The following is a 57,671-nucleotide window of genomic DNA, read 5'->3' as shown; positions in this document are numbered from 1 at the left end:
TCGACCGGCTATGAAAACGAAGCAACACTCGCCGGATCAGCCGGTGCCGCAACCTGGGGCGCCGCCTTTTCTGGCACCGAGAATCGCGTCCTCACCCTCACCTATCCGAGTAGCGGTGGCACCGCGATCACCGCCGGATGGAAAGTTGTCGTCGAAATCGGCACCAACGCCTCGGGCGGCGATACTCAAATCGACAATCCGACAACCGCCGCAAACTATGTCATTGCCATTACCGGTACTTTCGGCGACACGGGACAAATCGCAACCGCAATCGTCGATGACGATCAGGTGGTGGTTTCAACCACCATTGATCCCTATCTCACCTTCACGCTCTCGCAAAATACCGTCTCCCTCACCCGTTCCGGTGGTGTCTTGAATCCCGATTCTTCCAACACCGGTTTCAATAACGGCACCGCCAATACCCTTGCCGCCGCCACCAATGCAACAAGCGGCTACACCATCACCTACTACGGCGCCACCTTGACGAGCGGCGCAAATACGATTGACGCCATGGGAACCAAGACCACTTCCTCGACCGGCACCGAGCAGTTCGGTATCAACCTCAAAGACAACGCAACCCCCAATACCGGCGCCGAGCCCTCTGGCGGCACAGGCGCCCCCGCTTCCGACTACAACACTGCCGACGAGTATCGTTTCATCGCTGATACCACCACCAACCTGGCGACAGCAAGCGCCGCCACCGCCTCCACCACCTTCACCGTGTCCTATATCGTAAACGTCGCCGCCACCACCCAAGCCGGCGCCTACTCAACCACGATCACGTATATTTGCACGGGGAACTTTTAGCCGAATATATTCTCCGCTACTTTCAAAAAAGAGGGGGGCGTAAGCCTTTTTTTAGTATTTGCTCTAAAATAATTTCAAATGAAAAAATCTAAATTACAAAATAATGTTTTAATGACAAATTTTGAAATTCAATCATTCAAATTTCTTTTGAAATTTGAAATTTATCATTTAAAATTCGCCATCATCATATTTTTGGCAAGCATTTTACTTTTTTCGCCAAAAATATCACTGGCTCAAACGACTCCGTTTGAGGTGGCGGCTGAAGGACTCACGCTTTCGCCGCCATCATTTGAAATGACATTGAAGCCTGGCGAAGAAACGGCGCATACCATCCAGATTACCAATCCCACCAAGAACCTGATCGAGCTCTATCCCTCCGCGGGAAACTTCACCTCTTCCGGTGATGGTGGCGAACCCAAGTATGAAATCGGGACGACGGCGCTCGAGAGCAGCTCGCGCTTCTCGATCGCCAACTGGGTCTCCTTCTATACCCCCAAAGTCGCGATCCTCCCCGAACAGGTCGTCGAATTCCGCTTCCGCATCAAGGTGCCGGACGACGCCGAGCCGGGCGGTCACTACGGCGTCGTCTTCCTCGGCACCAAACCTCCCGAAGACAAAGACCAAGAGGCGCAGGTCGCCCTCTCCACCATGGTCGGGAGCCTCCTCCTTGTGCGCATCCCGGGCGACATTCGCGAGGAAATGCGCGTCGAAGAATTCTCGGCGCCCTGGTTCTTCTGGACGCCGCCCGTCGCCTTCACCCTCTTCCTCCGAAATACCGGCACGGTCCACACGCGCCCTTCGGGCGATATCGCCATCGCCGATTGGCGCGGACACACCGTTGAACGTCTCGACATAAATCCTAAAAAAGGAAGCGTCCTCCCCGAGAGCCGGCGGAAATTCGACACAATGTGGAAACCCGATATCGCGCACTTCTGGAATATCCCAATCGGCAAATTCCACGCGACCTTCAAAGCAACCTACGGACAGAAGAGCCAAGAAGTCTCCCAATACATCGCCTTCTGGATCATCCCCAAATGGCTCGTCATCACCGTCGGCACCTTCCTCGGTCTTCTCATTCTCATAATCATCTTCCTCATTATTCGAAGAAAACGAAAAAAGAAACAATCTCTCCCTCCCGTTTCTCCCCCTTCAACCCCTCGTCCTCTTCCACCTCTTCAGCCAGCAAACACCATTCCCCTCGACAAACCCCTTTACCCTTCCACTCCCATTTCCCCCATTCAACCCAGTATTCCCCCTTCGTCCCCTTCACCCCTTCGTCCCATGTCTCCTGTCCAGCCGACCCCTTCCGTTTCCCCCCTTTCGACTCCTTCCACCCCTCCTTCTCATCCAACCCAGAAACCCAACTGGATGAATCGCATCTCCGAAAGTAATGAGGTAACCAAAACCGTCAAAAAGAATATGCGGTTTTGAGAATTCCAAAACAATCAGAAAGCCAGCTCGTGCTATAATCAGGAAGAGAAGTCTTCCTGATTTTTGTTTTACAGCGAGCAAAAAACAACCATGCAAACACGCGTTTCACTAGCAACAAAAAAAATTCATCCTACCCCAAGAAAACAAAAACGACGAATGTTTGTATGTGGTTTTTTTGTTTTCTTTTTCATAACAACTGCAAGCTCTCTCAAAACAGAAACCGCCATCGCCGCCTTCGGAGACATCGTCCAAACAAAACAAAACGGAGCAAATAGCGTTTCGTCCATAACCGTAACGCTTGATTCGGCCGCCACTGCCGGCAATCTCCTTGTGTGCACTCATTTTACGGGCGACGGAAACTCCACCGCACCATCGGGCTTCTCGGAAGCAGTAGCGGTAACCGACGCGACAAACGTCGACCAGGGCGCTATCTACTACAAAATCGCCACAGGCGGGGAAACAAGTATCACTCCCGGATCCGGAGCATCCGATGAAAACGCAGCGGTTGTTATAGAAATTGAAGGGCCATTTGACGCATCTCCACTTGATCAAACCGCAACTCAAGCGGCGGCGAGTGGCACATCCGCACCGAGCGGAACCACGGGAACCACCAGTCAGGCAAGTGAAGTAGCCGTAGCCGGCATCACATATCGAGTGAATGGTCCCAATGTATCCGCGTGGTCGAATTCATTTACCGAGCAGGGTGATGTTGGATCCACATACCTTAAGGGTGTCGCCGCGGCAACCAAAACACTCACTTCAACAGGAACACAGTCTACTACCGCAACTATTGGGAGCGCTACCTATATGGGTATGATCGCTACTTTCAAAGCGGGAAGTTCGGCATCCATCGAACAAGAAGGCTTCCGGTGGCGCGCGGACGACGGGAGCGAGAGCGCCGCTTCGTGGCTTCAGCTTCAGGATGTGAATATTGTCCGCTCGACCGGGACCAACACGAGGCTCCGGACGCTCCTCAATGCGACCGGCGATCCAGCAACCGCCCAGTACCAACTCGAATACAAAAAATCGACCGACAGTACCTATCGCAAAGTTCTCACGGCAAATGCCTTTCCAACGGTCGCTTCGAGCAACACCACAAACGGCACCACGCTTTCTGGAGGCGTCGCGCTCAATATGCCTTCCGGCATCACCGCGGGCGATCTCCTTGTCGCATTTGCCTCAAACGACAATACCGGCGGTACCAATATGGGTATAAGCGGGTGGACACAACTTTTCAGTCAGCAGTATACCGGAAATGTCGTCTCCCACGCTGCCTGGGCAAAAATCGCCGTAGGGAGCGACACGGCGACCCTCACCGGCGCCTCCCAAGACTATGCCGCGACTGTCGTCCGCATTACGGGACACGGCGTTTCGACCATTAGTAGCGATATAAAAGTCGGCACTGCCGCCTCCACCTCCAACGCAAATCCGAATCCCCCGAGCCTCGATGCCGGTTCGTCCAAGAAGTGGCTCTGGCTCGAGTCTTTCGGTGCGGAAGACGACGACAATACCGCAACCTATTGGTCCACCAACTATACCGGTGTCGCACAAGTGGAATCAGCACAGTCCACTTCTTCCACGATGTGTTCTCTCGCCTATCGTCAAAACGAGACACAAACCGAAAACCCGGGAACCATGGCAATGGCCGCGTCGGAAGAAGCGGTGGCGCAGACGATTGCCATCCCGCCCTATGACGAAAGAATTCTTCTTTCTCTTTCTTCCAATATCACCGCAAGCGGCGAAAATACCACCTCCCAGCTCACAGCTCCGTCCGGAAAATCAACGAGCGATTTCGATGCCGGCCGCATCCAAGACGACGAAAACCCTGCAGACACCGTCGATATTACCACCGACGATTATACCGAAATGGAATGGAGCCTTACCGCGACATCCTCCGCCTCGGCGAGTGATATCTATCAATTTCGCGTCACTTCAAATGGGACGGCGCTTACAACGTATTCGGTCACGCCACAGTGGACCATCGGCACGCCCATCACGATTTCCGGATCATCGAATATCGGCGACGGTACGCTCGTCCGTGTTGCCTACAACGGCACGCTCCAGGATCAAATGGCGAGCGTCGCAAGTAGCGCCTGGAGCATCGGATCGGTCGCTACTCCCGGAACCGACGCTATTATCACCGTCTTTTCCACCGATTCGGACGGCGATATCGCGGACAGCTCCGAATCGACCGGTGTCACCAAATATTCCAACTCCGGCAACATCGCCAGCATGGTTTTGAATACCAATACGCTCTCGATCGGCTCCGATCAAAATCTCGGGATCACCGTCACCAATCTCGATCAGTATGATTGCACACAAGACGAAGACGCGATGCACCAAGCGGCAAGTTCAACGCTCGCGGCCCAAGGCTCGAGTTGCGCTGGATCATCAACCAATTCCTATTCCGGAGAAACCGTGAGCATTCTGGGAAGCAATACTCTCACCATCGGCGCTTCTGAGACACTTACGACCGAAAACCTCTCCATCGAAAGCTCTGGTACACTCACCTCGGGTGGCGCGAGTACCTACACTATTTCCGGCAACTGGGCGAATAGCGGCACTTTCACCTCCTCGACCAGCACCGTCACCTTCGATGCCGGCGGAACCGGCAAAACCATTGATGCCGGCGGAACCGGTGCAACCAAAGCATTCTACGATGTCATTTTCAACAATAGCTCGGGCGGCTGGACAATTCAGACAAGCGATATGAAAGTCTCGCGCAATCTCACCATGACCAATGTCTCCGATTGGACACTCGCCTCAGGAAGAACGCTCGAAGTGGGCGGCACCTACTCCATCGTCGATGCCGAGACCTCTGCGACCACCTGGACCGGATCAACGCTCTACCTCAACTCGGCAAGCGCCTATACGGTCGGAAGCAAAACGCAGTCCGTCGAGACCTATGGCACCCTCCAAGTCGGCGCAAATACCGATATTCGCCTCTGGAACTCGTCCGCCGCAACCTACACAATCGACGCAAGCGGCTCGCTTCTTTCTCAAGATCACGCGAACACCAACGGCGACGTGTATACGTGGGGAGACTTTCACACTGGGACGAATGAATACTGGAGCTACGCGACGGATTTCGATGGAACGAGTCTCTCGGGCGGAAGCGAACGACAGGTCGACGTACGTGTCGATCCGGCGGGAAACGTCACGGTCGACTCGGGTGACACGCTCGCCGCAATCGGCACGAGCGACAATCGCACGACCGTGAGCCGTCAGAGCGCCTCCAATGGATACGGCATTGCGATCGCAAGTGGCGGCACCATAAATGCAAATTACACTGATTTTGATTATCTCGATGGCGCGACCGGCTTGGACATCCAGTCGGGATCGACAGTCACGAGTCTCAACAATACCAAATTCGACAATCTCGTCGGCACCGCCGGGACAGCCGACGCATTCATCACCGTCGCTTCGACGGTAATAGGGAGCGGCACAAAGACGATTACCGATGTTCAATTCGACAATACGGGGAGCGGCGCGGAGTTCAATGTGAACCGAATCGGTTCGGATGATACGGGATACTGGGATTTCGACACTTCGACCGGTTCCTTTGACGGTGAAGCGTACGATGGCAAGGGCGGAGTGAATGAGGATAATCCCGGGATGATCCGTTGGGACGACTCGGGGGGCAATACAAACCCGGACGCCCCCGCATCTCTCACACAAAAAAACGGAAGCGATGTCGCCATCGCCGAATCCGCGTGGACCACGTCCAATACGCCGAAACTCGGCTTCACCATTACCGACCCAGATAGCGACACCGTGAAGTACCAAGTCCAAGTCGCGACCGATTCCGGATTCTCCTCACTCGTCCTCGACTATACGCACGGTTCCTTTTCTGCTTCCGGCACAGTCTTCACCTTCATCGTCGGCACCTATGGGGGCGGCAGTTGTTCCGGCACCTGTCCCGCGACACTCTCCGACAGCGCGACCGGCTACTGGTGGAGAGTGAAAGCAATCGACGACAACAGCGCGGAATCCACCTACGTCGAATTCGGCGTCGCCGGCACCATGGACTTCAAAGTAGACGCGACCGCGCCGACCGGTGGTACCGTCTATGACGGCACAAGCGGCGACCAAGATTGGAATGACGGATCACTCACACAAATTTCCGGCAACTGGACCGGTTTCAACACGGATGTCTCGGGACTCTCGAAGTATGAATATGCCATCCGTCGGAAACCCGACGACTTCTACTGGAGCGTCTGCTCCGGCGCGGGTGCCTGGCAAGCGAGCGCCAACTGGTGCGACAATACGACAAGCACTTCCTTCACGCAAAACACGCTCAACCTCTCGACCGGCGTCACCTACTACATTTCAGTACGAACGACCGACAATGCCGGTAACGTCGCAACCGCCGCCGACTCGAACGGCCAACAAGTCCTTCCGCTGCTTTCTTTCTCCTTAAGCGGCAACACCGTCGCTTTCAACAATCTGAACACCGCAAACAGCTACACTGACACCAAAACAATCACAACAACCACCTCGACCAACGCGAGTAACGGCTATACCGTGAAGGTCTATAACACCGACGCTCTCCGCGCGGCCGGCGCGCCGACCGTCACCATTCCTGATTTTTCCGGCACCTGGAGCTCCCCCGCAAGCTGGGGCGGTGGCATCTACGGCTTCGGCTACACCTCAAGTGACACGAGTGTCCAAGGGTCCAACCGCTTCTCGGGAGGCACTGCTTTTGCCGCCTTCACACAAACGCCGCCGGGCGATGTCGTCGCCGACCATACCGACACCGTAAACGGCACGACGGGCGCCATCAGCAATCAGCAATTCACCATCACCTACAAAGTCGCTGCCTCCACAGACCAAGATGCTCTGTACTACCAGACAAGCTCCATATTTATTGTGACCGCGAACTACTAGAGGCTCACATTCCAATCGTCATCCCCACGAAGATGGGGATTCAGACTCCGCCAGATCACAGGAAACATGCTACAAGCTTTTTTCGTACATTTATAATTTTCAGTACGAAGTATATGGATTCCTCCCGCCAGAGCAGGACGGGACGACAGTAGGTTGATTGATACAAAATCTTGCATCTCTACAGTAGCGCTGGACAAATATCTCGTAGCACACACTCCGCACACTTTGGCTTTCGTGGCACACACACGGCGCGTCCATGCGTAATAAGGTACTCATTCACATGGAGATACTCTTCGCGCGGAAAAAGTTTCTCTAAATCTTTCGCAATCTTTTCTTGTTCTTTTTCTTTGGTAAGACCGAGTCGCGGCGCCATCCGCATAACATGCGTGTCTACAGCGACACCGGTAAACTTCCCAAACGCTTTCGCCATCACAATATGAGCAGTCTTGCGTGCAACACCTGGGAACGTGAGAAGCGCTTCAAAATCATCCGGCACTTCCCCGCCAAATTTCTCAACGAGAAGTGTTCCGATACCACGAAGATACTTCGCTTTCGATTTGTAAAAGCCCGTCTGATAAATGTCTCGTTCAAGTTCCGTGCTATCTGCCAGAGCATAATCCTGAGCTGTCCGATACTTTGCAAAGAGCACTTTTGTCACGCGATTCACTCGTTCATCTGTGCACTGCGCCGACAAAACCGTCCCCACAACCAACTCGAGTGGCGTTGACCATTCAACAAACGGTCCCGGCTTCGCATAAGTTTCCTCAAGTCGTCTCAATATTTCCTTCGCACGGTCTTTCTTAATCATCATACGGAATTTTATTGGAGGGCGCTAAGGAGTTGCTTGCACAAGAGGAGAAGCTCATGACCATTTCCAACGATAAAGAAAAGTATACCGCCATACACTGCTATATTGATACGCCGACTCTTTGAAAAAAATTTAAGCGCACTTCCCAGCGCTTTATTTGGGAGAAAGAGCGTCCCGTGAAAATTCACCGCCGCGTATATCTCGTCAAGAATGAGGTGTATCAAGTACCCAAACATTAGGGCAACGCCCAAAAGAAACGCCCGCCATTCATCAAAACCAATACGCGTAGCGAGCGAAAACACGCACAGCCCAGAAAGCACCGCTGCAGGAATCGAGTGCGCCATACCTCGATGTCGCGTAAACCGTTTGAATATCGAACCAAGAATCACCCACACAAATCCTATTGCCCCGATAACCCACGCTGCAACAGAGATATATTCTTGCGGAGCGTGTTTGTGTGCCACGATATACACCAATCCGCCAACAATCAATGAGAGCGAACCGAAGGTCACATGGAACGGCACTCCTGAATCGCTGTCCATATCCGGAAGAATAGCTCCAATTGTCACCATAAGCCAAATGAACACAAAGAAGCTCCACGATGATGGTACCAGCGCAGAACTCATAAGGAGGAAAACACCCAATACTCCGAATGCTATCCCAAACGAAATGTGCGTCCGAAAGTTTGCCACAGTATATTTTTACTTTTTGCTGATGTGATACCAACATACCACGTCTCAAAAAGCTATCAAAACGCTCTGATTTCCCATATACTTCAAGCAAAGATGCAAACTCCTTCATGTCCCGTCCGTATAATATGAAGATTGGTTGAATACACTTTCTCCATGACACCACAAGAAATCCCCTCGACGCAGAATGCTGAGGAATCAAGTGACCACAATCTCGTCATCGCCTCTCTCGCCAATCCAGATGCTTTTTCAGGCATTGTCGAGCGATACTGGGAGCGACTTTTTCGATATGTCCGCCGAATATCGTTCTCATCCGATGAAGACATAGAAGATATCCTGCAGGAGACCTTTATAAAAGTTTACAAAAATCTCAACGCCTTCGATGGCGATCTCACTTTCTCAACATGGATCTATCACATCTGCCGAAACACTGTCATTGATTCCATACGAAAAAAATCCTCCCGACCAAAAACTATCGGGCTCGACACGGAAGATTTCGCCCATCTATTCCAAGACCCGGTGAATATCATCCAGACGATTGACGCTCAAGAACAGCTCAAGAAAATCGCTGCCATCATCGAATCGCTCCCCCTTATCTATCGCGAAGTACTAATTCTCAAGTTTCTCGAGGAGAAAAGTTACGAAGAAATCATGGATATCGTCGAGAAACCAAAAGGAACCGTTGCCTCGCTTATAAACCGAGGACGAAAACTCCTCAAAGAAAAGGCTCAAGAATACGGCATATACGATGACATTGATCGCGACACGATAGAGAAAAGGTAAAAAGGTCTTCAAAATAGCTCTCTTTACGTCATTACTCGCACTATGAACCAACAACATTCCATCCCCGATATCGTCGAAACTATAAAAAAAGAGCGAATCACTCCGATTCCGCGATGGATTCTCATTGCAAAAAATGTCGCCTTCTGGGCACTCCTTGGCGGCATGGGAATCATAGGTGTTCTGTTTCTCTCACTGGGACTCATAGATATTCTCGACATAGGACCCGAAATATTCCATTCATTTGGATTCCGTCGCCTGCCATTCTTTCTCTTTCTTTCGACGCCACTCGTATGGATCGGTCTTTTTGGACTCGCCGTCATATTCGGCATTCTCACATTTCGAAATACCAAGCACGGCTACCGCTACCGCACCTTGTTTGTCGGAAGTCTTATCACGCTCGCCATTCTTACTGCAACACTTCTTGCGCACTTCGCGCGGCTCGATGAGCGACTCGATCGAGCATTCGAAAGCGGTACACCGGAAATATTTCGCGGTATCCTCCCTCCACGAGCATCACGATGGTCATCACCTCAAGACGGGGCACTCGTTGGGAAAATCACTGAGACACAATCAAGTTCATTCCTCCTTCAGGCACCAAATACCAAAATATGGACCGTATTCATTCAGAGCCAAACCAGGATAAGTCCAAATGTCCGTATCGAGTCTGGAGAAAACGTTCTCGTTCTTGGGACTTCGAGTGAGGATAACTCCTTTCAAGCGCTTTTCATCCGTCCATTGCGCGATGATTGGCAATCACAGGAGTCTGATGCAAACTCTCCTTCGGATGCCCCGTATAAGAATATGCGTGGCGCACACGACCGTTTCAATCATTAAGCAAAACTCTATGATTTCAGTAAGAATACTTGCAGCGCTTGTCGTTGCATTTGGTACACTTGCCGCCGGAGGTTTTTTCCTCGTCGGCACCGCTTCCGCAGACAATACAAGCCAAAAGGCATCTATCATCGAGCGAATCGCGAGTCGATTCAATCTCAACAAGGATGATGTGCAAGGCGTTTTTAACGAACAATTTAAAGCGCATCAGGAAGAAATGACGCAACGATTTGAGACGCGACTCTCCGAGGCAGTTTCCAAGGGGACAATTACTGAGGAACAAAAATCCCTCATCCTCGCAAAACATGAGGAACTCCAAAAAGAACGCGAAACAAATCTCGAGGCGCGTCGCAATATGACACCGGAAGAGCGCCGAGCAGATGCCGAGAAACATCGAGATGAAATGAAAGCCTGGGCAGAATCAAACAACATACCCAGTGAGCTTGTTGGCATCGGTATGCGCGATGGTGCACATGGTCGCGGAGGTGGAATGGGACGATTCGGAAAATAATCCGGATACCAAGTGCAAAGCGATTCGCCAAAGGTGCGAAATGAAAAAACTCCCACAGATCAATGTGGGAGTTTTTTATGCATACATATTCGCTCTCCTAAGGGCAAAGATGCCATCACTATTTATTGTATCGATACCAATTCTGTTTCGAATACAAGTGTCGCATTTGGAGGAATAACGCCACCTGCTCCGGTTGCACCATAGCCCTTATCTGCCGGAATTGTAAGTGTCCGTTTTTCACCCACCTTCATACCGAGAAGCCCTTCATCCCAACCTTTGATTACCTGCCCTGCCCCAATCGTAAAGGTAAACGGCGTCCCACGATCGACACTTGAGTCGAACTTCGTCCCATCTGTCAGTCGCCCGGTATAGTGAACCGAGATAGTATCGCCAGACTTCACCACTCGTTCACCCGTTCCTTCTTGCGTTGTCTCAATCTTGAGTTCCGACACAACATCCTTTGCTGGCTGATCCTGCATCATAGCATTTTCTGTTATTTGATTAACCTGTATATTTCCATTCTCTGCATCCGACGATCGATAGAACAACATCCCAACCACTACTATCGCCATTCCCATCACAACGGCAAATACCGTATTCATACATATACTGCTTAAAAAGTTATGAATCGAGTTTTCAGTGTATCAAAATTTTTCTTCAGACGCCACTGAATGGAAACAAAAAACATCATTTGCCGTCATCCCCGCAGGCATCATCCGCCCAGAGACCGCGTTTGTTAATGCGAGCATCCGCTTCCGCTTCACGAAAGAGATCGCGATATTTCACATCCGGCGGATAACTCGATGCTTTGGCATATCCTTCACGCACGAGATATTCATTCACAAAGAGATCGCCAGCATATACATAACGCAGGAGTCGCCCATATTTATCCGTCTCAGAAACGTCTTTCACAAGTCGCACATCTTTCCCATCTACCAGCTCTTTATTCTTGTCACTCGCCTCCTTGCCAAAGCATCCGACCGGACGACGTGGATCAACTGTCTCTGGCGTATCAATACCAATATATCGAACCTTCTGTCCACTCTCGAGTTCCACAGTATCACCATCAACCACTCTCGATATGCGCGACCCTTCCGGAGAATCCACTCTATCGACAGGCTGTTGCAAAGCATCAATTGCCACAATCACAAGCGTGATGAGTGCGGTAGCAAGTGTTGCCCAGGTTTTCCGAGTGATGCGCTTCGACATCATTTTCCAGTCCAAGAATACCATTCAATTGCATCGAGAGAAATCGGTGCGTCAGAGCGCACCTTCACTGCTCGAAAACTCGTATTCTTATCAAGTGTTGCAAAATCATCATCTGAGAAGCCAAACCCAATCGCTGGTCCTACACTCATCAGGACAAGTGTATACTCTCTCCCGGAAGCATCCTCCAAAGAAACCGACACCTTCCGCATTGAACCATCCGAAAGAAGTATGGTCCCTCGCAAGAGATCGGCATCTCGAATTGCTGCTGACCGAAGCAATATCTTACTTGAAGTGCGACTTATCCGAAGTGGCGAATCCGGAGTAAAAGATATCTCATTCTCTCCAATCAGCACTGGTCCAGAAATCTGCACAGTCGCTGCATTATCGAGTCCACCACTAAATCCAAAAAATCTCGCGAAGAGCATAAACATACCAAGAGAGGCAATAATGACCGTGGAAAACAATACGAATGTCACAACCTTTTTGTATTTTTCATTCATACAGATGATTCTTATTTCTCCTAGAGTCTATCTCAAAAATAGCTTTCGACGCTTTTTAGGAAATTTGAATGGAAAATCATGAAAAACGAGGAGGTATATCGAGATATTTTAACGAATTTTGAATGATTTCCCGTCAAAATTTACAGAAAGTAAAGCAAAGATTATTTTTGAAGTAGAATCTAGATTCAGTATGCCATAAAACAAAATTCCCCACAAAACCAATGTATACACTGAGAAGCACCGTAAAACTCCAGGGAGTACGCCATCTTCTCAAATCAATTCTATGTGCTATTTATTTGACACGACTCTTTTCTTCATGTATACCTATACCTATGGTATAGGGATTAATATATTCATCACTCCATATGGACCAGAAAGCAAAAATTTCTATCGCTCTCAAGAAGGCGCGGACAAGCCTCGAAAAAATACTTGCCGCCATTGATACGCGAGACACTGATTGTTTCCCAATTATACAGCAAAACCTCGCCGTTATCGGGCTCCTCAAATCAGCAAATCTCCTCATGCTCGAGAGTCATATGGAACGCACTGCCCAGAAACTCTCCGGTAATCAAGCAAAACAACTCAGAGCTCTCCATAAAGAACTCCTAAAAATTGTGAACACGGCTCAAAGCAAGTAAATAACACAACACATTTGCATTCATTGCAACCGCACACAATCTATGCCAAATATTTTCAAGCGAAAACACTTTCTCATTTCCCTCCTTTTTTTTGGAATCATACTCGCGGGAACGTGGATATGGCATGCCCGCGCCGAAACAAAAAACGCTTCCCTCGTAGCAACGCCTCCAACTCCCGTGAAAATCGAATCAGTTTCACTCTCTTCATTTCAGTCAACTGAAACATTCTCCGGATTCGTCCGAGGCATCCATCAGGCAGATATTTCAGCTAAAACATCAGGGTATATTATTTCACTCCTCAAGGAGCCCGGCGAACGTGTTCGCTCCGGAGATCTCTTGGCCGTGCTCGACGGACATGAACTTATTACAAGCAATCAAAGCGCCAATCTCATACTCACAGCTGCACTCGCCACGCTCGACCGAACAGAACACTATACAAGGCAACAAGTCGACGCCGCAGAAACATCCCTTTCAAAAGTAAAAGATGACCGAGAGAGAGGCTCAGCAACCAGCAAAGATGTCCGCGTCGCCGAAGACGCTGTTCGAACGGCAAAGAAACTCCGAGATGTCGAGAACGCTCAAGCAACAGCATCCGTCGCCGCCATACAGGGCGCTGAGATCACCGCAAAAGACTCTCTCGAAAATCGATTCGTGCGAGCGCCATTCTCTGGAATTATTTCAGCAAAGCACGGGGTAATCGGCGCATTTACGAGTCCCGGGAACACACTCTACAGTATACTTTCGCCCGACAGTCTTGAGATTTCCATATCTGTCCCACTTCGCGTTGCCACATCTATCCAGAAAGACACTGTCGTCTCCATACAACCAGAACATTCCAATCAACAAGTAGCCGGTGTCGTTTTCTCAATCGCTCCCGCAGGAAACGCAGCAACTGGTGAAACCATTGCAACCATACGATTCCGCGATTCCAATGACAAAACCACTCCGACAATACTTTCCGGAGAATACACCTCTGTCGAATTTCCTATCGAACCAGCACGAGAAGCCCTACTCATTCCAGATTCAGCCATAGTGCGGCAATACGATGAAACATTCGTTTTCACTGTCATTGATTCGCACGCGCACAAACAACCGGTCAAAATCGGAGGTCGCTCTGGCGACTCCCGGGAGATTATTTCCGGACTCAATCCAAATGATACGGTTGTCACCGAAGGAATGCATTCCTTGCATGAAGGAATGACCGTGCAAACTCCTCATCATGAATGATTCGTCCATGAAACATCAACCTGAGACACCTAACAAATCCAAATCTCAATCCATCGGATTTGCCGGGAAAGCTGCTCAAATATTTCTCACCAATCAGAAAATTTCACTCCTCACCATTGGCATACTCATCATTTGGGGTTCGCTTTCCTTTGTGTTCATGCCAAAGCAATACAATCCGGAAATCGTCGCCCCAGCATTTTCCATAACCACAGAATTCTCTGATGCTTCTGTAGAAGAAGTCCGTTCTCTCCTCACTCGACGAATAGAAGATGCCGTATTGGGAATTCCAAAAGTAGACGCTATATCCTCTCAATCACTCGTCGGGGGACGAAGCATTGTCATTGTGAAATTCCTCGTCGGATATTCCGAAGAAAGCGCAACCATCGCGCTCAATCAAAAAATTCAGGACATTCAGCCAACGCTCCCCCTCGGTGTATCCACTCCACTCGTTCAATCAATACGCCCCGATGATGTCCCCATTATCGACATTGCGCTCGCATCACCAACACTCTCCGAGAGTTCCCTCCGCAAACTCGCCATTGATGTCTCAGACTATCTCAAGCTCGTACCGGGCATATCAACCGCAGACGTAAAAGGCGGTCGCATCAACCACCTCCAGATCAAATTACATGCTTCGGCACTCATTGCTCGAGGTATTACCATTGCCGATATTGTCAATGCCATCAATCAATCAAGTGGGGCGTTCTCGGTTAATGAAATCCAGAGCAATACCAAAAATCCACTCATCACCATCACTGGAAACATTCGCGATGCAAATGAGCTCTCTCATATCGTCCTCCGCGAAACAAATGGGTTGACACTTCGACTCGGAGATATTGCTGATATTTCTCTGGAGCCCGACACTATCAGAGAATACATTCGACTCTCAGAAAAGAACAAACCAACCGTCGAAACTGTCCATATCGCGCTCTCCAAACTCAAGGGAGAGAATGCCACTACCGTATCCAGTCAGGTTCTCCAGAAACTCGATACGCTCCGTGAAGACCTTATTCCGGATACCGTCTCGATATCCGTCCTCCGCGATGAAGGAGAAACTGCACACGAGGAAATCTCCAAACTCTCCTTCGACCTCATCAAATCAATCGTCATTGTTGGTATACTCCTTGCTCTGTTTCTTGGACTGAGAAATGCTTTTGTCGCTTCAGTATCGATTCCACTTGTACTCCTCGCTGTTTTCGGCGCCGGACTCCTTGCAGGACAAACCATCAATCGCATCACGCTCTTCGCGCTCATACTCTCCCTCGGACTCCTCGTCGATGACGCCATCGTCGTCGTAGAAAATATTGTCCGGTCACTTCGTCTCTCTCCGCATGAGAATCGAATCAAACTCATCGTGCGAGCCGTCGACGAAGTCGGTGGCGCACTCGCACTTTCGACACTCACCATGGCACTCGCCTTTCTCCCAATGGCATTTGTCAGTGGCATGATGGGACCCTACATGGGACCAATTCCTTTCTTCGTGCCGGCAGCGCTCTTTGCATCACTCATCATCTCTGTCACACTCAATCCGTTTCTCGCTCTCCTTTCCATGCCACGTCATAATAGTCCAAGCACGGAGCGTCAGAATTTTTTCGTACGAACATTCGAACACATTGAGCGAGTATATGAACGGACACTTTCCGCGCTCCTCATTCATTCCAGAAAACGAGTCGTAGCACTCGCAGCGACAGGGATAGCACTCATCATCGCACTCATACTTCCATTCACACCACTTGTCCCCTTCCGCATGCTCCCCAAGGCTGACAAGGATCACTTCTCTGTATACCTCGATCTCCCGGAGGGAACAGCCCTTGAGACAACCGATAGAACAGCCAGAGCACTTGAGACAACACTCCTCCAAAATCCCGATATTCTCAGTGTGGAAAGCTTTGTCGGCGCAGCTCCGGTGGTCGATTTCAATGGTCTCTTCAAAGGAAGCTCCGGGAGAAATCTCGAAAGCCAAGCGACACTCACGGCACATCTCACCACAGCAAGTGCTCGCGTTACCACATCGGAGTCCATTGCCTTCCGCATACGAGAGAGCCTCGCCAACTTCCATGAAGCATTCCCCAATGCACTCACGCGCATCATCGAAGATCCGCCCGGACCGCCTGTTCTCTCTACCTTTCTCCTCAAAGTAAAAGGTGAGAACAGTGAGATGCGTGAGCGCATCGCTCGCGATCTCGCACTTGCCTCTGCCGCAGTAAAAGGCGTCGTCGATATCGACACCTCGATTCCCGAGAAAAGTCTCAATCCAACCTATCGCATCAATACCGACAAAGCTTCCCTCCTCGGCGTCTCACTGCGCGATATCGAAATGTCGTTGCACGCGGCGCTATCCGGATCAAAGATTGGGCTGTTTCATGATTCAATAGACAACAGCACATCAAAGAAGGAGCCTGAATATATTGTAATCCGATTCACACAAGAAGACCGTACTCAAGAGAACGACCTCTCGCATATCAAAGTTGCCGGAAAAACCGGGGGACTCGTATCACTCACCACCCTCCTCGAACCAATCGACCAATCCGTCGAGAGAGAAATCCTTTCCGATAACCGAGAAGCAACGACCTACGTATCCGCTGAAATGGGAGATCGAAGCATCGTGTATGCCGTCCTTGATATGTTCCCCTACCTCCTCGACTATCACCTCCCGGACAATGTCGGCGAGCGAGTGTCCTGGTCACCGCTCGGCACCACCTATCGCGACCGAATAACCGGCGAACTCTACCGTGTAGAAATCGGTGGCGAGTGGAAACTGACTCTCGAAGTATTCCGCGATCTTGGCATCGTGATGGGCGTTGTCATGTTCCTCATCTTCTTCGTTCTCGCAGCACGGACCAAATCGCTCCTCATACCCGGACTCATCATGATAAGCATTCCGCTCGGACTCATAGGGATACTCCCTGGATTTGCATTGCTTCAAGCAATCAAAGGAACGTACTTCAATGCCACATCTATGATTGGCGTCATCGCCCTCTCTGGGCTCTCCGTAAAAAATGCTATTATCTATCTGGAATACCTCGAGCCGCTCAAGCACTCTGGTCGACCGATACGAGAAGCTCTCGTCGAAGCCGGGCGCATCCGACTTCTCCCGATTGTCCTCACATCACTCGCCGCCATACTCGGCTCACTCACTATCGTCAGCGACCCCGTCTGGGAAGGACTCGCTTGGTCTATCATCTTCGGGCTTTCCGCTTCGACATTCCTCACCCTCATCATCTTTCCTCTGCTCTACTTCGTCTTTGAGCGAAAACATTGGGAAGAATAAAGAATCGCAGACCTTCCTCCTCACAGTATAAAACTTGTTAAAAAAATCAATAAGACATATTTCTCACACTATTTTCGCGAAAAACATTCTTTCTTAACAAGTCTCTATGTCTCAATCATCTCTCTATCGCGCTGACACAAAAGCGTGGACTGTCGACCGAATCGTTTTCCTCATTGCAGGACTCTTCGTAGCACTATTTACACTTCTTGGCATTTTCATTCATCCGGAATTTCATTGGGTGACACTCTTTGTCGGAGGCATGCTCATGTTCTTCGCTCTCACTGGATACTGCCCTATGGCAATGATTGTTCATACTTTTCTCAGAAAGAAATAGCCACTTTTTCCAAAGAAAAAATAAGAAAGAGACCTTTCTCGAAAATAGAGGTCTCTTTTTGAATGTAAATACCACCGTTCTGTTTGTTTCTCAGAGCTTCCCTTGATATACTTTTCATATGCCCACACTCAGAATCGTCCCTCAAGGCGCACGCACAAAAGAAACCCTTGCAACATATTCCACGATAAGTCCCGAAGATGGCGCTCTTCTGCAGAGCATCACTCCACTGCTTTCCGGTAAGCGAATACTCCACATAAACTCCGCAGCCCGCGGAGGTGGTGTTGCTGAACTCTTAAGAGGTGGATGCGCACTTGAACGCGCACTCGGCATCGAAAGCTCGTGGGCTGTCATCGAAGACGCCACCGAATTTTTCGTTGTCACCAAGAAAATCCACAATGGTCTTCAGGGAACAGCACACACGCTTACCCCTGATGAGCAAAGAACCTATCTCAATATCGCGACCGAACTGCGTGAGCAATTTGAAACCATGGTTTGCGATATCAAACCGAATCTCATCATACTCCATGATCCACAACCGCTTCCGCTCATATCGCAAGCGACTCGATTCGCCCCTGTTATCTCTCGACTCCATATTGATCTCTCAACGCCCTTCATGCCAATAGTCGAACTCCTCATGCCTATGATTCGACAGGCATCATCGGTTATTGTTTCGAGCAGCAATTATCACTCAGCAATAGAGCCCTACCCCGAGGAACAAACAACCGTTATCCGCCCCGCTATTGATCCATTGACCGAGAAAAACGTTTCCCTTGAACACGCTCTCACGACAGACATTCTCGTTCAACACGGCATCGATACACTGCGACCATACATCACGCAAGTATCTCGCTTCGATGTATGGAAAGACCCCATCGGCGCCATCGAAGCCTACCGCATCGCCAAGCAATCCCTTCCAACGCTTCAGCTCGTACTCGCAGGATTCATCGAAGCGTCTGACGACCCGGAAGCGCTCGCATGGGTTGAGAAGACAAAATCAGCCGCATCAGACGATACTGATATTCATATCTTTTCAGACCTCTCCCAGCTCAGAGGCGGTATCAGCAACGCACTCTTCGTCAACGCACTCAACACCCACACTGCCTGCACACTCCAGATGAGTCGACGCGAAGGATTCGGACTCACTATCACAGAGGCGATGTGGAAAGAACACGTTGTCATTGCACGCCCATCACGTGGAGCCGAACTCCAAATCACCCATGGCAAAAGTGGCTACCTCGCCGACACGCCAGACACTATAGCAAAGCACATTGTCGAAACGATTCTCGACAAAACAATCGCACATACCATCGGACGAGCCGCCAAAGAATCCGTCAAAAAACACTTCCTTCTCCCTCATTATGTGGCGCTTAACTGCCAATGCTATCTTGATACGCTCTCTCAAGACAAGTAGCGATGGGGATTCTAACAAATTACTTAATAAGCACAAGAATTCCTCAACAGACATCTCTCGAAACGAAGACCTTTACTCTTTAGTATTCCCTTCCTCAGTTCCTGATGTTATCTGAGGCGGAACTGACAACTTATTTGTTACCGACTCGACAGAAGAGTCGTCCTCCATTGGATTAGAAGGGATATCCTCATTCCAGTCAGGCTCCGGAACATTCGCAAATCGATAAATCGCCCACCCAAGAAGAATAACAATCAGCAACACCACATACACCATTCCATTTTTTTCCAAAGTTTCCATAGAGTTTATTCAAAAGAATTCACACCACATGTCAACCCCAAAACAAAAAGCTATTCTCTTAAAACTACTCTTGCATAAGTTCTTTCACGCAGCATTCTCTCTTTCCTATTCTATAGAAAAATACACGCCCTGACCAGATTTCAACATCAAGGCGCTCCCAATCCCTGTAAATATCACCATTGACTCCCATGGATGGTTCTCTAATATGGTGGCCGTTGGTTATAGTAGCGCAGTGTCATACTGTTCTCCAAATATTACTCGCCTGGCGAGACAGCTTTCGAACTCTTGAGTGGGAAAGGGCGATACCATCTCTGGAGGGGACAATCGCTCTCGCAGAACAATGTGTGACTATCGCCTAGAATTTCAGGCATACGTTCAGTCCTCCTTGGATTTCTCTCCAATTTTCCAGACGCCTTTTTCCCGGAACGCTGGGATGTTTTGGCGACGAGCGGCATTAAACAGAGCGGGAGACTTTTTCTCGTGTTTTTTTGCATACTCGGAAAGCGTAACAATAGATTCTCCTTTCAGATATGCAATGCGCTTGTGAAGCGATTCGAGAAGTGCAAGCGAAAGAACTTTTTCCATCGTTTTCGCGTTTTTCTTCTCGCGATACTCGGAAAAAGACTGGTAATAGATTTCCTTCCCTTTGTCGCGGATAATAATCAAAGGAAAGCCAAAACGGAGGAGTTGATAAGAAATGATCACGCGACCAATGCGTCCGTTTCCATCACAAAACGGATGGATGGTTTCAAAATCCAAGTGAAACTTCGCAACCGAATCCAGAAAGTATGCACTGTCACTCTTCTCGTACTCAGAAATGACCGAAGCAATCATAGCTTCGACATGCTCCGGCGCTGGAGCGATATGCGTTCCGACTCGAACATACTCACCCTTCCCCCGAAATCTCCCAGCTATATTGTCATCAATACTCCCAATGAGCATTTTGTGAAGGAGAAGTATTTCCCCTCGATCAAGTTCTTTCTCCTGTGATTTCGTTCGGATAAAACTCACCACGCGGGCAAGATTTTTCGCTTCGAACACTTCGCGCACGGATACATTGCGTGACACCTCCATATCGAGGAGGATCTTTTCCGTTTCTTTAAGTGTGAGCGTAGAATTCTCAATGGCATTCGAATTGTAGACACTCTCCGGAATTTCCGCCTCATCAATCAACGCTAAAAGTGCCTCTTTTCCTCTCTTCAGAGCATCAAATTCTTCCTTGAGCCCGCGGATACGATCTCGAATCGGTTTGGTTATAGCCATATTTTTAGTGAATAGTATACGATAATAGTACTCCATTCACTAATTTTTGTCAAAAACAAAGAAAAAGACCCTTCTTCGCAAAAAAAGGAAGTTCTTTCAACCCCTCTTATTCTCCATTGCTCGCCTGGCGGGACAGCTTTCGAACCTTTGAATGGGAACGAGCGATACCTTCTCCGGAAGGAACACTCATTCAAATAGGACAACTCCTCGCGATCCCAGCTGTTTTTTAGCATAGCACATATAATTTTTCCGAGAAGTTAAAAAGGCGCCTGGTTTTCCAGAACGCCCTGTTTTTTCGTTGTTCAAAGAATCTTCCTTGATTCAGTTACAGTCACTGTGTCTCCATCGATCCATGACTGATATCAACCCGATCGCCGTTGCAGCTATCCTGAACGGCAAAGTTGATCGGGAGTTGCTCCCGAAACGCTCGGAAGATATACGCGTGCATCTCCCTGAAGTTCACATTGCTTCTCGGTAGATGGAAAAAAATGGATCCACATCCATTTTCGGTATTCGTACGAACTACCACATCAGTCGGATCCACGTAGACACGGTTGATGAGGATGCCGTTTACCTCGTGAGTCGCCAATGCAGGGAAAGCAACGGTTCCCAGTATGACACTCGCTGCAAGTGTGTGTTTCAGTTTCATTACGTCTTTCTCCTCTCACTCGTTAGTCAAGCAACAACATAAGATACAACTCATCCTCCTCCGACTTCGACATCGGTGGCGGAGGAGTCGGATTCGGGTTGGGATCCGGGTTCGGAGGCGGAGCGTTTGGGTCACTCACGGTCACCAGAAACACCATGCAGTTATCCGTTTCATTCGTCTCGGCGATATGATTGTCGTAGTCGGCACACGCCTTGACTTCATGAATACCGGGAACCGCTATACCCGCAGGAACGGAAGTTTCTTCCGTCTTGTTCATACCTCCCTGCATATTCGCGCGAAGGATTTGATTCTTCCCAACAAAGGCTCCATCTATGAAGTAGCCGATATAGACATAGTCAGGTCCGAAGTTTTCTCCGGGATTTGCCGTTGTGGAAGAAATGACGAACGACTCCTTGATGGAAAGACTGGTCTTGCCACCCAGGTTGATCGCGGTCGTCGTGAGATTCGGATCGCTCACGACCTGGAAAACAAACTCATGGATAACGGCGTGGTCGCCCACATTGCAATTGTCCTTTTCGTTTGATTCCGTCACCTTTCCCGATGCATCCGTACAGCCGACGAGGTTGTATGTCCCCGGCCATTTGATACCGGTCGAATCTTCATCTGAAGACCGCGAGTATCCGTTGTCGAGATCATCCATATCATCCTTGCCAATATCTTCGGCATCGTTCTTCCCGTCGAACTTGTTTCCTTTGGAGACCCAGCAGCGATTCTCGAAGACACCGTTTGCTTTTTTCTCCCCGTAGTTCTTCACATTCATGTGACAATAGAAGTTCTTGTTCACGTGAATCGAAGGAACTTTATCCTTGTTGGCGTCCAAGAGATAGACATCCCGCATCGTAAGATTCGGGAGGTCGGTTGAGCCGTCGGATCCGGAGACGGGGGGAGGATTGGAGGTGTCATGGATTTGTTCTGATCGCACGGGAGCGGTGGTGCCGCTACTAGGCAGAGAGCACACGCTTGTATCGGCGTATGCATCCGCTATTCCCAGAAACCGCAACGCCACACGAGCCCAGATACTCTCTTCTGGCGGATTCACCAATCCAGTGCACTGATTCTGAAGGACAATCCAACACGTTGCACTTGCCGTTTTGGAAGTCCAGCAGACACCGGGGAATCCCGAAGAATTCCCGCTCGGATAGGCGACGAATGGCACGTGAGGATCCGTCTCCAGAAGAAAATACTGGAATTGATCCAAGTACGGGACACTCTCCGCGTAAAGATTGGTCACAAACAGCCCATAACCATAGGAAAACTTATCGCCCAGATCAAGGGTGATCTGGAGATTCGAGACAACCGTCACGCCGCTACTCGGTAGCAGGTTCTTGAAGATGTAGAAGACGAAATAGTCCACTCCGGGTTCAATCGCGCTTGGATTAAGCACGTGGACAGCTACATTGCGAGAGTTCGGATCATTCGTGAAGAAATCAGACAGTGCGGTATCTATACCAGCCTTCGCATTCGACGGAAACGTCGTCTCGATACGATCAAGCTCGATATCCTTATTCGGGCCTTCGAGCACTGCTTCGATTTCTATGCCGAAATCGCTGTTGCTCCGCAAGATACCCACTGCCTCATTATCAAAGCGCACACGCGTAATGATGCGGTTTCCATAGCCGAAAGTGATGCCGTTTGGAGCAGACCACTCGCGAGTACTACTTCGATCTGAATTGTACTCGGGCAAAACCCGCGGTGCTAAACACGCCACATCCTGTATGTAGCACAGTGCCAAAGCACTGGGAACATACAAGCACAAAACAAACAACGCGATGATGTATCGCATTTCAGTATTCCTCTTTCCGAATTGTTAAAGTAGGTTGTGGAGAATGATTTTCTCCCTACAATATTGATACAAATCAAAACTTTAGGGAAAAAATCAATTGTCCATTCTTTCAACCGCCCTAAGGGCGCGCTCGTGATATGGAACTATACCTTCATGTATCGCTTGCAATCTCTTATCTTCAGACGTCTTATCTTCTTCACTTTTACTTGAGTAAAGTATAATGTAATCCTGATTTTCCTTCTGCGCCTCAAGAAATAATTTTCTTGCTTTTCTTTTCGAAAGTTCCCGATAATTGACCTCATTGAGAATTTCCTCCTCTGTCAATGTAATATCGCCGCATTTTGCGGGAATTGGACTAAAGAAACAACCTTTTGCCATTCTATCTCCTTCGCTTTCCGTAAAAAAAACCAGCCCGTAGAGCGAAAACAAGGCTGCAAGAACGACTATGGCGCGATATGCTTTTTTATCAAAAATTAGACAGCTAACAATATAAGCACCAAAAAAAATAAAAACAACAACAATAAGAACAAAAAACTTGGCTACAATATACGCATAAAACGACTCGTCATGCGGTCCATTATAATAAGCTACCGGCACTCCTTTCAGCCACAGAAATACAAAAGGACTCAAAAAGACCCCGATAGCTGAAAGAAAATAACCGTCTTCCTTTTTCATAGGGGTAAGGTATCAGAGAAAAAGGTTAGTGTCAATGGTGATTGGTTTGTGGAGAATGATTTTCTCTTTTGTACGAATGGCGAAAGAGTTTTCGAAGCTTCTTGAACGAGGGGGTGTTTTCCCCGATCATCTCGTATCATTGGCTCAAACAAAAGCCTTGATTCAGCAAATTTTCTTTCAGCTTACGCTTATAGAACTCATTGATTTCTTCTACCAATGGAATATATTCAGGCTGAATTTTTTCGAGACTCGCTTCGTTCACCACTACGCCACGCTCGTCTATTTTGTAAAGCATAATACCGATGTTCGGGAAAAATCAGATGGTCTGAATAATAACCTCCCCGTCTTTCAGGGCTCGAAAAGGCATCGCGTTCTTTTTGTAAAAATCTATCATTTTTTCGACAGCGGAAGATTCCGCGTGATCCGATTGATAATGCGGCGCAAAGGAAAAGTCAACCAATCCGACACCATCCCATACTATTTCCTTTTGATATCCATCGGGAACAATTGTTGGGTCGTCAACAAGCTCTACTCCCCTGAGTGTAAGACCGATAATGCAAACACCGGCACTGTAGCCGCCATAGACAACATCATCTCCCTTGGACAACTCTCTAAGAATCTCGTCCAATCCGCTCTGGCGCATAGCTTGCCTCAAAACAAAGGCGTTTCCTCCGCGCACCCACACCAAACCATACTCCTTAATCTTCTTTTTAAGCTCCCCCTCTTTTCCGAAGTACAATCGCAAATCAAGTTCTTCAGCCTCTAAACCAATGCTCTTCAAATCATCGAATTCCCGTTTCTGGCTCTGTTCTCGCCTCGCCAAGTCAGTAGAAAAATCAAGCGCATTGGGAATAACTGCTACTTTCTTATTATCATTCAACAGTTCAACCAACTGTTCCGGCTTATCGCCAAGGCGATAGGAAGAGAGATAGAGTTTCATAGCTTAGTGTAAATTATAAGCAGTTCCCTTCTTTTCCTCACATAGTATGCCATTTCCTTCCTTATTTCAAGCCAATGCTGTTTAAACAGTCAATAAGTGTAAACAAAATATCAAAAAACGACTCGCTAATTTTCTTGTATTTTTTCTACACTACCCTCGCCCACCCAACAATCTTCCCCGGTAACGCTTCAAGTTCGGCTATCGGCACATGCTCTTCCGGAGAGTGCGCCACATGAAGGTCGCCGGCACCAATGATTTCAACGTTCCTTCCCTTGCCACGGAAAAAGTAGGCTTCGGTGAATCCTTGTTTTTGTTTCTTTCCTTCGAGAGGCTCAAGGGCGGCTTTGATTTTGAGGGTTACATCCGAGAATACTTTTTGAGTATCTTCTATAGCCAACACAGCGTCTCTGAATTCTTTGAGCGTCGCGGGACGTATAGCCACCTCGGCGCAACATTCGGGAGCGACAATATTCTTAGCAATGCCTCCACGAATAGTGCCGACATTCCAAAGGGGAAGATTGTATTCTCCAAGAATACCGAGAACATTCACCACTTTATGAATCGCATTTTCGGAAGTCTTTCCGATAAACGCCGAGTGTTTCTGTATACCCTCCGCCGATACCTCGAGAAGAATCGCTCCGCGCTGTCCGTCCATAAATTCGGAAGAAGTCGGCTCGAGAATGAGAAAACGCTTTCCTTTCATAACTTCCTTATCTTCCGCCGCACGATTCGCACCGCGAAAGTCACTTTCTTCGCCAACAGTGAGGAGGAGGTTGATGTCCGTGAGACTTTTTGAAGCAATAAGCGCTGCCGCAATGTTTCCTTTCGTGTCACAAGATCCCTTCCCATAGAGATTCCCATCTTTTTCCTCAATCGGAACGATACCGGGAACCGTATCCGTATGCCCGACAATCCACGCATCGGACTTTCCTTTGGAAGCCGCAAGGCAATAAGTTCCGTCTTCGAGGGGAATCTTCCGAACAGACGAGAAACCGTAGTCCAGAAGAATACCTTCAAGAAATTTAAGCACCGCCAATTCATCCCCGCTTACGGAAGGGATGGACATGAGTTTTTTGGTGAGAGCGACAGTATTCATACTCTTATTCCAAAAAAGAAAACTCCCCTCTTTTCGCCATAATATCACAGCCATCAAAGACAAAAGAAAAAGAAGACGCTTTCGCGTCCTCTCATCCTACACTGCTCGCTTGGTGGGGTACAGGTGGGAACAATTTCTGCCCTCGCATTCTTTCAAGATGGCTCAAAAGTGGCAAAAATCTTGAACCAATACGAGAGCGGATGGAACGGGTTATGGCTTGATAAAGCACCTATACCTCTCTCGTTCATCAGAAACTCTTCAGCTTGAAGCAGAAAACGTTTTCTGATACGCTATTTGTGGAGATCATGATTCATTATAAAACATGTGCAATATGACTATTCATCAGATGAAACTCGCCAAAGAACCCTTTGAGAAAATCGCCAATGGGCAGAAAGTTATCGAGTCTCGTCTTTTTGATGAAAAGCGTCGGTTGATCAATATCGGCGATGCGATCGAGTTCTCCCGAAATGACAATCCAGCGGAAACAGTGAAAGCAAAAGTGAAGGCGCTCTACCGATACGATTCATTTGAAAATCTTTTTTCTGATTTTCCTCCGGAATATTTCGGTGGAATGTCCAAAGAATTTCTGCTCAAAGAAATCAATCAATTTTACTCAAAAGAAGATCAGGAAAAGTATGGGGTGGTGGGAATAAAAATAGAACTCCAAAAGTAAAGAAAAAAAGAAGCCCAGACAATCCTTGTCTGGGTTTTTGGTTTGCCACTCTGTGGCTTACTCTCCTTGTAATAGTTCTTGCTCCAGAATATCAAACACCGTCTTTACCGCTATTTCCCGCATGCACTGTAGAGTATTCAGGTTCGAACACTTCTCCAGTTTTCCGGCAAAGCAAGGCGAACAATCCAAATCAAGACTCACTTTTACGCCACTGCCGTAGTGGTATGTTTCCTCCTTTGGTTGCGGTCCCCAAAGCGAGATAGCTTTCTTTCCCAAGCCGAGTGCGACATGGAGTCCGAAGGTATCGGCTGAAACAACGATCGATGTTCGATTGACCAGCGAAATGAACTGACTCATCGTGTTCCAATAACCCGAAGGAACCATACCTTCTTTATGGCTCAACTCTATGAGCACATTGTAGGCGTCAATATCTTCCGGACCGGCGAGGAGAATCGGTTTCCATTGTGGATGCTGTTCTCGACAAAGCTTCGCTAGCTCATAAAAATATTGAGGCGACCACCGCTTCGCACTATGCCGAAGACTGCTCCCAATATTAAGTCCTATCAACATATCGGTTTCAGAGACACCTTCTGTCATCAAGAACGCTCGCGCCCATTCATCATCTTCCGGCTTCGTGACCAGATCATATCTCTGCTCTTTCCACTCCAAGCCAACTGTTTCCAAAAGAATTTGTTGCATCGGCTTTTCATTTTCTCTTCGCCGAAAGTGGTCATTGGTTTGCATCCACAAAAATTCTTCAGCCGAAGGAGACGCCATGACCAGATTACCGAAACCATTCATCGTAAACCCTCTTTTTTCAAAGGGAAGTTTACTGACAAAAGCAAGATAGAGCGGATTGGACTCGAAGTTTATCACCAAGTCGTACGTCTGCGCTCCAAGAATGACAAGATTTTCCCATGTAGTAGCATACACGCGATCCACACTGGGGATGTTTCCGGCCAATTCCACCGACTGCTCGGTAGTGAGCCAATGGATGTGAGTATTGGGTCTTTGCGCTTTGATCTCTTTCATCACAATGCTCGTCCGAAGAGCGCTTCCAAGACCACCCGCCTCGATGATCAAGATGTTTCCCTGAATCGGAGCGTAGAACCGACACTGATCACATCCCTCTATTACGCCCTGTTTCTGCTTTGAACACGGCTTGTACCCTTGCCATTCTTTACAGTCAGTCCGAAACACTTTCATTTCTGCTCTCCCTCTGGATGGTAAATAACTCGTCAAAATCCGAAAAAACTTTGACAAAGCACTGTATCACAGGTTTAATGGAAAGATAAGCCTTTAATCGATGAATTTTATGAAAATTACTTTTCCTTTGCCGACGGATGGGAAGTATCACCAGTACTGCCCACAGTGCCATTCCGAGAAAATAAATCGCGTGTTTGAAGGAGAAAAAACCTTTTATCTCTGCGATGAGTGTAGCAACAAATCACCACGGCTTATCGTGATTGATCCGAAGACAGTTTGGTGGATAGACAATGCTACCCAAGAGTACTGGCATGAAAGCGTCGGGGTGTTCGTGTTCAACGAATCGGGGAAAACTTTGTTTTTTGAAAGGATTATTTATCCGTTCGCCTTTGCTATTCCGGCGGGGCATCTTGATACGGGCGAAGATCCCGAGACTGCCGCAAAAAGAGAGTTGGAAGAAGAAGCAGGCATCAAAGTTGCAAGCATAAAACTTTTTTCCGAAGAAGACGTGATCGGCGATGAATGCCGCCGAGGAGCGGATAACCACAAGTGGCACCTCTACACCACCCGAGTGAAAAACCTTGGCGAAATAAAAATAAACGACGAGGGCGTAAAGCCGGTTTGGCTCTCGCTTGAAGAGGCACTCGAAAAAGAACTTGTCTATCCCGTGAAATACTTTATTGAAAAGTATGGAGCAAAGTTGCTTGTGTAGGTGGGAACCAAAAAAGAAATATCCTGAGACGACTTGATCGTCTCAGGATATTTTTGTATATCAAATCTATTTTTACGCTTCATTCTTCAGCGTACTTTTTTAGATTGTTGTTGATTGTCCTGCGGAAATTTTTTCATCCGGATTCCCTTTTTTTCTTTAGAAAAGTTTTGTAGCCTTTAACTGCTAGGGATATCTCATCACCCGAAAGACGCTTAATCCAAGGAATTATGTCCCTTGAATATTTTGTCAATACACCTTCAGAGGCAACCCAAACAAGATTTGGATTATTCTTTAGATCATACTTATATAAAATCGCTCGAAATGTATATTTCGACATAGGTTTCCCATTGAACTCGGGGAGTTCTGGCATGACCATCATTTCTCTCCATGGATGACTTTCATTCGGATCAACCTTTCTCTGAATCAGCATCGGCTCTCCTCCGCCAGAGGATGGTTGAACCCCAACCACAAAATCAGCATTTGCAATTTTCTTTGTTGACTCAAGTTTGACATTGAAAACCGTTAGCAGTCGACCTGTATCCAGCTTATTTTTTTCAACTTCCTGTATAGACCCCTGCAGTAATCTGAGGTATTCACTCACAGAGACGCTCTGTTTATTGTTTCTTTTTGAGAGAAAAATAGTTGGATCTGCAGGATAGTTTGATCCAAGCGGTAAAACCGCCCATGTAATTTCTTCCGTAGTATCCTTACCAAAGAAATTTTCCAGCACATCCCTGTAATTAATAATGCTTGTTTGAGACAAAGCAAATATAATACTCCGGAAGTCTGCTTCGTTGTAAAAGTGAATAGCAGAATCTCGATATGCCTCTAGAAGTTCGATATTCTTTCGAATTGGTAGGAATGGAAGATTAGAGGGAAACAAAGACTCAGCACTTTTCATCGAATCAGTTAGGGTCAATGTACGATACGGTTCCCCCTTGCGTTTTCTATAAAAGATGCGTTTCTTGCTTTTTGAAAGAACCGCCTTCAAAAGAAGCTCCCAAGAATTAATCAGGAGAATAACAAAAGATTCTTCCCGATATGATACTCTCGGTTTATTGTAGATTTCAATTGCACTCAATAAAGCGCTTCGTGAATTCTCAAACAGACGACGATAGGATCCAAAATAATTCATAACTTTATTCTCTGCCTCACACACCGCCCAAAAAATTTCAATATGTGGAATTTAATTTATCGTCGAATACATGATCATATTTTTCGGGAGTGCGGAATCCATTATCGCTAAAATCTTTTAGTAAATCTTTAAGGCTAAATAAACCTCCGTCGGTTTTGATTTTCACAAAAGTTTTACACTCTTGTTTATTCCCAAAAAAGTGTCTTTGCGGGTGAGTTACATTTTCGTGGATCAAAGATTCTTGAAAGATTTTATCATTAAAATATTTTATGACTTTATTATGAACGAGCTCGAGATAGTTTTTACCATTGTCTTGATTGCCAAAATATTCACCATGGACAAGCCTATGTCGAAGTCCTGTATTTGGTTCTTCTTTTGTTCCAAAAAGTTCTTTCACTAAATCAACACCTAATATTTCGTTAATCAAGCTCCAATCCTTTTTCCCATTCTTCTTTACCATCGCCTCAATCGCCGAAAACATAAGAAGTAATTTCGCAGAGTATCCGGTCACATTTACCGCGTCATTCCAATAGTAATAAAAAGCTTCAGGAATTATTTTGTTATCAAGCAATATTTTAAGGGCCTCTTGTTCACCCTCCATAAACATCAACCCTACCGCATCAGTATCGTTGGTATATCTAAAAAAAGCAGTGTCGCTTCCTTCTTTGTGAACTATAAAAGGCTCGGATAAATACTCTATGTATGATTGTGAAATCAAAGAAATCCTCGGAATCAAACGAGAGAGTTTTTTTATAAACTTCGTGAAGGCTTTATGAAAATTTTCAGCCTCAATTGTAGATGTTGCTAACCAAGCATCAGTCAACCAACCATCCCTGTGATTAAAATCCCAATGTGAAAATTTTACACCGTCAATTTCAAACGAAGCGGGGTCGTCTTTCTTTTCCATAACCGCACAATGAGCCAGTGTTAGGATCTTATGTTCAATTTTGTACTTATTGGTCATTGTGATTCTCGCCTAATTTTATTTTCCCGCCTTTGTCCGGTTATCTTCCTTGCAGAGCATCTGACAATTTTTGGCTATCGTTTTTCCGCCCTCATGCCAAGGGGTTATATGATCGGCTTCCATTTCTTCAAATTCAAAAGTCTCTTTGCACCAAACGCATTTGCCTTTTTGTTTCTCAAAGACTTTTCTTTTCGTCTTATCGTCAAATTGACGAAGATTTAAATGCTTTTCCTCACCGGTCAAAATATATTCGTAAATGCCTTTTAAGCTCTGCACTTCATCGTCATCGATAAGCTTGAGCGTTTTTTCCTCAATATCTTTGGCATCATAAACAACATCTTTGTACTTGTTGTACAACCTGCCCCACTCAACCCCCTTCATCTCTTTGCGATATTTAGTAAAGGTTTTGTGAGCCCATGCAATGACATTTTGAAAATACTGCCATAGCTCATCGGCATTTGTCTCATGCTGATGCTTTGCCATATAATCCTCAATTTTTCCCTCGCTAATCCACGAAAGCGCGGTTTCCAAATACTCCTGCCGAATTGGCGAGCCGTTTACCAGTGATCCGCCATCATTTGCCAAAAGATACGCCGCGCAGTTTGATTTGCTGAATTTCAGTTTTGCGTCGGAAAGCCACGGACCTGTATAAACCGCATTGCGTAGTTCTTGGTCATACAGTTTTTCGCCAGCGATATTAATGATTCTGAACCAGTCCAATCGTTCTTTGTCTGTGCCTTCGCAAAAATAAACCATCAACTCATAATCCAAAATTTGGTTTTGTTCCTCTTTGGTCAGATTGTGAAAAAAGCGATCATTGAGAGAGAAGTCGCCGGTGACATATTGTCCGATACTGATGGTGCGTTGTTGACCGTCCAAAACTTCGAAATTTCCCTGATCGGTTTTGACCCAATACATAACATTAAGCGGAAAACCGTTTTTGATCGTTTCAATCACAGCATCTCTCTGCTTGCCAGTATAGACAAACTCCCGTTGATACTTGGGGCGAATATCGAGCTTGCCTTCATACGCAACAACACCTTCCTCGGCGCTATCCTTGTAGCCGGCAATCACTTCGCGAATTGGAATTTTGTGTAGATCAATTTTCATATCACTTTTTTTACTTTCTTATTTTTAATTAAAATACGCGCATATGGTGCTACCAAATAATCACTATTGTCACTCGTATAATAGATAATATCTACTGGTTTTTTTGTTTGATTAATGGCCAAAACACAATTTATAGCGTTTCCATTTTGTTTGGCACCATTTTTCATAATCTTTTTTGTATTGATGTAAACTTTGTTTGGCGTAAAGTTATCGCGACTATTACCAAGGGCAACAATCTCAAACTGGCTAGGATTATATTTGTCCATAAATGTTATGGGCACGCCAATTGTGTCCGCATAATCCTGCGGAATATCAGCGGTTTTATCAACATTTATTGCGTCGTAATTATCATACCTTGGATATTCTTTTGGTTGGTATTTTTTATAAAGAACTAAATCAACATGACGCTCTTTATAATCGAGATTTGTAAACCACCTCACACCCTTAACACGAATATATTTATTTCCGTCTTTATCAATGCTGTGTCCAGCTGCATTTAAAGGATAATCATCGGGCACTCTAAATTCACGGTCTCCGCTATGGATACTAACACCGATCCACATTTTATTATCTTTAATCAGCGGAAATATTTCCTTATAAGTAATCGCATTAACATTGCCAATAATTAGAAACTTCTTTTTGTACTCAACTAACTGCGCCACATACTCACGAAACAGCGAAAACGGCGGGTTAGTCACCACAATATCTGCTTGCTTGAGCAACTCTATGCATTCCTCACTGCGAAAATCTCCGCTTCCTTTAAGAGGAGTGGCGATATTCGCATCATTTTTCAAGAGCCACTTCACATCAGTCAGCCCCACTGCACCGTCCGCATCTTTATCTGTCACTTCATTGAGTTCAATCTTAAACGGCTCTTTGCCTTTCGGTTTTAAACCTTCGACTTCAAAGAGTGGCAACTGTCCCCCGGCAATTGGCGACTTTGTATAACTGGTCGTGATTAACTTTTTGAGACCAAGCGCGTTAAAATTGGCGGCAAAATATTTGAAAAAATTACTTTCATACGGATCGTCGCAATTACAATACACTACCTTACCTCGAAACTGTTCTTTGTAGTGCTTCAGTTCTTTTTCAATATCAATGAGCTGAGTATAAAACTCATCTTTTTTTGCTTTGTTGGCTTTGTGCAGATTACTGTTCAATGACCTGTTTGCCATAGCATTATTTCCAAAGTTCGCTCACCGTTTTAGCATCGAGTAATTTTTCAAGCGTTGTATATCGTGGAGCTTGCGGAGCCTCACCCTTTTTTCCCGTGCCAAGATTGATTGGTTTTACGGTTTTTTTGTTTTTGAGATAAAGAATATATTTCCCCGTATCTTTATACGGCTCGATACGATCAATTTCCGCGTAGTGACTCACATGAGCAATCGGTGCTTTTTCATAAATCGCGAGGTATTGTAACTTTTCGCGCGCTTCCCGTGAAAGCCGGATAGCCCACCATGCATTATTTTCCGTATAAGCATGTTTAAATCCATCTTCAAACGCAGCGCAAACAACTGTATCGAAATTTACCGCTTTGCCTGTTTTTGTTTTTTCAATTTCTATATCTTCAATTTCATCGCGCATTGGTTCGTAAAAATACAATACCTCACTTCCCGAGATATACCGCTGTAATAGAACGAGATCAGGACGATTCTTGAATATATTGAAAGCAAGGTTAAGATCAGTAGTAATTTCATTGATGGCGACAACTACTTTTATATCATTTTCCGTAAGAGCAAGAACAAGCTCGATGACTGTTTTAAAAACTGTTTGAGGCAAGTAGCTTTCTATTTCTTTTTTTGTTTCGGGTTTATCTCCAATTGCCTTGATGAGAACATTACGAATTTGATTCGTCGACGAAACTGCGCTCGCTCCAAAACGCGCGATTTGTTCAGTGATATTTGAATATGCATCATGGGATGCAATTTCGTTTTCCACAATGTACAACTGCGGTTTTTTGGTATCATAAAAATCAATGAGGAAGGCGTCTGGAATACCGCGATGAGTACCATGCCCAATGAGCCGCTTTACATCCACATATACAGAATCTTTACCAAAAAGGTATTTTTGGTTTTCAATAACAGCCCCTTCAAATTCGGCTTCATTATCGAAGTCGTAAAGAGAGTACTCGTTATTTTTTATAATTATTCTTGCCATAGTTTTAGTGGTTACTGATGATCTTTAATACATCCCCTCTCCGATATCTCCTGTCTCCTCGCGTCCCAAACCGGATCGCCTTCAGAAATCCCTTGTTGTCCCAATTTCGAAGCGTATTCGGATGGCAATGCAAAATCTTGCACGCCTCCTGAAGTGTCAAAATCTCTGATGCTTTTTCTTTTGGTTTGGATTGTCTTTTCATAGGTTTCAACTTACTATGAGTCTACAGTCATTCCTGTTTCCGGGCAAACTATGAAAAACACCGTTCCGAAAATATCAAAGACCGAAAAATCGCTTCCTTCAGCCTCAATGAGCCATTCACATAGCTTCGAGAGGGTGCGGAAATCATACAAGCAGAAATACGAGCCTTCGAACCAAAAAAAGAGACAATTGATGGCTCTGTGAAAACAAAAGCAGAGGCACTCGCTTCTGCTCGTTCTACTGTGCTCCCCCTAGTAGACAGCTTTAGAACTTTAGATTGGAAGGAAATCAAGTTCGGTCTTCAGCAATTCGAATGGGCATTGGCCTAATCTCTTGTTTCTTTGCACATATACAAGCCTAAAGAAGCGTCCTGAATCTTGCACTTATACCCACACTCGAAGGTAGCCTGCGGGAAAGTTCTTTTGGAAAACTCATATCCTTGGCTGCACTCTTCGAAAGAATCATAGGCATTTAGAGTATTAATGCTTTGCTCAGCCACGTCTCCGTTTGGGTATACAAAGAGTGACCAGTTATCTTTCTGGAAAGGATTGAAAAATACGAAAAAGAGAATCACTATAAGACCAAGTATCAAAAATCCAGGTTCTTTCATAGGGTTGTTTAGACTTCTATTTAGCTTTTTCCTCAGGCTCCTCAGTCTCTGTCTTTTTGAGACTTCCGTTTGAAAGCAACATGGGGACCAGAACTTTCGCGTTATGCATATCTAGATACATTCCCTTTGCGCACTCAAGAAGCCATTCATCAGATTGCTTCATCACCTCTCCCATCACACTATCCAACTCCTCATCCTCCACGCTTCTCATGGATTGCTCATACATAGCTCGAGCAGAATCTTTGCCCACAAGCTTGATAAGAATATTCTCAGCCCTTCTCCAATCTTCTGGACATTCAGGCAAAGGAGGCCTTGAGAGGAATCTGAGTTTATAGGCTTTGTACCCGAAGTCCCCCTCTTTGGTTTCTACAATCTCTACTAATTCTTGCCACTTAGTAAGAAGCACATCCCCAACCTGAAAGTCCTTTTTCATGACAGCCATATACTTTGGTGCTTCAGACTTCTCCAGATTCTCTCCCATAATCTTTTTCATTCCTCGAGGGTCGTCTTCGTCTGCAAGTTCGTAAGCAACTCTCATCACATGCATACAAAGCGTTACTATATGACCAAAGTTTGCTCTGATAGTCTTGAAATTGTTATCTTCCTCTCCATAATCGTGACTCCCTATCCAAGGGTGAATCGAAACACTGAGACGAGAGTAAGTAGCATGATACGAAATCCCTAAGGCGAGGCGTTCATCATCATTGGCGTTTTGTAAGGCATCGAGATAAATTGTTCTCTTAGAAAGAAAGACCGAAGGTTTTTTGGTAGAAAACCTATTCATATCAAGAAAAAATGGGGCTTGACCTACTACATCTAAATCTTTCTGGATACGGTCAGCATAGTCATCAATAGACCTCTGAACATTCGCTATGGCTTGTCCTGCATATAGTGTTTTAAAGTCTTTTTGCTGGGATAAAGAAACATCAAGGTTTTCGGCAGATAGGTAAATTCGATATTCCTCATCTTTTTTTGTTTTCTTTTGAAATAGAATGAGGAGAGCAAGAAGCTCTATCATCTTCCTCGAACGATAAGACTGTTCATCCCCAATAGAGCCAAAGATGATTTTTTCCAAAGAGTCCTTTGCTCTTTCGAGGGGCACCTCCTGAAAAAACTCTCTGCTGTTCATCAGGGAGATGCAAGTTTTCAATACCTCCTTGCAAACCCCATATAGAAACAATTTTTTTGCATCGACAGGTCCCACCCAAGCATAGGTTGTGGTTTCATAAAAATGGTCATCCTTATAAAGCTTCGCTAAGAGATTCTTGGCAGAGTTAAGGGGTAAAGAAATGAAAGCATCGAGAGCCTTCATTTCTTCTTCAGTAGCCCGCCTTATAGCAAGCTTACCTATAGAAACTTTGGGCTTTATTTCAGGAATTTTTTTGGCTTCTTTATGCATAATCTTTTTAGCTATTCCATCAAGCACTTTCTTCAAATTGGCAAAAGCTAAGTTAAGAAAAAACACAAAAGGGGTACCTTTTTTCTCTTGCACAACAGGATTCCTCTTGACTCTATTCCTCACCATACCACCACAATACCAAAACAAAAACCAAGCCTTCCGTCGAGTCTCTGTTTTTTCGATCGAAATATGTGCCCCGCTTGGTAAATGAATTGCGAACTCTGAATTGGAAATATATTCAGAAAAGCGCGGAGTGGTTGTAGGAAATGAAAGCAGAAAAATTTTAATAGGGTGATCGAACATTTGTTCGACCACCCTCTGTGTGTATCCCGTATCCCCAAGTCAGCAAGCAACTAGGTTGTGGCGGGCGCAAACTCTCTTCTCATTTTGACCCAGTAAGGATTCCGTTTGACAATGTTCTCGTGCTCGAGTTCGACGAGACCATTGCGCAGAACGCGAGCAGCATTCTTCATGACATCCTGTTCACAAACATAATCAACGTCATGATCGATTCCCTTCGAGAAAAAGCATCGATTCCCGCCCAAAGAACAGACGGCGTACGCCATCTTAAACCCGGAGGACTCACCGTGAAATCGTATCGTCGAATCGTCCCCGGAAGCGATGGTGCCCCGACGACGCGCCATGTCTCCTGTCTCCGTATCTTTGTCCCACAATAACTTCGCGGTAACCGGCAGCCCATGATATGATCCGACAACGACACCAGACTCCATCTCTCGATGCTGTCCAATGAAGTCCTTCACGAGTTCCTGTTGCATCCAAACCGCGTCGTCGATCCAATGAATCGTCGGCATATAATGCCGAAGATCCGACAACTCTACCGCCATATCATAGTCTCTGGAGTATCGCGGAGTCACCACACGGAAAAGCCGGTAAAACCGATGGAAGCAGAGTCTGGAAGTAGCTTGAGCAGAAAGCTCCTCCAATGTTCGCGTCGCCTCCTCGTGCAATTCATTGTCACTGCGACCAATCGCTACCGGTCGAATCCCGAGACAATCGCCAAAACGTTGCAGTTTCCATTCAGCCTTGGAAAAACCAACACAAATGGAACGCTCATCATTCCAGTCACTCCGTTTGGCCAAACTACCAATACGTTTGATTCCAAATGGTCCGTCAGGCCAATTATTCTCACAAAATTCGCTCTCAATGAGACGTTTCCCAAGTTTCCCCCATTGATCTCTGTCCTTTGCGCCATCCTGCACCGAAGAAGTGGCATAGAGACGAAGCATATCCTCTAACGCCGACGTGCGTGTCCCCTCTCTGAAACTGAAAGCATGTCCGACAAGATAGGGATAATACGCCCTGATACCGGTCAGCTCAACGCCATGATCGCTTGTTGTATCTGTTGTAAAGAACTCGTTGTCTTGTTTCATCTCAAACTCTCCAAGAGGAGTGCAATGAAGACGATCGCTCGTCAGCCCCTCGGTCGCCCGACGGGATAAAGCAGGACGATCCCGCCTTACCACAAGATTGACGCAGCGCATCAACCCAAGGTAGGCATGATCAAAAGAAGTTACACTCTACCAAACAACCATCGACTCTATCAATAATCCGTTAGAGATAAAAAACCATATCACCCAATCGAGACAAATATATAGAATTCAGGAATGATTTATGGATTTCTCTCCAATCTTCCAAACGTCTTTCTCTTGAATCGGTTTGGTTATAGTCATACTTTTTAGTGAATACTATGCGATTATTATAGTCTATTCACTACTTTTTGTCAAAAACTGTACCATTGCACCGTCAAGTTTACACTTCCCAATTCCCGGAGCCGCTCCATCGGTGTATTCCCATTCATCCCCAGTCCTCAGTGTTTCTTCTGGGCCAATAAAATGGTTCAGCCACCTCCTTTGACCCCTTCTTCTCTTCCGCAGTATATATCCTTCCTCAAACAAAAAACACACCCTCTCGGACGTGGTTTTCGTTTGCTCCCATTGGCGCAAACGTACTTGGAACTTTGAATTGGCGAGAAATTGTGAATACGATGAAAGGAATCGGGTGGGCTTGGGCATAAAAAAAGCCCTGACAGTCAAGTTGTCGGGGCCACGCAAACGCGCTAATTTTCTAATGTGTCTGATGTGCGGCAATGGTCGAGAGGTATGGACCAAGCCGTGGAAGGTGCTCCAGTAAATACCGTTCCGCTCCCGGAAATCCAAGGCGATCATCCAACGAGCCACCCGACGAAGAAGACACTCGCAATGCCGGATCCGCAGAAACGATGCCGAGCTTATACTGGAGGAAGCTATCTGTCGTCATATGCGAAACGAGGTCTACACCATCAACACTTCCATCTCGCCTTATTGATATGGACGCAAAGCCTCTTTCTACAACTCCAACCGAGTCATTTCGCATCGGAAACACCAAATACAACTTGTGATTTCCTCCGGACGACTCAATGAGCAACAATGCCTTCAAGGGCAACGTCCCACTCTGTCCAAAAACCTCCGCCCCATCCGGTTGGGTACAGCCACACCCTTTGTGTCGCGGTAAGCCATAGACTACCACCACCGAGACGGTATCGGAATCGAAGTAGACTGGAGAAAAAGACGACGTACTATCCCCATTGACTACCGAAGAATATACGCCGGTTTTTTCGGCCGAGGAAGCAATATCTCGCATACCGACAGCAATAGGTTCGATGGCGTCCGAGAACTCACGCAAGCTTCTGCGCCGGATAACATCATCGAGGAGTTTTTCTGCGGATTCATATCCCTTCCTCCGAAGCTCTTGCTGGTAGAAAGAGCTTGGACTCACTCTTAAAGAGTCTACATATTGGTCGACAGTCGATTTCAGCTCACCATTCTCAATAAGCCGGTCGAGGGTTTCCAGAACACTTTGTGCCCGTGCCATTTTGTCACCTCGCAAGCATAATCATTAACTTAAGGAACCATGGTGTCCATTTGGACTTCATACCCTAACAAAGATCTCCAACTTTGTCCATCCTCACAAATAAAAATAAAACAAGCCTTATTTTAACCTCGTTCTACCCTGCTCCGCCTACTGAACACTATTAGAACCTCTATACAGGAGGATAAGGAGTCAAAGTTCTACTACTTCGGGCTAAAGAGGTTTATGGAACAAGGCGTGTAAGATTTACCCCACCCTGTTTATCACTATTCTTTTCTTTCATCCAACTCTCAAAGATGATTTCCCCGAGTATTCGGCACTCATCCCTGATTTGTTCAACTTCGGCGTCGGTATATTCTTTGCCATCATCTCCCAAGAGTTTTCGGGCTTCTTCTATTGAAAGCATAGCTCAACAATCAAACACTCATTCTCTCGTATTGGCGGACATTATCGCTTTTATACAAGAACGGCTGGAAGTTAATGAATAACGAGCTGATATTTATAACCTCTCCCAATTCTTCCTTTGCATCCTCAAGAGACTGATACTTAATCTTCAACAAGTCTGGAAGTTTCTCTTGGTCAAGCTCCTCAACTCCTGTTTCAATGTATTTACTCAGCACAAACTCAATAAATTCCTTTTGCTTACTACTAAGCTTGGCGAATATCGTTGATTGCGCACCAGCTACCCTCATTTCCCTTGTAATTGGCTTCACATCGCTATTGAATACATATTCAAGAACATCAAAAAGGTCGCTCTTCTCAGCGTCAATGAGCTTCTGTAAATTGGTCAGCTCGTCCTTGCCATACCCTGCGACAGCCAAGCGTTCTAGGAGATTTTTCCTCGTTATGGGATTGCTCCAGATTTCTCGTAATTCATCCTCACTCTGAAAGAATTTCGGCAACTCACCAAAGAGGTTATGTAGAAATTCCTCCACCGAAATAGGCTTCCCATCGGCACTCCAAAATGAAGTGGCAATCATATGCTGTATTTCCAACTCTTTCCCGTTTGATAGCTTTACCTTCACTTTTTTAGGCTTTGTTTCAGTCTCTTCTTCCTTTGCCTTCTCTTCCCTTGGCTCCTCTACACTCTTTTTTGGTTCCTTTTCCGTTGTTTCTAATTCTACGGGTTCGCCATCCCACTCAGGGTCTGCGAAATGATGATAGGCATCTACAAAATCGTAGATGGTAAAAAACTCTTTGCCATCAAATAACCGTGTTCCACGCCCCACTATTTGCTTGAACTCAATCATCGAGTTTATTGGTCGCATCAGGACGATATTGCGGATATTCCTCGCATCCACTCCCGTTGATAGCTTCTGAGAAGTGGTGAGTATAGTAGGGATGGTCTTTTCATTGTCCTGAAACTCTCGCAGGAACTGCTCCCCTATTTCTCCGTCATTGGCGGTAACACGCACACAGTAATTTGGGTCGGTGCTTTTCTTGTATTGGTTTACCAAATCACGTACGGCGGCAGCGTGGTTTTGTGTAGCACAAAAGATAATAGCCTTTTCATTTTGGTCGGCTTCATCCATAAAAACCTTCACACGCTTGACTTCTCTTTCTTTTATCTCAATAATTTTATTGAAGTCAGCCTCCTCGTACCATCTCCCTTCTTCAATTTCCCCTTCAACAATTTGGTCATCACTTGTGAAAATATATCTATCCAAGGTAGTCGAAATACGCTTCACCTTGAATGGAGTCAGGTATCCATCATTGATACCCTCCTTGAGAGAGTAGACATACACTGGCTCGCCGAAGTATCTATACGTATCCACATTATCTTTACGCTTTGGCGTGGCCGTCAAACCTAACTGGACTGCTGGAGAAAAATACTCCAAAATCCCCCTCCAGTTCCCTTCGTCATTCGCTCCGCCACGATGGCACTCATCTATGATGATGAAATCAAAATAATCGGCAGGATACTCTCCGAAATAGGGGGCAGGTTTCCCTTCAGCATCCGTGCCACTCATAAATGTCTGAAAGATAGTGAAGAAGATGCTGCCATTGGTCGGTACGCTCCCCTTCTTGCTGATTTCTTTGGGACTGATGCGCACCAAAGCATCTTCGGGAAATGCTGAGTATGCAGAAAACTCGCCGAAGGCCTGGTTAGCAAGGTTATTCCTGTCGGCCAAAAAAAGTATCCGCGGTCGCCTGCCACCATCACGTTTCAGATTCCAGCGTGACTGATACAGCTTCCAGGCAATTTGAAAAGCAATCGAAGTCTTGCCCGTTCCCGTTGCCAGAGTTAATAGTATCCGCTCTTTATTGTTGGCTACGGCCTCCAAAACATTATTGACGGCAATTTCCTGATAAAAGCGCGGGGGCTTTGTTTTGTTGATGTCTTCAAAAGGTACGAGAGAAAACCTATCCCTCCACTCGTTCTGGTCTGAAAATGTTTCATTCCAAAGCTCGTCAGGGGTTGGGTATTTTTCAACTACGCCCCTGTCATTACCAGTCATCCCAATACTGTATATTTCTCTTCCGTTCGTGGCATAGGCTGTCTTCAGGTCTAGTTTCTCAGCATATTGCTTGGCTTGCGCAACACCCTCCCCGACTTCCAATTCATCGCTCTTGGCCTCAATCACAGCCAACTTAACGCCTTTGTAGACAAGGATGTAGTCAGCAGTGAGCTTCTTCGCTCTTGCTCCTCCCGCCTGAATCTTCCCCGCGGTTATATGGTATTCACGAAGAATTTTCGAGCCATCAATCACGCCCCAGCCACTGGATTTCAATACTGGGTCTATGAGTTCAGCTCTTGTCTCTGCTTCATTCATATTTTTATTGTAATGGTAATTTTTTACAGCTCACCGTTAAATGCTTTTTGCAAAATACTTTTTTTCAACTCTTCTAAATCTTTTATTTTTTGTTGATAAATGGCTTCGAGTTTTTTTGTTTCTGCCGAAAGGGCATCTATTTTTTTAAGGATGTTTTTTTGTTCTGCAAGAGATTTCGGGAATACAATTTTTATTCTTGTAAGGTCACTATTATACAGCCTCGCAATTGTAGCTCCTTTAGATGGTTGCCAGTCACAAAATTCATAGAAAACATACAGGTAATCATTCAAAACTTGCTTTTCGTCATTATCAATCCAAACAATATTTGAATCTTGAAAGAAAGCAGGTTCACCATTATACCTAACGCGTCTACCTATAGTACCTGAAGCAGAGATGAGGATGTCTCCTTTTTTTGGAAAAGAATACTTAGTGCGAAACTCATTATATATATCTCTAGAGATAAAAGCGTTAGGTGCTTTACCAAAAGTACCAATTTTGTAAAAAGGAATATCACCAGTTGATGAAGTTTGGTGTTTTAATATTCTTTTGCACATTGAAGGTTTTCCTATATCCCCCAAGGTCTTCTCTTCCCAATCATCTCCTTTTTTCTCAAACACCCCCTGTAAATAACTTTCAAAAAGTTCTTTGGCGTTTTTGAGGTTTTGTTCAGCATTGGCTTTAGCTTTTTCTACATCAGCAAGAGCTCTATCCAAAATGGATACGATGCGTTTTTGTTCTTTTAATGAACTTGGGAAAATAATTTCAATTTCTTTAAGCTTGGCTTTATTAAGTGTTTTTCCCTTCACCTTAACATCTCCTTCCGCAGCCAAATTCCAATCGAAAAATGACAAAAATTGATACAAGTAATTTATATCAATTATTTTTTTGTCTTTTATAACCAAAGCAGCGATAGCTTCATTTGTATATAAATCCTTGCCAGCGAAAGCGAGCCTACCTAATGTTAATTTGAAACTAACGAGCAGGGTGCCCTTTTCAACCAACTTTGATAATTTAGTTGCCTTATCAGAGATATACTCCTTGCTGTCAGATACAACATTTCCATTAACATTCAATAAATCCGCAATGGACAACCAAACATTTCTTGTTTCTTTTTCTTTGTCCCAAAAAGACTCATCTCCCCTGTAGGGAGTTTTACCTAATTCTATCGAGCATATTTCGCCTAATTTTTTTGTTTCCCAATCTTGTTTCATATCATTTTCAAAACTGAGTTCAAAATATCGGCACTTTCCTTGTCGAGCTTTTTCATCTCTTCCGCTATTTCTTGTGGCTGACGTAAAGTAGCCTCAGCTTTTTTGTGAGGATTTTTAGCCCCTAAATCAAAAGTTTTCTGATTCACATCCGCCACATCCACAGCCCAGGAATTATCACTCTCGGCCTTGGTTTTCTGTAATTTCACGAAATCAGCCAAATCTTTTTCGCTTAATGCGTTGGTCTTCCCTAGATTCCTATCCAGATTCAACTGATAAAACCAAACCTTTTTGGTCGACTTTCCCTTTTCAAAAAATAATACCACCGTCTTCACGCCAGCTCCCGTAAAAGTTCCCCCTGGCAAATCCAATACAGTATGCAAATTACAATTCTCCAGCAAAAGCTTGCGCAAACTCACTGAGGCATTGTCCGTATTGCTCAAAAAAGTATTCTTGATAACCACACCAGCCTTGCCACCCGCTTTGAGTTTTTTTATAAAATGCTGAAGAAAAAGAAAGGCAGTTTCGCCAGTTTTAATGGGAAAGTTTTGTTGCACTTCTACCCGCTCTTTCCCTCCAAAAGGCGGGTTGGCGAGTACCACATCATAGCGGTCTTTCTCTTGAATATCGGCAATGTTCTCAGCCAAAGTGTTGGTATGTACAATGTGCGGAGCCTCTACTCCGTGCAAAATCATATTCATCGTGCCAATGATATACGCCAATGATTTCTTCTCACTACCGTAGAATGTATTTTTTTGAAGAGTTTCAATATCCTTTGGAGTAAGATTTTCCTTTTTTCCCTTACTTTCCATTAAATAACTAAAAGCTTCACATAAAAAGCCAGCACTGCCGACTGCACCATCATAAATCTTGTCTCCGATTTTTGGAGCCACTACCTTTACTATGGTTTTGATAAGCGGGCGCGGTGTATAGTATTCACCTCCATTACGACCAGCATTGCCCATGTTCTGAATCTTGGCTTCGTAGAGATGGCTCATCTCGTGCTTTTCAGCATTCGTTCTGAATCGGAGCTGGTCAATGAGATTGATAATTTCACGGAGATTATAGCCACTATGGATTCTGTTTTTTAGCTCACTGAAAATTTCACCGATTTTGTATTCAATGGTGTCGGCGCTTTCAGCGGAAGCTTTGAATTTCTTCAGATAAGGAAAAAGCTGGATATTCACGAAGTCAACAAGGTCATCCCCTGTAAGCGCTGTCTGATGGTCGAGCTTACCATCTTTGTTTTTCGGCATCGCCCAATTATTCCAACGAAACTCTGGTTCAATTATGCTTTCGTATTTCTTGCCAGACAGTTCGGCGGCTGTCTTTTTGTCCTCCTCTAAATCATTGAGATATTTCAAAAACAATACCCAGGAGGTTTGCTCAACATAATCCAGCTCACTGCTACACCCAGCGTCTTTGTGTAAAATATCGTCTATATTCTTGAAAGTCTGTTCAAACATATTCAAATCGTAATCTTAATGTTTTTTAATAGTAATTTGTACGAAGGATGGCTACTTTTTTTCAAGAAATTTGAGAATATCCTCCTTGTGATACCGTCGCATACGTTTTTCCCCAATACGAATAGCGGGCAAAATGCCTTTCGCATCCCATTGACGAAGTGTGTTTGGGTGCACTTTGAGCATCTCGCAGGCTTCTTCAAGGGTGAACAGTTCTGGAATCTCCTCACTGCCGATTTTCTTGTCTGTCATTGATTTTTTCATACTATTTGATACCATTAGTATACACTGAATTAGTGTTCGGTCAAAAATGAGAATGAAAATTATATGCCAACCTACGATATAAAACCCCTCTTTACTCCAGAAATAGACACTTTTCTGAGGGAGCTCTCCGATGAAGCCAAGAAAAAGCTATGGAAAGTTGTAAATGCCCTCCGTCTTTCTCAGGAGCTAAGTGGCTCCAACGAATTCCCTCTTCCCTTGGACAAAATTAAGCGAAATAAGGCTTCGGATGAAGACGCTCGGGAAGGGTTGAGTAATCTTCATGAGAGAAAAATTATCGAAGTCACTTATCGACTGAAAGTGAAGTATAGACCAGACGAGTATGTGACAAAAACAATCGTTGAATTACCCGATATTTTTTCTTACACTGGAACGCGAGTTCGGATTGACAAAGACAGATTCGCTTATCTTGAAGCGAAGCTGAGGCCTATCATTCACCCCGAGCTCGCTATTCAGAATTTGAACAAAATTGAAGATACTATTCGAGAAGAAAATTGCATTATTTCCAGTCGCGCCCTGAAGCTCGTAGCCAGAGAAATAGATTCACTGGAAGGACTAAAAAGTCACTCCGAAATGGCAAGATTCCTCCAGGAGTGTGGTGTAAGTAGGGATTTATACAAGGGACTGCTTTTATTGGAAGATTTTAAGATAGACATCAATGACGTATACAGCGCAAAGAACATACGACAGACAATGAGGAGACCCCTCCCCGCTCCTACCGAGTCAGACTACAAAAAATACAGCCGAGCGATGTTTTTTTACAGGATTCTTCTTTTTTACTCCTGCACTTCAGTAAAAGACCATGTCATCCTTTTTAAAATCCTAGAAGGTATTGTGCATCCACTCTTCTTTGAGGGGGATGTGGTGAAGGCGCACGAATTCCAGGAAAAACTCAATGTCTATCTCATTCATGCGGGATTTTTTCTGCAAGACGGCAAGGTCTACAAGGCAGGAGGAAAGACCGAATCCAAGCTCCCACCTTTGCGAGCACTGTCGCCAGAAGTTAAGCAACGAATACAGGGTCAAGTTACTGTGATGAAAAGAATTGTTGCTCGAAATGAGGAAAGAGAAAAGATAGCCGAGGAAGTCTTGAAACGCATTCAAAAAATGCCTTCGGTAACTTTGCCTTTAAGAAATGATAAGGAGAAGCTTCGTTTTTACCCTGAGACTGGCGACATTACTCTAAGAGACGAGCGGGGTGAGGTAAACCAAGGTAGTAAGGGCTTTGCCCTCCTTACCATTATGGACGGGAGCAAGAACACTCCATTCACTCTCGAAGAGATAAAAGGCGAGGGCAATCCTTTGGTGAATAATCATGTTCACTATTTCAAGAAGGAGAAGGATGTAGATGACACGATTCGCTTACTTAAATCCAAACTCAAAGTAGGGAAAAGGGCTTACTTTCCAATAGAAAAGAAGGGTGTAAAAGAAAAGAAGAAGTGGATATGGATTGAAAAGTAACATTCACTTTCTTCACTGCGGTATCCGCAAATCATTCACAATCATAGAGTCAAGGCACAACGCTTTGGCTTTTTTCTTTGCCGAAGTGGCCATAATCATTAACAAAATTACTATGGCTACAGCAGAACCCAGAGACCAGGAGCTGGAATACATTCCCCTGGACGATAAGGAACATTATTTCTATAGCCATGACCTAGGCGGGAGCGCCGCCCTGGTGCATCTAGGATTTGAGCTTGTTTCTCTCAACAGAGAGAACCCCAGAAAGGTTCAATTCATTTTTCGCCGTGACCCCCTCATAGAGGATGCCCTCAAAGAATATTGGGCAGACAAGCTCTCTCTTGGAGCAAGAGGGTTTTTTGACACGATAAAAATGCTCAAAAACCGAATTTACAGCGAATAAACCCTATGCCCTCGGACAAGCACATCGCCAAGTTCCAAGAACTCTACCTCAACCGATTCAAGAAAGAAATCGGCGTGGAAGAGGCGCGTGAAAAACTGGCAGCGCTTGTCCGCTTCCTCAAAATTGTCCTGAAGCCGATGGACGAGGAAGAGTTCCGCGAACTAGAACGACGCCAGAAAATTACCCAATAAGCAAACGCTATGAAATCAATTGAAAGACGATTCAAAAACATCATGGAGAAGAAACCATTTTGGAGTTCCTTCATCTGTTTTGCCGAGGCAGTGAAAGGACAACATTTCACCCGACCCATCCTGCATCGTTGGTTCCAAAAACTCGTGCAAAAGGACGACTATGCTCAAAGCGATAAAAGAGTCCTCTTGCGTCATCTGGACTGCCTTTCAAACCCCTTGAAGACGACAGAAACTGGGGGTAAAACTGACCGCCAGTGAACATAATTCCGTAGAGCATACCAATTACTCTCTAACCATAATTTTATGACCCCACAGACCATTAGCGAATATCTCAATGAAAAAAACATCCCCTACACCGAGCGGGGAAATGAACTCATCACCAAGTGCCTTTTCAGTTCCTGCGACCAGGACAGCCGAGAGGGAGAAGCCCATCTGTATTTCAATAAAGAGACGGGACAATACGACTGCAAGAAATGTGGTGCGAAAGGAAACCTCCTTACCCTGAAGAAACACTGCGGGGACAGTTCAGGGACACCGAGAACGCCCAAGCAGGAGTTCAGCGTAGAACTCATGGAAGACTGCTATCAGAAACTGCCCTTGGGTATCCGCCAATATCTCAATGCGCGTGGTATAAGCGACGAGACTATCACACGGTTCAAGCTCGGCTATGGAACTTTTTATCGCAAGAAGTGGATTACCATCCCCATCAAAGACACCTTTGGAAACTACGCCTTCTTCAAGCTCCGCCAAGACCCCAACTTCGGAGATGACAAAATCACCTATCCCAAAGGGGTAAGCGCCCAACTCTACGACTGGGAAAACCTCTCAAAACCTGGCATTGATAGACTCGTTCTCTGCGAGGGAGAGATGGACAGATTGCTTTTGGAGTCCAAAGGTATCGCTGCCGTAACTTCTACGCACGGCGCGGGAACTTTCAAAGAGGAATGGGCGGAACACTTCAGCCAGTTCTCTAATGTTTTCGTTTGCTACGACAATGATACGGCAGGCAAGAAGGGAGCAGAGCGAGCAGCGGGATTGATTGCAGAATTGAATGCACCCGAAACTCATATCATCCATCTCCCTGAAACACTGGGGGCGGGCGGAGATATCACCGACTACTTCACCAAACACAGCGGGACGACGGAAGAATTGCTTTCACTAGCAACGCCCTATCCTGAAAAGATTGACCCTGCACACTTCTCCCCCCTTTCCTCTCAAGACCTCGCCAATATCCTCAATCTCACCATCAAGCACGATGTAGAAAACAAGATAGCTGCGTTCCTCTGCGAGCTATCCGCCTATTCTGAAGATTCACAATTCAATATCAGCTTCAATGCCCCCTCCTCCACTGGTAAAAGTTATATCCCGACCGAGATAGCACGACTCTTCCCCGAGGAGGATGTGATGGAGCTTGCCTATTGTTCTCCCACCGCCTTCTTCCACGATGCAGGAGAGTTCAACAAAGAACTGCAAGGCTATCTCGTAGACCTCTCGCGGAAAATAGTCATCTTCCTAGACCAACCACATAGCAACCTTCTCGCTCATCTGCGTCCGCTCCTCTCTCACGACAAGAAAGAAATCAATATCAAGATTACCGACAAAGGAGAGAAGCACGGACTCCGCACCAAGAACATCATTCTACGCGGTTATCCATCCGTCATTTTCTGCACGGCAGGACTCCAGATAGATGAACAGGAAGCAACTCGTTTTCTCCTTCTTAGCCCCGAGATAAATCAGGACAAAATCAGGGAAAGTATTTCGCAAGCTGTGAGAAAAGCATCCGATAGCGACGCATTCAATGCTTGGCTGGAAGAAGACCCCGAGCGGGCGCTTCTCAAAGAACGCATCCGTGCTATCAAGCAAGCGAATATCCACGACATAAAGATTGATGCGGAGAGTGCGGTGAAGGAACAATTCCTCTCACAATGTAAAATGCTCAAGCCTCGCCACTCACGCGACATCAAACGCCTCATCTCTATCATCAAGTCATTCGCTATTCTCAATCTTTGGTGGCGAGAGAAAGAAGGAAAAACAATCATTGCTAACGCAAGCGATGTGGATGAGGCATTCAAACTCTGGGCAAAGATTTCCGTGAGCCAGGAACTCAACCTTCCGCCCTATGTTTACGACCTCTATCAAGAAATCATCCTCTCTGCTTGGAAAGAAAAAAATGATGGACGGAGTGCGAGTTTTGAAGACATAACAGGCAAGCTCGGCATCACCCGCCAAGAAATACTACAAAAGCATTACAAAGTCCACGGAAAGATGCTGGATAATAGTCTACTTCGGATGCAGATACTCCCGATGCTGGAAACAGCGGGACTCATCACCCAGGAACAAGACCCAAACGACAAGCGGAAAATCCTCATCTTCCCTGCTACCACTCCAGAGAAAGAAAGCGTTGAAGGAAACAGTGAAACGGGGGGTGGGGTAAAAGATGATGAAAAACTGGCGATTGAAATGGCAGTGGAAATGCTCGGCGGAACAATTGTTGAAAGCGGACTCGATTAAAACAGTCTATTCTCAAATGATTTCGGTAAAAATATCTCAATATGGGCAGATGGTCATATGGTGGAAAAACAGAGGCTGATGATGTAAAGAAAATCAAAGCGAGCTTCTTGAGAAAGCACGAGTATTTCTGCGGATGGCGCTCTGGTACTATCACTTGGACAAGCGGCTGGTCTGAAAATAAAAGTAGTGTTGGGATTGAGGTATCTACGATGAACGGCGAAAACTATCTTCGCATCCACTATACCCAAACCGACCACTCTACAGAGGAGAAGAAGGACTTTGACTACAAAATACCACTAACGACAACTCCCTGCCGCTATGGAGGCAAGCGTTTCTGGTTCATCTGTACGTGGTATCAAAGCGGTAACTACTGCGGGAGGCGCGTAGGAGTGCTTTATAAGGATGGAGACTACTTCGCCTGTAGGCATTGCTACGACCTCACTTACAGCTCGAAAAAACAGAACAGAAGTTATCGCTACCATCCACTCTTTTCCATCCTTGATATAGACCAAAAAATTGAAAAGCTGGAGGAAAAGATAAAGACACCCTACTACCGAGGGCGCCCAACAAAGAAGCAACGGCGACTTGAACGGCTCTACAGACAGGCTGGCTTCCTCTACGAGAAATCCAAGAAATCTGGTATAATATAGATGCACCCAGCATATTACAATCCTACGATTTTATTTTGTCCTGAAAAGGCGGTTCTGCCGACAAAAGCCTTCGTAGGTGTATGTTGGGTGCCAGAGCCGCCTTTTGAGTATCCAAAATTATAATTATATGAACAACCAACAAAACAGTGATGCGAACCGCTACTTCATCTATGCTCGGAAATCTTCCGAGAGCGAGGACAGGCAGATGGCATCCATTGACTCCCAGATAGACGAGCTGACAAAACTGGCAGAAGAAAACAATCTGAATGTCGTCAAAGTTTTTTCCGAATCAAAATCGGCAAAAGCTCCAGGGCGTGAAGTCTTTGCGGATATGATGCAACGCATCAAGAAGGGAGAGGCGGACGGTATCATCTGTTGGAAACTGAACCGCTTGGCACGAAATCCGATTGATGGCGGAGAAGTGAGCTGGATGCTGCAACAAAATATCGTGAAGCATATCTACACTTACGGCAGAAGCTACTATCCTACTGATAATGTCATCGTGATGGCGGTAGAGCTAGGAATGGCAAATCAATTCGTGCGGGACTTGAGCGTGGATGCCAAGCGCGGACTTCGTTCCAAAGCGGAGCGTGGCTGGTATCCTTCCTTTTCAACCATCGGCTATATCCACAATCCCCTCAAGAAGAAAGGCGATAAAGAAATCACCAGAGATGAGGAACGCTTTCCACTCGTAAGGAAAATGTTTGACCTGATGCTGACAGGAAACTATACACCGCCCAAGATTTTAGACATTGCAACAAACGAGTGGGGCTTGCGAATGAAGAATGGTGGAAAAATGACGAGAAGCACTGCATATCGTATCTTCACCGACCCCTTCTACTATGGAGAGTTTGAATACCCAAAGAAAAGCGGCAACTGGTATCAGGGGAAACACGAGCCGATGATAGAGAGGGGCGAATACGACCACATTCAGGAACTTTTGGGGAGGAAAGGCAACCCGCGCCTCCGAACCTATACCTTCGCCTTTACAGGGATGATTCGCTGTGAGGAGTGCGGATGTCTTATCACGGCTGAAAACAAAACCAAGCACCAGAAAAACGGCATCACCCGACACTATACCTATTACCACTGCACCAAACGAAAAGGTTTGTGCAAGCAGAAAACCATACGCGATAATGAGCTGGAAGACCAGATAATGAAAGAGTTGGATGCTATTGCCATCCCCCCAGAGTTCAGGGAGCTGGCGATGAAAATCATCGGGGAAGATAGTGGGCGAGAGTTCTCTGACAAGAAGACAATGATTTCATCACAACAGAAAGCCTACAATACTTGCGTAGCAGAGTATGACGGACTGGTAACAATGCGAGCTAAAGGACAGATTGATGAGGAAACCTTCCTCCGTAAGAAGGCTGTTTTGGAAACAGAGAGGAAACGCCTGATGGGGTTGTTGGAAGAAACAGACAAAGCGGTTGATGACTGGTTGGAGCGGGCAGAATACCTCTTCAACTTTGCCGAGGTTGGGAAAATCCGCTTTGAACGAGGGACGATTGAGGAAAAGAAAGATGTGTTGTCCTATCTCGGTTCGAACCTTCTCTTGAAAGACAGAAAACTGCGCATTACAAGGAAAAATGAGCTTATCACGATGGAAGAGTTAGCAAAAGAGGAAAAAGCAATTCGAAATCGGTTAGAACCTCTCAATTTGCCCTTAGATGCAACAAAACTCTGGGCAGAATATGCCCAGAGTCCTATGATGCTCCGGCGGCAGGATTCGAACCTGCGACCTGGGGATTAACAGTCCCTCGCTCTACCGCTGAGCTACGCCGGAATATGATAGTGGAAAGTCGCTTCCTCTGGCGACTTTCCACAGTAGTATAGGCAACCACGCCACCTTTTGCAAGCAGTCTGGAAACCAGAAAGAACAATCTTCCTAAGAATCGTGAAATAAGAATGCCTCATCCTGCCTACATACCTCTTTCCTAAGCAGCATAAGGAACATCGCTTTCGAAATTATCCGCATTTGAGGCGTACTCCTTCATGAGAGCAAGCGTTCTCTCTGCTTCTTCGATGTCCATCTTTTCCAAGATAAATCCGGTATGGACAATCACATAGTCGCCAACTTTCAAACCGTCTATGAGCGCTGCAGAAACCGTCTTTCTGACACCGCCCATCTCGACAACTGCCCGTTCACCTTCCAAGAGGTCGAGTACTTCGACTGGAATCGCAAGACACATAGCATGCTCCTCTCCGGAAATATCCGGAAATTGGGATTGGAGAAACAACGAAAACATTAACAAAGAACAAGAACCTACGCTGAGAAAAGTTTCAATAATCCCTCAGCTTCTTCACAATATCGTGATCCCGGATCTTCTCAAGAGCTTTGGCTTCAATCTGACGGATGCGTTCGCGCGTCACGCCAAATTCCTGTCCTACTTCTTCAAGCGTGTGCACGATGCCATCCTCGAGACCGAAGCGGATTTTGAGAATTTTTTGTTCGCGAGGTGACAGCTCTTCCAAAACCTCGGCGATATGACCCGAGAGGAGCTTCCGTGCCGCCGATTGGTTTGGCATGATTGTCTCAGTGTCTTCGATGAAGTCGCCCAAAACACTCTCATCATCGTCCGAGCCGACACTTGTCTCGAGTGAAACGGTTTCTTGGGAAATTTTTTGAATATGGCGAATTTTCTCCACTTCAACACCCATTTCGACAGCGATTTCCTCAGGGAGCGGTTCGCGCCCAAGCTCTTGCACGAGGCGACGCGTCACCTGGGAATACTTGTTGATTGTCTCCACCATGTGGACAGGGATACGAATGGTGCGCGACTGATCAGCAAGTGCGCGCGTGATTGCTTGGCGTATCCACCACGTTGCATAGGTCGAAAATTTGAAACCTTTACGGAAGTCAAACTTCTCCACCGCGCGAAAAAGTCCGATATTTCCTTCCTGCACGAGGTCGAGCAAAGAGAGATTGTGCGATCGTCCGACATATTTCTTGGCAATAGACACGACGAGCCGAAGGTTTGCTTCGGTAAGTCGCTGCTTTGCCGAAGCATCACCCGCTTCCATCGCTTTGGCGAGTCGTACTTCTTCCTGTCCGGAGATAAGCGGCACACGCCCAATTTCCTTGAGATACATCTGCACGAGGTCCGATGAATCACCAGCACCCTCCTCAGGACGATCGACACCACCCATAAGAGAAGTGGTCTCTTTGGCTTTCTTCTTTGATTTTCCTTTCTTGTCCGAAAATGACTCACCGATTTTGTCGGTCTCGAGTTTCAGCATGTCGTTCGAATCCACGACTTTGACACCGCTCGTCTCAAATTTTTCGTAGAGATTCTCCAGGTTCTCCAAATCTTGCTCAATATCCGGCAAAATGTGAATGATTTCATCCTCGGTCACGAAGCCCCGCTGACGCCCACGAAAAAGAAGCTCTTCAAACGCATTGGCACGTTTGGTTTCCTTCTCTTGTCTCTTCACTTCACGGTCTTTCTTTGTAAGCGGTATTTTTTTCTCAACTGGCACACGCTGTTTCGAAGCGGGTTTCTTTGGCGACAATTTCTTCGGCGCCTTCTGTTTCACAGTCGATTTCTTCAGCGGTTTCTTTGATACCTTTGTAGAGGGCTTCTTCTTTGTATGACTCACTGAAGCAGAAGTTTTCCGAGGAGATTTCATGTTTTTGTTCTTGAGATGCTTCATGGAAGTTTTCGATTGCTTGGAAGTTCCTCGGGATGAACGCTTCGCCGACCGCAATACGGGCTTCTTCTTTGAAGGCGAAGCTTTGCGATTCTTCTTTGGCGAAACAGTACGAGAAGCTGGTCGACGCGCCATAGGGTAAGAGAAAAAAGAAAGAGACTGTTCTCAATGTATCATCTTCTATTCCCAAGCATGAACCAGCTTTATCCTACACGAGAGTTCGAGACGAGTCAAAAGATTACCTTGACACAATCGATGTTCATCGCGTATACTCCAAATCGGACTGAAAGAGTCCGTTTTTCAAACCTCAACCCTCTTTATGCGAATATCTCGGAAGGCATCTTATGGACTGAGCGCTCTCGCGGCACTCACCCGACATCCGCGCGGTTGCTCGGTACATGTTCTCGCCCAAGAAGAGCATCTTCCAGAGGACTACCTCGAGAAAATTCTCCAGCACCTGAAGCGAAGCGGGTTCGTCGTATCCGAAAAGGGCGCCCATGGTGGCTATACCCTCGCAAAGCCGCCCCAAGAAATCACTTCCTGGGACATCATCGAGACACTCGATGGTGGATTCAAAGAGGCTCTACATCCCGCATTCTCTGGCATACTCTCGCCCTGCCCCGTCATGACACACTGTCAGACCAAAAACGTCTGGGAACAACTCGAGAGCACGGTCAAGAATACTCTCTCTCGCGTCACGCTCGCCGATCTCGTACCTCAAGAAGCTCGTACAAAACAGTTCGTCTAACATTTCTTTATGCTTGAAATCAGAACCCTCACCGCCTCAATAGGAAACAAGCCAATCCTCAACAATATCTCTCTCTCATTTGAGATGAGCAAAACCTACGCGCTCCTCGGACCAAATGGCTCTGGAAAATCAACACTCGCAAGCACCGTGCTCGGACACCCCAGCATACAGGTGCACGAAACATCAGACATACTCTGGGACTCACAATCAATACTGCCGCTCTCTCCAGATAAACGAGCGAAGCTCGGTATCTTTGGTTCCTTCCAATCACCGCCGCCACTTCCTGGCGTCTCCATCTTTGCTCTTCTGCGATTTGCACTCCCAAAAGCAAGTGCGCTCGAAACACGTCGGCAGGTAGAATCCTATGCAAAGCAACTTGCTATTCCGACAACCCTCCTCCATCGCGGTCTCCACGACGGCTTCTCGGGCGGGGAAAAGAAAAAGTTCGAAGCACTTCTCTGGGCGCTCCTCATGCCAAAAATTTCCTTCTTTGACGAGCTCGATACCGGTGTCGATGTTGATGCGCAGAAAACTATCGGGAACTTTCTCAAAACGCATCGCTCAGCAGAACAAACTTTCGTCTTCATTACGCACTCATTTGCATTTCTTGACCTCCTTCCACCAGATGAAACACTCGTTATGGGAAATGGGAAAATTGTAAAAACCGGAGACGGATTGCTTGCCCGACGGATTATCGAAAAAGAAGGATTTGAAGAAAAAAGGTAACCATATGAAAGATCTGGTTGAAATCTTTAATAAAATACGAGACATTCCTTACAAAATTGCAACCTCTCCCGGCGAGAAGGATTTTTCTTGTTCCGGAAAACATATACAGCTCAAGAAAGCCTTTGAGAAACTTGGCTATACATGTCGATATCGAGTGTGCAGTTTTACATGGAACAGCCTGAATTTACCGGAGACGCTATTGACAATTCCTCATGAGAACGAAAGTACTCATGTGTATCTCGAAGTAAACATTGACGGAGACTGGGAAGATATTGATGCAACATGGAATACGGGACTCGAGTTAGTACTTCCTGTCAATATGTGGGATGGGAAATCAAGCACTCAAATAGCTGTTCCTCTCATAAAGAAATTCTCTCTCAAAGAGAGCCTTCAAATAATGACCAACGAAGACAGTGAAATTTCGAAAGATCACCTGAGGAAAAATGAGGAGTTTTACTGCGCACTGAATACATGGCTGGAAAAAAAGAGAAGCACTCCTCTCGATTTCGATTATTCGTTCGGCTTTTCCATGCCGGAAGTTTCGTCACACAAAATAAAGCCTGGACTCACCAAGAAAACTGTCGAGGAGATTTCCCGCATGAAGAACGAGCCCACGTGGATGAAAAACTTCCGTCTCAAAAGCTATGCGCTCTTCAAAAAGAAAAAAATGCCAATCTGGGGACCCGACCTTTCTGACATAGATTTCAAAAACATCACCTACTACTTGCAAGCAACCAAAGACCGCTCAGCATCATGGGACGAACTGCCAGATGAGATCAAAGAAACGTATGACCGCATCGGTGTCCCGGAAGCAGAGAAAAAATATCTCTCCGGCGTCTCGGCGCAGTATGAATCCGAAGTCGTCTATGAAAGTATGAATCGCGAGCTCGAGAAGCTCGGAGTCATCTTCTGTGATATGGACACCGCTGTCAGGAAATACCCCGAGCTCGTGCAAAAATACTTTGGCACACTTATCCCTCCGCAAGACAATACCTTTGCTGCACTCAATTCCGCTGTTTGGTCGGGAGGATCATTTGTCTATGTGCCCAAGGGCGTCAAAGTCAATCTCCCCCTTCAAGCGTATTTCCGCATCAATGCCGAGCGCTTCGGACAATTCGAGCGAACGCTCATCATTGCCGACGAAGGAAGCTTCGTTCACTACACCGAAGGCTGTACCGCACCTATTTACTCAACCAACTCGCTTCACGCCGCCGTCGTCGAAGTCTTCGTCCACAAGAATGCGCGCGTCCGCTATACCACCGTGCAAAACTGGAGCTCGAATATCTACAACCTCGTCACCAAACGCGCCCGTGCCGAAGCGCACGCCGTTATGGAGTGGGTGGACTGCAATATCGGAAGCAAGGTGACTATGAAATATCCTTCTGTCTATCTTGTCGGCGAAGGCGCGCACGGCGATATGCTCTCAATCGCCCTTGCGAGCGAGGGACAAACTCAAGACGCCGGAAGTAAAATGTACCATCTGGCACCCAACACCACATCGCGCATCCTCTCCAAATCCATTTCCAAAAACGGCGGACAAACCTCGTATCGCGGACTCGTGCATATCGGGAAAAATGCGAGCCACGCAAAAACGAATGTCACCTGCGACGCCATGATTCTCGATGCAATAAGTCGCAGCGACACCTATCCTACGATGACCATCGACCGAAGCGACGCAACCGTCGAACACGAAGCGACCGTCGAAAAAATTGGCGAAGAAAAACTCTTCGCCCTCGAATCGCGCGGCGTCGTCCAGGCCGATGCCGAGGGACTTCTCGTAAATGGATTCATCGAACCAATATCCAAAGAAATCCCCCTCGAATATTCCATCGAACTCAATCGTCTCATACATTTCGAGATGACCAAGAAGATTGGTTAATACATTCTCTATGCAATTCTTCAATCTCATCAACACCCGTGCTCAAAAAATTGTGCTCCGCCGCGAACAGCGCGTCTTTTTCTTTTGGAATGAGTCCCGACACATCGAGTTTTCTTTCGAAAAGCCCGGCACTACTGCGCGCATATTCGCGCTCTTTATAGGAAATGACACTGATGCATTTACCCTCTCCGTTATTCAAAATCACAAGAAGTCCGATACCAGCTCATTCCTCACCGTCCTCAGTATCCTCGACGGACACGCACGCCTCTCCTATGACGGACTCATCCGCATCGAAGAAGGAGCCGTTCGCACAGATACTGCACAAACCAATCGCAATCTCCTCCTCTCTGAACACTCACGTGCGAGCACTTCGCCGAGACTCGAGATCCTCGCCGATGACGTTTCGGCACGCCATGCTTCCGCAACGGGCACAACCAATCTCGACGCACGTTTCACGCTCGAAACGCGCGGTATAGAACGAATCTCTGCCGAGAGACTCCTTGCCGAAGGAACACTCCGAAACTTCTTCGACGAAATGCGCACATATACTCGCGACCCGGAAGTAGATGCACTTGAAAAAGAAGCGCTTGAAAAATTGAGCATTCATCCACACATATGATCCACCCGGAAA

General features: G+C 46.3%; 56 protein-coding genes, 1 tRNA gene and 1 pseudogene (2 of these 58 only partly in view). 26 read left to right on the top strand and 32 right to left on the bottom strand.

Annotation, left to right across the window (positions count from 1 at the left end):
• The 3 genes from IPJ67_05335 to IPJ67_05325 form a co-directional block, all read left to right on the top strand.
• On the top strand, window positions 1-807 hold the 3' portion of the coding sequence (locus tag IPJ67_05335) for a hypothetical protein (GenBank protein QQR77517.1). 270 nt of this gene lie to the left of the window's left edge; only the last 807 of its 1,077 coding nucleotides appear in the window; the start codon falls outside the window, past its left edge; the stop codon is at window positions 805-807.
• 111 nt (window positions 808-918) lie between these two features.
• Window positions 919-2,238, top strand: coding sequence for a hypothetical protein (locus IPJ67_05330; GenBank protein QQR77516.1), 1,320 nt, complete (start codon window positions 919-921; stop codon window positions 2,236-2,238).
• A gap of 156 nt (window positions 2,239-2,394) precedes the next feature.
• Complete coding sequence (locus tag IPJ67_05325; protein QQR77515.1) at window positions 2,395-7,125, top strand: hypothetical protein; 4,731 nt, start codon at window positions 2,395-2,397, stop codon at window positions 7,123-7,125.
• A gap of 178 nt (window positions 7,126-7,303) precedes the next feature.
• Here IPJ67_05325 and nth read toward each other — a convergent pair whose 3' ends face one another.
• Both nth and IPJ67_05315 read right to left on the bottom strand, forming a co-directional pair.
• Complete coding sequence (nth, locus tag IPJ67_05320; GenBank protein QQR77514.1) at window positions 7,304-7,936, bottom strand: endonuclease III; 633 nt, start codon at window positions 7,934-7,936, stop codon at window positions 7,304-7,306.
• 8 nt (window positions 7,937-7,944) lie between these two features.
• Window positions 7,945-8,625 carry a metal-dependent hydrolase gene (locus IPJ67_05315; protein ID QQR77513.1) on the bottom strand — a complete coding sequence of 227 codons (681 nt, stop codon included), beginning with the start codon at window positions 8,623-8,625 and terminating at the stop codon, window positions 7,945-7,947.
• Between the two features lie 153 nt (window positions 8,626-8,778).
• Here IPJ67_05315 and IPJ67_05310 point away from each other — a divergent pair, with 153 nt between their 5' ends.
• The 3 genes from IPJ67_05310 to IPJ67_05300 are packed head-to-tail and all read left to right on the top strand — an operon-like array spanning window position 8,779 to window position 10,747.
• Entirely contained in the window at window positions 8,779-9,405 is a 627-nt protein-coding gene (locus IPJ67_05310; protein QQR77512.1) for a sigma-70 family RNA polymerase sigma factor, read from the top strand.
• A 42-nt stretch (window positions 9,406-9,447) separates the two neighbouring features.
• Window positions 9,448-10,239, top strand: coding sequence for a hypothetical protein (locus tag IPJ67_05305; protein QQR77511.1), 792 nt, complete (start codon window positions 9,448-9,450; stop codon window positions 10,237-10,239).
• A 10-nt stretch (window positions 10,240-10,249) separates the two neighbouring features.
• Window positions 10,250-10,747, top strand: coding sequence for a hypothetical protein (locus tag IPJ67_05300; protein ID QQR77510.1), 498 nt, complete (start codon window positions 10,250-10,252; stop codon window positions 10,745-10,747).
• Window positions 10,748-10,869: 122 nt separating this feature from the next.
• On the opposite strand, the gene IPJ67_05295 is transcribed toward IPJ67_05300, so the two are convergent.
• From IPJ67_05295 to IPJ67_05285, 3 genes are all read right to left on the bottom strand, one after another.
• The gene (locus tag IPJ67_05295) at window positions 10,870-11,349 is read right to left on the bottom strand and encodes an FKBP-type peptidyl-prolyl cis-trans isomerase (GenBank protein ID QQR77509.1); all 480 of its coding nucleotides are present in this window, start codon (window positions 11,347-11,349) and stop codon (window positions 10,870-10,872) included.
• A gap of 85 nt (window positions 11,350-11,434) precedes the next feature.
• Window positions 11,435-11,980, bottom strand: coding sequence for a thermonuclease family protein (locus tag IPJ67_05290; protein ID QQR77508.1), 546 nt, complete (start codon window positions 11,978-11,980; stop codon window positions 11,435-11,437).
• Window positions 11,956-12,456, bottom strand: a complete 501-nt coding sequence (locus IPJ67_05285) for a hypothetical protein (GenBank protein QQR77507.1) — start codon at window positions 12,454-12,456, stop codon at window positions 11,956-11,958. Before IPJ67_05285 ends, IPJ67_05290 begins: the two co-directional genes overlap by 25 nt.
• Window positions 12,457-12,821: 365 nt before the next feature.
• Here IPJ67_05285 and IPJ67_05280 point away from each other — a divergent pair, with 365 nt between their 5' ends.
• The 5 genes from IPJ67_05280 (at window position 12,822) to IPJ67_05260 (ending at window position 19,337) form a co-directional block, all read left to right on the top strand.
• Window positions 12,822-13,094 carry a metal-sensing transcriptional repressor gene (locus tag IPJ67_05280; GenBank protein ID QQR77506.1) on the top strand — a complete coding sequence of 91 codons (273 nt, stop codon included), beginning with the start codon at window positions 12,822-12,824 and terminating at the stop codon, window positions 13,092-13,094.
• Between the two features lie 42 nt (window positions 13,095-13,136).
• Window positions 13,137-14,321, top strand: coding sequence for an efflux RND transporter periplasmic adaptor subunit (locus IPJ67_05275; protein QQR77505.1), 1,185 nt, complete (start codon window positions 13,137-13,139; stop codon window positions 14,319-14,321).
• A 7-nt stretch (window positions 14,322-14,328) separates the two neighbouring features.
• Window positions 14,329-17,592, top strand: a complete 3,264-nt coding sequence (locus IPJ67_05270) for an efflux RND transporter permease subunit (GenBank protein ID QQR77504.1) — start codon at window positions 14,329-14,331, stop codon at window positions 17,590-17,592.
• A gap of 106 nt (window positions 17,593-17,698) precedes the next feature.
• Window positions 17,699-17,926, top strand: a complete 228-nt coding sequence (locus tag IPJ67_05265) for a DUF2892 domain-containing protein (protein ID QQR77503.1) — start codon at window positions 17,699-17,701, stop codon at window positions 17,924-17,926.
• Between the two features lie 118 nt (window positions 17,927-18,044).
• Entirely contained in the window at window positions 18,045-19,337 is a 1,293-nt protein-coding gene (locus tag IPJ67_05260; protein QQR77502.1) for a glycosyltransferase, read from the top strand.
• 72 nt (window positions 19,338-19,409) lie between these two features.
• Here the strand turns inward: IPJ67_05260 and IPJ67_05255 are convergent, their stop codons facing one another.
• The 8 genes from IPJ67_05255 to IPJ67_05220 form a co-directional block, all read right to left on the bottom strand.
• A complete protein-coding gene (locus IPJ67_05255) occupies window positions 19,410-19,634 on the bottom strand; it encodes a hypothetical protein (GenBank protein ID QQR77501.1) in 225 nt (74 codons plus the stop codon).
• A gap of 375 nt (window positions 19,635-20,009) precedes the next feature.
• Window positions 20,010-20,897, bottom strand: a complete 888-nt coding sequence (locus IPJ67_05250) for a Fic family protein (protein QQR77500.1) — start codon at window positions 20,895-20,897, stop codon at window positions 20,010-20,012.
• 331 nt (window positions 20,898-21,228) lie between these two features.
• Entirely contained in the window at window positions 21,229-21,546 is a 318-nt protein-coding gene (locus tag IPJ67_05245; GenBank protein ID QQR77499.1) for a hypothetical protein, read from the bottom strand.
• A gap of 22 nt (window positions 21,547-21,568) precedes the next feature.
• Window positions 21,569-23,350 (bottom strand): hypothetical protein, encoded by a 1,782-nt coding sequence (locus IPJ67_05240; protein QQR77498.1) that lies wholly within the window; start codon window positions 23,348-23,350, stop codon window positions 21,569-21,571.
• A gap of 93 nt (window positions 23,351-23,443) precedes the next feature.
• On the bottom strand, window positions 23,444-24,025 hold the full coding sequence (locus IPJ67_05235; protein QQR77497.1) for a hypothetical protein: 582 nt from the start codon (window positions 24,023-24,025) through the stop codon (window positions 23,444-23,446).
• A 136-nt stretch (window positions 24,026-24,161) separates the two neighbouring features.
• Window positions 24,162-24,320 (bottom strand): hypothetical protein, encoded by a 159-nt coding sequence (locus IPJ67_05230; protein QQR77496.1) that lies wholly within the window; start codon window positions 24,318-24,320, stop codon window positions 24,162-24,164.
• Window positions 24,321-24,341: 21 nt separating this feature from the next.
• Window positions 24,342-24,965 (bottom strand): Type 1 glutamine amidotransferase-like domain-containing protein, encoded by a 624-nt coding sequence (locus IPJ67_05225; GenBank protein QQR77495.1) that lies wholly within the window; start codon window positions 24,963-24,965, stop codon window positions 24,342-24,344.
• A gap of 145 nt (window positions 24,966-25,110) precedes the next feature.
• Window positions 25,111-26,061 (bottom strand): M20/M25/M40 family metallo-hydrolase, encoded by a 951-nt coding sequence (locus IPJ67_05220; protein ID QQR77494.1) that lies wholly within the window; start codon window positions 26,059-26,061, stop codon window positions 25,111-25,113.
• Between the two features lie 331 nt (window positions 26,062-26,392).
• Between IPJ67_05220 and IPJ67_05215 the strand changes: the two genes are divergently transcribed.
• Complete coding sequence (locus IPJ67_05215; GenBank protein QQR77493.1) at window positions 26,393-26,734, top strand: ASCH domain-containing protein; 342 nt, start codon at window positions 26,393-26,395, stop codon at window positions 26,732-26,734.
• A gap of 57 nt (window positions 26,735-26,791) precedes the next feature.
• Here IPJ67_05215 and IPJ67_05210 read toward each other — a convergent pair whose 3' ends face one another.
• The gene (locus IPJ67_05210) at window positions 26,792-27,940 is read right to left on the bottom strand and encodes a glycosyltransferase family 9 protein (GenBank protein ID QQR77492.1); all 1,149 of its coding nucleotides are present in this window, start codon (window positions 27,938-27,940) and stop codon (window positions 26,792-26,794) included.
• Window positions 27,941-28,049: 109 nt separating this feature from the next.
• Here IPJ67_05210 and IPJ67_05205 point away from each other — a divergent pair, with 109 nt between their 5' ends.
• Window positions 28,050-28,652 (top strand): NUDIX hydrolase, encoded by a 603-nt coding sequence (locus IPJ67_05205; GenBank protein QQR77491.1) that lies wholly within the window; start codon window positions 28,050-28,052, stop codon window positions 28,650-28,652.
• A 133-nt stretch (window positions 28,653-28,785) separates the two neighbouring features.
• On the opposite strand, the gene IPJ67_05200 is transcribed toward IPJ67_05205, so the two are convergent.
• From IPJ67_05200 to IPJ67_05130, 15 genes are all read right to left on the bottom strand, one after another.
• Window positions 28,786-29,787 carry a DUF3644 domain-containing protein gene (locus tag IPJ67_05200; GenBank protein QQR77490.1) on the bottom strand — a complete coding sequence of 334 codons (1,002 nt, stop codon included), beginning with the start codon at window positions 29,785-29,787 and terminating at the stop codon, window positions 28,786-28,788.
• Window positions 29,788-29,824: 37 nt separating this feature from the next.
• Window positions 29,825-30,751, bottom strand: coding sequence for a hypothetical protein (locus tag IPJ67_05195; GenBank protein QQR77489.1), 927 nt, complete (start codon window positions 30,749-30,751; stop codon window positions 29,825-29,827).
• Between the two features lie 18 nt (window positions 30,752-30,769).
• Window positions 30,770-31,861, bottom strand: coding sequence for a DUF262 domain-containing protein (locus IPJ67_05190; GenBank protein ID QQR77488.1), 1,092 nt, complete (start codon window positions 31,859-31,861; stop codon window positions 30,770-30,772).
• Complete coding sequence (locus IPJ67_05185; GenBank protein QQR77487.1) at window positions 31,858-33,036, bottom strand: adenine-specific methyltransferase EcoRI family protein; 1,179 nt, start codon at window positions 33,034-33,036, stop codon at window positions 31,858-31,860. Before IPJ67_05185 ends, IPJ67_05190 begins: the two co-directional genes overlap by 4 nt.
• Before the next feature lie 4 nt (window positions 33,037-33,040).
• Window positions 33,041-34,018: a hypothetical protein gene (locus tag IPJ67_05180; GenBank protein QQR77486.1), complete on the bottom strand. Its 978-nt coding sequence runs from the start codon at window positions 34,016-34,018 to the stop codon at window positions 33,041-33,043.
• Between the two features lie 4 nt (window positions 34,019-34,022).
• Complete coding sequence (locus IPJ67_05175; protein QQR77485.1) at window positions 34,023-34,220, bottom strand: helix-turn-helix domain-containing protein; 198 nt, start codon at window positions 34,218-34,220, stop codon at window positions 34,023-34,025.
• Between the two features lie 324 nt (window positions 34,221-34,544).
• Window positions 34,545-34,829, bottom strand: coding sequence for a hypothetical protein (locus IPJ67_05170; GenBank protein ID QQR77484.1), 285 nt, complete (start codon window positions 34,827-34,829; stop codon window positions 34,545-34,547).
• A 16-nt stretch (window positions 34,830-34,845) separates the two neighbouring features.
• Entirely contained in the window at window positions 34,846-36,321 is a 1,476-nt protein-coding gene (locus IPJ67_05165) for a hypothetical protein (GenBank protein QQR77483.1), read from the bottom strand.
• Between the two features lie 260 nt (window positions 36,322-36,581).
• On the bottom strand, window positions 36,582-37,730 hold the full coding sequence (locus IPJ67_05160) for a hypothetical protein (protein QQR77482.1): 1,149 nt from the start codon (window positions 37,728-37,730) through the stop codon (window positions 36,582-36,584).
• A 583-nt stretch (window positions 37,731-38,313) separates the two neighbouring features.
• Window positions 38,314-39,099: a hypothetical protein gene (locus tag IPJ67_05155; GenBank protein ID QQR77481.1), complete on the bottom strand. Its 786-nt coding sequence runs from the start codon at window positions 39,097-39,099 to the stop codon at window positions 38,314-38,316.
• Window positions 39,100-39,319: 220 nt separating this feature from the next.
• The gene (locus IPJ67_05150) at window positions 39,320-39,502 is read right to left on the bottom strand and encodes a hypothetical protein (protein ID QQR77480.1); all 183 of its coding nucleotides are present in this window, start codon (window positions 39,500-39,502) and stop codon (window positions 39,320-39,322) included.
• A 10-nt stretch (window positions 39,503-39,512) separates the two neighbouring features.
• Entirely contained in the window at window positions 39,513-41,870 is a 2,358-nt protein-coding gene (locus IPJ67_05145) for a DEAD/DEAH box helicase family protein (GenBank protein QQR77479.1), read from the bottom strand.
• Between the two features lie 23 nt (window positions 41,871-41,893).
• Window positions 41,894-43,081: a restriction endonuclease subunit S gene (locus IPJ67_05140; protein QQR77478.1), complete on the bottom strand. Its 1,188-nt coding sequence runs from the start codon at window positions 43,079-43,081 to the stop codon at window positions 41,894-41,896.
• Window positions 43,078-44,544, bottom strand: coding sequence for an N-6 DNA methylase (locus IPJ67_05135; GenBank protein QQR77477.1), 1,467 nt, complete (start codon window positions 44,542-44,544; stop codon window positions 43,078-43,080). The genes IPJ67_05140 and IPJ67_05135 overlap by 4 nt, the downstream gene beginning before the upstream one ends.
• A gap of 51 nt (window positions 44,545-44,595) precedes the next feature.
• Window positions 44,596-44,805 carry a helix-turn-helix domain-containing protein gene (locus IPJ67_05130; GenBank protein ID QQR77476.1) on the bottom strand — a complete coding sequence of 70 codons (210 nt, stop codon included), beginning with the start codon at window positions 44,803-44,805 and terminating at the stop codon, window positions 44,596-44,598.
• Between the two features lie 63 nt (window positions 44,806-44,868).
• Here IPJ67_05130 and IPJ67_05125 point away from each other — a divergent pair, with 63 nt between their 5' ends.
• The 8 genes and pseudogenes from IPJ67_05125 to IPJ67_05090 all read left to right on the top strand — a co-directional run bounded on the left by IPJ67_05125 (window position 44,869) and on the right by IPJ67_05090 (window position 51,789).
• The gene (locus IPJ67_05125) at window positions 44,869-46,284 is read left to right on the top strand and encodes a hypothetical protein (GenBank protein ID QQR77475.1); all 1,416 of its coding nucleotides are present in this window, start codon (window positions 44,869-44,871) and stop codon (window positions 46,282-46,284) included.
• Window positions 46,285-46,396: 112 nt separating this feature from the next.
• Window positions 46,397-46,684 carry a hypothetical protein gene (locus tag IPJ67_05120; GenBank protein QQR77474.1) on the top strand — a complete coding sequence of 96 codons (288 nt, stop codon included), beginning with the start codon at window positions 46,397-46,399 and terminating at the stop codon, window positions 46,682-46,684.
• Between the two features lie 5 nt (window positions 46,685-46,689).
• A complete protein-coding gene (locus tag IPJ67_05115; GenBank protein ID QQR77473.1) occupies window positions 46,690-46,875 on the top strand; it encodes a hypothetical protein in 186 nt (61 codons plus the stop codon).
• Between the two features lie 9 nt (window positions 46,876-46,884).
• On the top strand, window positions 46,885-47,133 hold the full coding sequence (locus IPJ67_05110) for a hypothetical protein (protein ID QQR77472.1): 249 nt from the start codon (window positions 46,885-46,887) through the stop codon (window positions 47,131-47,133).
• A gap of 45 nt (window positions 47,134-47,178) precedes the next feature.
• Entirely contained in the window at window positions 47,179-49,386 is a 2,208-nt protein-coding gene (locus IPJ67_05105; protein QQR77471.1) for a toprim domain-containing protein, read from the top strand.
• 41 nt (window positions 49,387-49,427) lie between these two features.
• The gene (locus tag IPJ67_05100) at window positions 49,428-50,036 is read left to right on the top strand and encodes a hypothetical protein (GenBank protein ID QQR77470.1); all 609 of its coding nucleotides are present in this window, start codon (window positions 49,428-49,430) and stop codon (window positions 50,034-50,036) included.
• Between the two features lie 127 nt (window positions 50,037-50,163).
• Window positions 50,164-50,631 (top strand): annotated as a pseudogene (locus IPJ67_05095) (recombinase family protein).
• Between the two features lie 306 nt (window positions 50,632-50,937).
• A complete protein-coding gene (locus IPJ67_05090; protein ID QQR78046.1) occupies window positions 50,938-51,789 on the top strand; it encodes a zinc ribbon domain-containing protein in 852 nt (283 codons plus the stop codon).
• On the opposite strand, the gene IPJ67_05085 is transcribed toward IPJ67_05090, so the two are convergent.
• From IPJ67_05085 to IPJ67_05075, 3 genes are all read right to left on the bottom strand, one after another.
• Window positions 51,751-51,822, bottom strand: a tRNA-Asn gene (locus IPJ67_05085). The two genes, IPJ67_05090 and IPJ67_05085, sit on opposite strands and share 39 nt — an antisense overlap.
• 151 nt (window positions 51,823-51,973) lie before the next feature.
• Window positions 51,974-52,228 (bottom strand): HypC/HybG/HupF family hydrogenase formation chaperone, encoded by a 255-nt coding sequence (locus IPJ67_05080; protein QQR77469.1) that lies wholly within the window; start codon window positions 52,226-52,228, stop codon window positions 51,974-51,976.
• A gap of 91 nt (window positions 52,229-52,319) precedes the next feature.
• Window positions 52,320-53,666, bottom strand: coding sequence for a sigma-70 family RNA polymerase sigma factor (locus IPJ67_05075; protein QQR78045.1), 1,347 nt, complete (start codon window positions 53,664-53,666; stop codon window positions 52,320-52,322).
• 340 nt (window positions 53,667-54,006) lie between these two features.
• Between IPJ67_05075 and IPJ67_05070 the strand changes: the two genes are divergently transcribed.
• The 5 genes from IPJ67_05070 to sufS all read left to right on the top strand — a co-directional run.
• Entirely contained in the window at window positions 54,007-54,435 is a 429-nt protein-coding gene (locus tag IPJ67_05070; GenBank protein QQR77468.1) for an Rrf2 family transcriptional regulator, read from the top strand.
• Between the two features lie 9 nt (window positions 54,436-54,444).
• Entirely contained in the window at window positions 54,445-55,161 is a 717-nt protein-coding gene (locus IPJ67_05065) for an ATP-binding cassette domain-containing protein (GenBank protein ID QQR77467.1), read from the top strand.
• Between the two features lie 397 nt (window positions 55,162-55,558).
• Complete coding sequence (gene sufB / locus IPJ67_05060; protein ID QQR78044.1) at window positions 55,559-57,040, top strand: Fe-S cluster assembly protein SufB; 1,482 nt, start codon at window positions 55,559-55,561, stop codon at window positions 57,038-57,040.
• Between the two features lie 10 nt (window positions 57,041-57,050).
• Complete coding sequence (locus tag IPJ67_05055) at window positions 57,051-57,659, top strand: SufD family Fe-S cluster assembly protein (GenBank protein QQR77466.1); 609 nt, start codon at window positions 57,051-57,053, stop codon at window positions 57,657-57,659.
• Window positions 57,656-57,671 carry the start of a SufS family cysteine desulfurase gene (gene sufS / locus IPJ67_05050; protein QQR77465.1) on the top strand. It continues 1,211 nt past the right edge of the window, so 16 of the gene's 1,227 nt are visible here — the first part of the coding sequence; it begins with the start codon at window positions 57,656-57,658; its stop codon lies beyond the right edge, outside the window. The genes IPJ67_05055 and sufS overlap by 4 nt, the downstream gene beginning before the upstream one ends.

The organism is Candidatus Moraniibacteriota bacterium, from assembly GCA_016699385.1.
Taxonomy (GTDB): domain Bacteria; phylum Patescibacteriota; class Minisyncoccia; order Moranbacterales; family UBA1568.
This window is presented reverse-complemented; position numbering and strand designations above follow the sequence as displayed.

Coding starts and splice junctions, on each gene's coding strand:
- IPJ67_05330 (QQR77516.1), top strand. CDS start 919: ATGACAAATTTTGAAATTCAATCATTCAAATTTCTTTTGAAATTTGAA.
- IPJ67_05325 (QQR77515.1), top strand. CDS start 2,395: ATGTTTGTATGTGGTTTTTTTGTTTTCTTTTTCATAACAACTGCAAGC.
- nth (QQR77514.1), bottom strand. CDS start 7,936: ATGATGATTAAGAAAGACCGTGCGAAGGAAATATTGAGACGACTTGAG.
- IPJ67_05310 (QQR77512.1), top strand. CDS start 8,779: ATGACACCACAAGAAATCCCCTCGACGCAGAATGCTGAGGAATCAAGT.
- IPJ67_05305 (QQR77511.1), top strand. CDS start 9,448: ATGAACCAACAACATTCCATCCCCGATATCGTCGAAACTATAAAAAAA.
- IPJ67_05300 (QQR77510.1), top strand. CDS start 10,250: ATGATTTCAGTAAGAATACTTGCAGCGCTTGTCGTTGCATTTGGTACA.
- IPJ67_05295 (QQR77509.1), bottom strand. CDS start 11,349: ATGAATACGGTATTTGCCGTTGTGATGGGAATGGCGATAGTAGTGGTT.
- IPJ67_05290 (QQR77508.1), bottom strand. CDS start 11,980: ATGGTATTCTTGGACTGGAAAATGATGTCGAAGCGCATCACTCGGAAA.
- IPJ67_05285 (QQR77507.1), bottom strand. CDS start 12,456: ATGAATGAAAAATACAAAAAGGTTGTGACATTCGTATTGTTTTCCACG.
- IPJ67_05280 (QQR77506.1), top strand. CDS start 12,822: ATGGACCAGAAAGCAAAAATTTCTATCGCTCTCAAGAAGGCGCGGACA.
- IPJ67_05275 (QQR77505.1), top strand. CDS start 13,137: ATGCCAAATATTTTCAAGCGAAAACACTTTCTCATTTCCCTCCTTTTT.
- IPJ67_05270 (QQR77504.1), top strand. CDS start 14,329: ATGAAACATCAACCTGAGACACCTAACAAATCCAAATCTCAATCCATC.
- IPJ67_05265 (QQR77503.1), top strand. CDS start 17,699: ATGTCTCAATCATCTCTCTATCGCGCTGACACAAAAGCGTGGACTGTC.
- IPJ67_05260 (QQR77502.1), top strand. CDS start 18,045: ATGCCCACACTCAGAATCGTCCCTCAAGGCGCACGCACAAAAGAAACC.
- IPJ67_05255 (QQR77501.1), bottom strand. CDS start 19,634: ATGGAAACTTTGGAAAAAAATGGAATGGTGTATGTGGTGTTGCTGATT.
- IPJ67_05250 (QQR77500.1), bottom strand. CDS start 20,897: ATGGCTATAACCAAACCGATTCGAGATCGTATCCGCGGGCTCAAGGAA.
- IPJ67_05245 (QQR77499.1), bottom strand. CDS start 21,546: ATGAAACTGAAACACACACTTGCAGCGAGTGTCATACTGGGAACCGTT.
- IPJ67_05240 (QQR77498.1), bottom strand. CDS start 23,350: ATGCGATACATCATCGCGTTGTTTGTTTTGTGCTTGTATGTTCCCAGT.
- IPJ67_05235 (QQR77497.1), bottom strand. CDS start 24,025: ATGAAAAAGGAAGACGGTTATTTTCTTTCAGCTATCGGGGTCTTTTTG.
- IPJ67_05230 (QQR77496.1), bottom strand. CDS start 24,320: ATGCTTTACAAAATAGACGAGCGTGGCGTAGTGGTGAACGAAGCGAGT.
- IPJ67_05225 (QQR77495.1), bottom strand. CDS start 24,965: ATGAAACTCTATCTCTCTTCCTATCGCCTTGGCGATAAGCCGGAACAG.
- IPJ67_05220 (QQR77494.1), bottom strand. CDS start 26,061: ATGAATACTGTCGCTCTCACCAAAAAACTCATGTCCATCCCTTCCGTA.
- IPJ67_05215 (QQR77493.1), top strand. CDS start 26,393: ATGACTATTCATCAGATGAAACTCGCCAAAGAACCCTTTGAGAAAATC.
- IPJ67_05210 (QQR77492.1), bottom strand. CDS start 27,940: ATGAAAGTGTTTCGGACTGACTGTAAAGAATGGCAAGGGTACAAGCCG.
- IPJ67_05205 (QQR77491.1), top strand. CDS start 28,050: ATGAAAATTACTTTTCCTTTGCCGACGGATGGGAAGTATCACCAGTAC.
- IPJ67_05200 (QQR77490.1), bottom strand. CDS start 29,787: ATGAATTATTTTGGATCCTATCGTCGTCTGTTTGAGAATTCACGAAGC.
- IPJ67_05195 (QQR77489.1), bottom strand. CDS start 30,751: ATGACCAATAAGTACAAAATTGAACATAAGATCCTAACACTGGCTCAT.
- IPJ67_05190 (QQR77488.1), bottom strand. CDS start 31,861: ATGAAAATTGATCTACACAAAATTCCAATTCGCGAAGTGATTGCCGGC.
- IPJ67_05185 (QQR77487.1), bottom strand. CDS start 33,036: ATGGCAAACAGGTCATTGAACAGTAATCTGCACAAAGCCAACAAAGCA.
- IPJ67_05180 (QQR77486.1), bottom strand. CDS start 34,018: ATGGCAAGAATAATTATAAAAAATAACGAGTACTCTCTTTACGACTTC.
- IPJ67_05175 (QQR77485.1), bottom strand. CDS start 34,220: ATGAAAAGACAATCCAAACCAAAAGAAAAAGCATCAGAGATTTTGACA.
- IPJ67_05170 (QQR77484.1), bottom strand. CDS start 34,829: ATGAAAGAACCTGGATTTTTGATACTTGGTCTTATAGTGATTCTCTTT.
- IPJ67_05160 (QQR77482.1), bottom strand. CDS start 37,730: ATGCGCTGCGTCAATCTTGTGGTAAGGCGGGATCGTCCTGCTTTATCC.
- IPJ67_05155 (QQR77481.1), bottom strand. CDS start 39,099: ATGGCACGGGCACAAAGTGTTCTGGAAACCCTCGACCGGCTTATTGAG.
- IPJ67_05150 (QQR77480.1), bottom strand. CDS start 39,502: ATGCTTTCAATAGAAGAAGCCCGAAAACTCTTGGGAGATGATGGCAAA.
- IPJ67_05145 (QQR77479.1), bottom strand. CDS start 41,870: ATGAATGAAGCAGAGACAAGAGCTGAACTCATAGACCCAGTATTGAAA.
- IPJ67_05140 (QQR77478.1), bottom strand. CDS start 43,081: ATGAAACAAGATTGGGAAACAAAAAAATTAGGCGAAATATGCTCGATA.
- IPJ67_05135 (QQR77477.1), bottom strand. CDS start 44,544: ATGTTTGAACAGACTTTCAAGAATATAGACGATATTTTACACAAAGAC.
- IPJ67_05130 (QQR77476.1), bottom strand. CDS start 44,805: ATGAAAAAATCAATGACAGACAAGAAAATCGGCAGTGAGGAGATTCCA.
- IPJ67_05125 (QQR77475.1), top strand. CDS start 44,869: ATGCCAACCTACGATATAAAACCCCTCTTTACTCCAGAAATAGACACT.
- IPJ67_05120 (QQR77474.1), top strand. CDS start 46,397: ATGGCTACAGCAGAACCCAGAGACCAGGAGCTGGAATACATTCCCCTG.
- IPJ67_05115 (QQR77473.1), top strand. CDS start 46,690: ATGCCCTCGGACAAGCACATCGCCAAGTTCCAAGAACTCTACCTCAAC.
- IPJ67_05110 (QQR77472.1), top strand. CDS start 46,885: ATGAAATCAATTGAAAGACGATTCAAAAACATCATGGAGAAGAAACCA.
- IPJ67_05105 (QQR77471.1), top strand. CDS start 47,179: ATGACCCCACAGACCATTAGCGAATATCTCAATGAAAAAAACATCCCC.
- IPJ67_05100 (QQR77470.1), top strand. CDS start 49,428: ATGGGCAGATGGTCATATGGTGGAAAAACAGAGGCTGATGATGTAAAG.
- IPJ67_05090 (QQR78046.1), top strand. CDS start 50,938: ATGATAGAGAGGGGCGAATACGACCACATTCAGGAACTTTTGGGGAGG.
- IPJ67_05080 (QQR77469.1), bottom strand. CDS start 52,228: ATGTGTCTTGCGATTCCAGTCGAAGTACTCGACCTCTTGGAAGGTGAA.
- IPJ67_05075 (QQR78045.1), bottom strand. CDS start 53,666: ATGAAATCTCCTCGGAAAACTTCTGCTTCAGTGAGTCATACAAAGAAG.
- IPJ67_05070 (QQR77468.1), top strand. CDS start 54,007: ATGCGAATATCTCGGAAGGCATCTTATGGACTGAGCGCTCTCGCGGCA.
- IPJ67_05065 (QQR77467.1), top strand. CDS start 54,445: ATGCTTGAAATCAGAACCCTCACCGCCTCAATAGGAAACAAGCCAATC.
- sufB (QQR78044.1), top strand. CDS start 55,559: ATGACCAACGAAGACAGTGAAATTTCGAAAGATCACCTGAGGAAAAAT.
- IPJ67_05055 (QQR77466.1), top strand. CDS start 57,051: ATGCAATTCTTCAATCTCATCAACACCCGTGCTCAAAAAATTGTGCTC.